The organism is Rhodococcus sp. P4_B6, assembly GCF_056402215.1.
Map to the genome: position 1 here is coordinate 57672 of NZ_JBFUHV010000014.1, position 56695 is coordinate 114366.

The 56695-nt window shown below is 68.1% G+C and carries 59 protein-coding genes (2 of these 59 only partly in view); 17 read left to right on the top strand and 42 right to left on the bottom strand.

From position 1 onward, the window contains the following. The 4 genes from dapF to AC1DWT_RS09545 form a co-directional block, all read right to left on the bottom strand. A protein-coding gene (gene dapF, locus AC1DWT_RS09530) for a diaminopimelate epimerase (protein WP_206015366.1) crosses the window boundary here: on the bottom strand, positions 1-449 show its 5' portion. It extends 421 nt beyond the left edge of the window; only the first 449 of its 870 coding nucleotides appear in the window; the start codon lies at positions 447-449; its stop codon lies beyond the left edge, outside the window. 108 nt (positions 450-557) lie between these two features. After that, a complete protein-coding gene (locus AC1DWT_RS09535) occupies positions 558-1406 on the bottom strand; it encodes a TrmH family RNA methyltransferase (RefSeq protein ID WP_477920338.1) in 849 nt (282 codons plus the stop codon). Continuing rightward, on the bottom strand, positions 1403-2332 hold the full coding sequence (gene miaA, locus AC1DWT_RS09540; RefSeq protein WP_206015364.1) for a tRNA (adenosine(37)-N6)-dimethylallyltransferase MiaA: 930 nt from the start codon (positions 2330-2332) through the stop codon (positions 1403-1405). The genes AC1DWT_RS09535 and miaA overlap by 4 nt, the downstream gene beginning before the upstream one ends. Continuing rightward, positions 2329-3045, bottom strand: a complete 717-nt coding sequence (locus AC1DWT_RS09545; protein ID WP_477920340.1) for a class III extradiol dioxygenase subunit B-like domain-containing protein — start codon at positions 3043-3045, stop codon at positions 2329-2331. Before AC1DWT_RS09545 ends, miaA begins: the two co-directional genes overlap by 4 nt. 203 nt (positions 3046-3248) lie before the next feature. On the opposite strand from AC1DWT_RS09545, the gene AC1DWT_RS09550 reads away from it, so the two are divergent. Next, positions 3249-4634, top strand: coding sequence for a DUF349 domain-containing protein (locus AC1DWT_RS09550; protein WP_477920342.1), 1386 nt, complete (start codon positions 3249-3251; stop codon positions 4632-4634). Positions 4635-4640: 6 nt separating this feature from the next. Here the strand turns inward: AC1DWT_RS09550 and AC1DWT_RS09555 are convergent, their stop codons facing one another. Continuing rightward, complete coding sequence (locus AC1DWT_RS09555; protein ID WP_072942409.1) at positions 4641-5240, bottom strand: Rv2732c family membrane protein; 600 nt, start codon at positions 5238-5240, stop codon at positions 4641-4643. Next, positions 5237-6754: a tRNA (N6-isopentenyl adenosine(37)-C2)-methylthiotransferase MiaB gene (gene miaB / locus AC1DWT_RS09560; protein ID WP_072942411.1), complete on the bottom strand. Its 1518-nt coding sequence runs from the start codon at positions 6752-6754 to the stop codon at positions 5237-5239. The genes AC1DWT_RS09555 and miaB overlap by 4 nt, the downstream gene beginning before the upstream one ends. Positions 6755-6963: 209 nt before the next feature. On the opposite strand from miaB, the gene gluA reads away from it, so the two are divergent. From gluA to AC1DWT_RS09580, 4 genes are all read left to right on the top strand, one after another. Further along, positions 6964-7692 (top strand): glutamate ABC transporter ATP-binding protein GluA, encoded by a 729-nt coding sequence (gene gluA, locus AC1DWT_RS09565; protein WP_083395905.1) that lies wholly within the window; start codon positions 6964-6966, stop codon positions 7690-7692. Positions 7693-7773: 81 nt separating this feature from the next. After that, complete coding sequence (locus tag AC1DWT_RS09570; RefSeq protein WP_072942415.1) at positions 7774-8607, top strand: glutamate ABC transporter substrate-binding protein; 834 nt, start codon at positions 7774-7776, stop codon at positions 8605-8607. Between the two features lie 92 nt (positions 8608-8699). Then, positions 8700-9380 (top strand): amino acid ABC transporter permease, encoded by a 681-nt coding sequence (locus AC1DWT_RS09575; protein ID WP_072942416.1) that lies wholly within the window; start codon positions 8700-8702, stop codon positions 9378-9380. Next, positions 9377-10276 carry an amino acid ABC transporter permease gene (locus AC1DWT_RS09580; RefSeq protein WP_072942418.1) on the top strand — a complete coding sequence of 300 codons (900 nt, stop codon included), beginning with the start codon at positions 9377-9379 and terminating at the stop codon, positions 10274-10276. Before AC1DWT_RS09575 ends, AC1DWT_RS09580 begins: the two co-directional genes overlap by 4 nt. A 115-nt stretch (positions 10277-10391) precedes the next feature. Here AC1DWT_RS09580 and recX read toward each other — a convergent pair whose 3' ends face one another. The 13 genes from recX to pgsA all read right to left on the bottom strand — a co-directional run bounded on the left by recX (position 10392) and on the right by pgsA (position 20507). Then, complete coding sequence (gene recX, locus AC1DWT_RS09585; RefSeq protein ID WP_206015362.1) at positions 10392-10907, bottom strand: recombination regulator RecX; 516 nt, start codon at positions 10905-10907, stop codon at positions 10392-10394. Between the two features lie 9 nt (positions 10908-10916). After that, a complete protein-coding gene (gene recA / locus AC1DWT_RS09590; protein ID WP_005240749.1) occupies positions 10917-11960 on the bottom strand; it encodes a recombinase RecA in 1044 nt (347 codons plus the stop codon). 144 nt (positions 11961-12104) lie between these two features. Then, positions 12105-12299, bottom strand: a complete 195-nt coding sequence (locus AC1DWT_RS09595; RefSeq protein ID WP_015890433.1) for a DUF3046 domain-containing protein — start codon at positions 12297-12299, stop codon at positions 12105-12107. A gap of 33 nt (positions 12300-12332) precedes the next feature. Next, positions 12333-13481: a glycosyltransferase gene (locus AC1DWT_RS09600; RefSeq protein WP_206015361.1), complete on the bottom strand. Its 1149-nt coding sequence runs from the start codon at positions 13479-13481 to the stop codon at positions 12333-12335. A 27-nt stretch (positions 13482-13508) separates the two neighbouring features. Then, the gene (locus AC1DWT_RS09605; protein WP_206015360.1) at positions 13509-15053 is read right to left on the bottom strand and encodes a glycerol-3-phosphate dehydrogenase/oxidase; all 1545 of its coding nucleotides are present in this window, start codon (positions 15051-15053) and stop codon (positions 13509-13511) included. Further along, on the bottom strand, positions 15050-15682 hold the full coding sequence (locus AC1DWT_RS09610) for a TetR/AcrR family transcriptional regulator (RefSeq protein WP_206015359.1): 633 nt from the start codon (positions 15680-15682) through the stop codon (positions 15050-15052). The genes AC1DWT_RS09605 and AC1DWT_RS09610 overlap by 4 nt, the downstream gene beginning before the upstream one ends. Positions 15683-15959: 277 nt before the next feature. Further along, positions 15960-16676 carry a PIG-L deacetylase family protein gene (locus AC1DWT_RS09615; RefSeq protein WP_072942424.1) on the bottom strand — a complete coding sequence of 239 codons (717 nt, stop codon included), beginning with the start codon at positions 16674-16676 and terminating at the stop codon, positions 15960-15962. A 16-nt stretch (positions 16677-16692) separates the two neighbouring features. Next, positions 16693-16869, bottom strand: a complete 177-nt coding sequence (locus AC1DWT_RS09620) for a hypothetical protein (RefSeq protein ID WP_007296377.1) — start codon at positions 16867-16869, stop codon at positions 16693-16695. A gap of 187 nt (positions 16870-17056) precedes the next feature. Beyond that, positions 17057-17887, bottom strand: coding sequence for a phage shock envelope stress response protein PspM (gene pspM / locus AC1DWT_RS09625; protein ID WP_241031562.1), 831 nt, complete (start codon positions 17885-17887; stop codon positions 17057-17059). A 17-nt stretch (positions 17888-17904) separates the two neighbouring features. After that, a complete protein-coding gene (locus tag AC1DWT_RS09630) occupies positions 17905-18735 on the bottom strand; it encodes a PspA/IM30 family protein (protein ID WP_072942426.1) in 831 nt (276 codons plus the stop codon). Between the two features lie 154 nt (positions 18736-18889). After that, complete coding sequence (locus AC1DWT_RS09635; protein ID WP_072942427.1) at positions 18890-19276, bottom strand: helix-turn-helix domain-containing protein; 387 nt, start codon at positions 19274-19276, stop codon at positions 18890-18892. 71 nt (positions 19277-19347) lie between these two features. Then, positions 19348-19848, bottom strand: coding sequence for a CinA family protein (locus tag AC1DWT_RS09640; RefSeq protein WP_072942428.1), 501 nt, complete (start codon positions 19846-19848; stop codon positions 19348-19350). Then, the gene (pgsA, locus tag AC1DWT_RS09645) at positions 19845-20507 is read right to left on the bottom strand and encodes a CDP-diacylglycerol--glycerol-3-phosphate 3-phosphatidyltransferase (protein ID WP_072942429.1); all 663 of its coding nucleotides are present in this window, start codon (positions 20505-20507) and stop codon (positions 19845-19847) included. Before pgsA ends, AC1DWT_RS09640 begins: the two co-directional genes overlap by 4 nt. 117 nt (positions 20508-20624) lie before the next feature. On the opposite strand from pgsA, the gene AC1DWT_RS09650 reads away from it, so the two are divergent. Together AC1DWT_RS09650 and AC1DWT_RS09655 are read left to right on the top strand one after the other, a co-directional pair. Next, complete coding sequence (locus AC1DWT_RS09650; protein WP_072942430.1) at positions 20625-21149, top strand: amino-acid N-acetyltransferase; 525 nt, start codon at positions 20625-20627, stop codon at positions 21147-21149. Between the two features lie 73 nt (positions 21150-21222). Next, complete coding sequence (locus AC1DWT_RS09655; protein ID WP_206015358.1) at positions 21223-21507, top strand: YciI family protein; 285 nt, start codon at positions 21223-21225, stop codon at positions 21505-21507. 42 nt (positions 21508-21549) lie between these two features. On the opposite strand, the gene AC1DWT_RS09660 is transcribed toward AC1DWT_RS09655, so the two are convergent. From AC1DWT_RS09660 to thyX, 6 genes are all read right to left on the bottom strand, one after another. Continuing rightward, positions 21550-22533, bottom strand: coding sequence for a TerC family protein (locus AC1DWT_RS09660; RefSeq protein WP_072942466.1), 984 nt, complete (start codon positions 22531-22533; stop codon positions 21550-21552). 209 nt (positions 22534-22742) lie between these two features. Continuing rightward, positions 22743-25316, bottom strand: coding sequence for a DNA translocase FtsK (locus AC1DWT_RS09665; RefSeq protein WP_477920354.1), 2574 nt, complete (start codon positions 25314-25316; stop codon positions 22743-22745). Positions 25317-25396: 80 nt separating this feature from the next. Next, positions 25397-26020, bottom strand: coding sequence for a TIGR03085 family metal-binding protein (locus tag AC1DWT_RS09670; protein WP_072942433.1), 624 nt, complete (start codon positions 26018-26020; stop codon positions 25397-25399). Positions 26021-26045: 25 nt separating this feature from the next. Then, entirely contained in the window at positions 26046-28043 is a 1998-nt protein-coding gene (locus AC1DWT_RS09675; protein ID WP_275957900.1) for a ribonuclease J, read from the bottom strand. Beyond that, positions 28040-28948 (bottom strand): 4-hydroxy-tetrahydrodipicolinate synthase, encoded by a 909-nt coding sequence (gene dapA, locus AC1DWT_RS09680; RefSeq protein WP_015890417.1) that lies wholly within the window; start codon positions 28946-28948, stop codon positions 28040-28042. Before dapA ends, AC1DWT_RS09675 begins: the two co-directional genes overlap by 4 nt. A 43-nt stretch (positions 28949-28991) precedes the next feature. Then, entirely contained in the window at positions 28992-29744 is a 753-nt protein-coding gene (gene thyX, locus AC1DWT_RS09685) for an FAD-dependent thymidylate synthase (protein WP_072937969.1), read from the bottom strand. Positions 29745-29899: 155 nt separating this feature from the next. Here thyX and AC1DWT_RS09690 point away from each other — a divergent pair, with 155 nt between their 5' ends. Then, positions 29900-30376, top strand: a complete 477-nt coding sequence (locus AC1DWT_RS09690; RefSeq protein WP_206015356.1) for a toxin-antitoxin system HicB family antitoxin — start codon at positions 29900-29902, stop codon at positions 30374-30376. A 102-nt stretch (positions 30377-30478) separates the two neighbouring features. After that, complete coding sequence (locus AC1DWT_RS09695; RefSeq protein ID WP_015890414.1) at positions 30479-30913, top strand: SRPBCC family protein; 435 nt, start codon at positions 30479-30481, stop codon at positions 30911-30913. 22 nt (positions 30914-30935) lie between these two features. On the opposite strand, the gene AC1DWT_RS09700 is transcribed toward AC1DWT_RS09695, so the two are convergent. The 5 genes from AC1DWT_RS09700 to AC1DWT_RS09720 all read right to left on the bottom strand — a co-directional run bounded on the left by AC1DWT_RS09700 (position 30936) and on the right by AC1DWT_RS09720 (position 34658). Then, the gene (locus AC1DWT_RS09700) at positions 30936-32168 is read right to left on the bottom strand and encodes a winged helix-turn-helix domain-containing protein (protein WP_477920358.1); all 1233 of its coding nucleotides are present in this window, start codon (positions 32166-32168) and stop codon (positions 30936-30938) included. 46 nt (positions 32169-32214) lie between these two features. Then, the gene (locus tag AC1DWT_RS09705; RefSeq protein WP_477920360.1) at positions 32215-32673 is read right to left on the bottom strand and encodes a flavodoxin family protein; all 459 of its coding nucleotides are present in this window, start codon (positions 32671-32673) and stop codon (positions 32215-32217) included. A gap of 29 nt (positions 32674-32702) precedes the next feature. Next, a complete protein-coding gene (locus tag AC1DWT_RS09710; RefSeq protein ID WP_072937963.1) occupies positions 32703-33182 on the bottom strand; it encodes a hypothetical protein in 480 nt (159 codons plus the stop codon). Then, complete coding sequence (gene dapB, locus AC1DWT_RS09715; RefSeq protein WP_072937961.1) at positions 33179-33937, bottom strand: 4-hydroxy-tetrahydrodipicolinate reductase; 759 nt, start codon at positions 33935-33937, stop codon at positions 33179-33181. Before dapB ends, AC1DWT_RS09710 begins: the two co-directional genes overlap by 4 nt. Positions 33938-34040: 103 nt before the next feature. Beyond that, the gene (locus tag AC1DWT_RS09720) at positions 34041-34658 is read right to left on the bottom strand and encodes a TIGR03086 family metal-binding protein (RefSeq protein ID WP_206015355.1); all 618 of its coding nucleotides are present in this window, start codon (positions 34656-34658) and stop codon (positions 34041-34043) included. A gap of 90 nt (positions 34659-34748) precedes the next feature. Between AC1DWT_RS09720 and AC1DWT_RS09725 the strand changes: the two genes are divergently transcribed. Beyond that, positions 34749-35234: a MarR family winged helix-turn-helix transcriptional regulator gene (locus tag AC1DWT_RS09725; protein WP_206015354.1), complete on the top strand. Its 486-nt coding sequence runs from the start codon at positions 34749-34751 to the stop codon at positions 35232-35234. 15 nt (positions 35235-35249) lie between these two features. Here AC1DWT_RS09725 and AC1DWT_RS09730 read toward each other — a convergent pair whose 3' ends face one another. The 7 genes from AC1DWT_RS09730 to AC1DWT_RS09760 form a co-directional block, all read right to left on the bottom strand. Then, on the bottom strand, positions 35250-36356 hold the full coding sequence (locus AC1DWT_RS09730; protein ID WP_206015353.1) for an alcohol dehydrogenase catalytic domain-containing protein: 1107 nt from the start codon (positions 36354-36356) through the stop codon (positions 35250-35252). A 36-nt stretch (positions 36357-36392) separates the two neighbouring features. Then, complete coding sequence (locus tag AC1DWT_RS09735) at positions 36393-37739, bottom strand: M16 family metallopeptidase (RefSeq protein ID WP_206015352.1); 1347 nt, start codon at positions 37737-37739, stop codon at positions 36393-36395. A 73-nt stretch (positions 37740-37812) separates the two neighbouring features. Next, a complete protein-coding gene (narI, locus tag AC1DWT_RS09740; protein WP_206015351.1) occupies positions 37813-38544 on the bottom strand; it encodes a respiratory nitrate reductase subunit gamma in 732 nt (243 codons plus the stop codon). Between the two features lies 1 nt (position 38545). Next, on the bottom strand, positions 38546-39199 hold the full coding sequence (narJ, locus tag AC1DWT_RS09745; RefSeq protein ID WP_072937950.1) for a nitrate reductase molybdenum cofactor assembly chaperone: 654 nt from the start codon (positions 39197-39199) through the stop codon (positions 38546-38548). After that, the gene (gene narH, locus AC1DWT_RS09750; protein WP_206015350.1) at positions 39196-40854 is read right to left on the bottom strand and encodes a nitrate reductase subunit beta; all 1659 of its coding nucleotides are present in this window, start codon (positions 40852-40854) and stop codon (positions 39196-39198) included. Before narH ends, narJ begins: the two co-directional genes overlap by 4 nt. After that, positions 40854-44540 carry a nitrate reductase subunit alpha gene (locus tag AC1DWT_RS09755; RefSeq protein WP_477920364.1) on the bottom strand — a complete coding sequence of 1229 codons (3687 nt, stop codon included), beginning with the start codon at positions 44538-44540 and terminating at the stop codon, positions 40854-40856. Before AC1DWT_RS09755 ends, narH begins: the two co-directional genes overlap by 1 nt. A gap of 162 nt (positions 44541-44702) precedes the next feature. After that, complete coding sequence (locus tag AC1DWT_RS09760; protein ID WP_206015348.1) at positions 44703-45374, bottom strand: HemK2/MTQ2 family protein methyltransferase; 672 nt, start codon at positions 45372-45374, stop codon at positions 44703-44705. A 142-nt stretch (positions 45375-45516) separates the two neighbouring features. On the opposite strand from AC1DWT_RS09760, the gene AC1DWT_RS09765 reads away from it, so the two are divergent. Further along, on the top strand, positions 45517-45912 hold the full coding sequence (locus AC1DWT_RS09765) for an SRPBCC family protein (RefSeq protein WP_206015347.1): 396 nt from the start codon (positions 45517-45519) through the stop codon (positions 45910-45912). On the opposite strand, the gene AC1DWT_RS09770 is transcribed toward AC1DWT_RS09765, so the two are convergent. From AC1DWT_RS09770 to AC1DWT_RS09790, 5 genes are read right to left on the bottom strand one after another with little or no spacing between them, the layout of a single operon-like run. Then, positions 45909-46463 carry a DinB family protein gene (locus tag AC1DWT_RS09770; protein ID WP_206015346.1) on the bottom strand — a complete coding sequence of 185 codons (555 nt, stop codon included), beginning with the start codon at positions 46461-46463 and terminating at the stop codon, positions 45909-45911. The genes AC1DWT_RS09765 and AC1DWT_RS09770 overlap by 4 nt on opposite strands. A 53-nt stretch (positions 46464-46516) precedes the next feature. Then, positions 46517-46663: a hypothetical protein gene (locus AC1DWT_RS09775; protein ID WP_167372116.1), complete on the bottom strand. Its 147-nt coding sequence runs from the start codon at positions 46661-46663 to the stop codon at positions 46517-46519. Positions 46664-46698: 35 nt separating this feature from the next. After that, positions 46699-46995: an MTH1187 family thiamine-binding protein gene (locus AC1DWT_RS09780; RefSeq protein ID WP_072937944.1), complete on the bottom strand. Its 297-nt coding sequence runs from the start codon at positions 46993-46995 to the stop codon at positions 46699-46701. Between the two features lie 57 nt (positions 46996-47052). Further along, entirely contained in the window at positions 47053-48243 is a 1191-nt protein-coding gene (locus tag AC1DWT_RS09785; RefSeq protein ID WP_072937943.1) for a hemerythrin domain-containing protein, read from the bottom strand. A 29-nt stretch (positions 48244-48272) separates the two neighbouring features. Beyond that, the gene (locus tag AC1DWT_RS09790; RefSeq protein ID WP_095860708.1) at positions 48273-48932 is read right to left on the bottom strand and encodes a TetR/AcrR family transcriptional regulator; all 660 of its coding nucleotides are present in this window, start codon (positions 48930-48932) and stop codon (positions 48273-48275) included. A 109-nt stretch (positions 48933-49041) separates the two neighbouring features. Between AC1DWT_RS09790 and AC1DWT_RS09795 the strand changes: the two genes are divergently transcribed. The 6 genes from AC1DWT_RS09795 to AC1DWT_RS09820 all read left to right on the top strand — a co-directional run. Further along, positions 49042-49722 (top strand): FAD-dependent oxidoreductase, encoded by a 681-nt coding sequence (locus AC1DWT_RS09795; protein WP_206015345.1) that lies wholly within the window; start codon positions 49042-49044, stop codon positions 49720-49722. Positions 49723-49852: 130 nt separating this feature from the next. Continuing rightward, on the top strand, positions 49853-50050 hold the full coding sequence (locus AC1DWT_RS09800; RefSeq protein ID WP_206015344.1) for an FAD-dependent monooxygenase: 198 nt from the start codon (positions 49853-49855) through the stop codon (positions 50048-50050). A 308-nt stretch (positions 50051-50358) separates the two neighbouring features. Beyond that, a complete protein-coding gene (locus tag AC1DWT_RS09805; protein ID WP_206015343.1) occupies positions 50359-50553 on the top strand; it encodes a hypothetical protein in 195 nt (64 codons plus the stop codon). 478 nt (positions 50554-51031) lie between these two features. Continuing rightward, entirely contained in the window at positions 51032-52444 is a 1413-nt protein-coding gene (locus AC1DWT_RS09810) for a WS/DGAT/MGAT family O-acyltransferase (RefSeq protein WP_072937939.1), read from the top strand. A gap of 537 nt (positions 52445-52981) precedes the next feature. Continuing rightward, positions 52982-53350 (top strand): histone-like nucleoid-structuring protein Lsr2, encoded by a 369-nt coding sequence (locus AC1DWT_RS09815; protein WP_477920370.1) that lies wholly within the window; start codon positions 52982-52984, stop codon positions 53348-53350. A gap of 1310 nt (positions 53351-54660) precedes the next feature. Then, on the top strand, positions 54661-56695 hold the 5' portion of the coding sequence (locus AC1DWT_RS09820) for an RNA degradosome polyphosphate kinase (protein WP_477920375.1). The gene runs 134 nt beyond the window's last position; the window shows 2035 of its 2169 coding nt (coding positions 1-2035); the start codon lies at positions 54661-54663; the stop codon falls past the right edge of the window.

Consider the following 56695-nt stretch of genomic DNA (forward strand, 5'->3'; position numbering starts at 1 on the left):
TCGATGGTCGCGGCGCTCGTTCCCAGATCCCGCACCACCCCCATGTCGACGGTGACCTCGCCGACGGAGCCGTCGGCCGAGTGCACGATCACCGGTTTGCCGCCGGCCCGGCTGCCGACCACGAACTCGTCGCGCGTCTCGAGGCCGGTCGACCGGAGGTAGTGGGCGAAGACGCGGACACCGTTGCCGCACATTTCCGCGATCGACCCGTCGGCGTTGCGGTAGTCCATGAACCAGTCGTCCTCGGACGTGCCGTCCGGGAGTTCGGCGAGCACGCCGGCAGCGGCCAGCGCACCGGCCTTGGCGACGCGCAGGATTCCGTCGGCGCCGAGTCCACGCCTGCGATCGCACAGCGCTGCCACACGCGGGGCGGACAGATCGATGCGGACGTCGGGATCCGGGAGGACCACGAAGTCGTTCTCGGTGCCGTGTCCCTTGCTGAAATCCATGCGCACCACTCTAACCAACCGCCGAGGGGGTGCAGTTCATCTGCGCTACCGCGGTGCGGTTCATCTGCGCTACCGCGGTGCGGTTCATCTGCGCTGCCGCGGTGCGGTTCATCTGCGCTGCCGGGCGATTTCGTAGAGGGCGACGGCGCCGGCGGAGGGGGCACCGAGGGAACTGGCTGCGCCCCYGATCGGGATGTTGACGACCGTGTCGCAGGCGCCTCGCCACGCGGCGCTCATCCCGCGGGTCTCGTTGCCGATCACGAGCACGGTGCCGCCACCGAAGTCGTGGGCGTCGATGGTGACGGAACCGGTCTCGTCCGTCCCGACGATGTGCAGTTCGGTTCCGGACGCTCGCCGGGCGTCGCGGAACGCGAGGATCTCGTCGACGGAGGACACGGTGACGACGGGCATCGCGAAGAGCGATCCGGTGGAGGCGCGGACGCTCCGGGGGTCGAACGGGTCGGCGCCGTGGCCGGCCACGACGACCGCGTCGGCGCCGAACGCGTTGGCGGAGCGGACGAGGGTGCCCAGATTTCCGGGTGAGGTGGGCCGGTCGAACACGACGATCAGGGGGACGGACTGCAGCCGCAGGTCCTTCAGTCGCGGGGCGCGGGTCTTCGCGACCGCGATCAGTTCCGGCGCGGTGTCGGTCTTCTCGCCGAGTTCGGCCATCAGTTCGGCGCTGACACCGATCTGTTCGACGGATCGGGTCGCGAGTAGCTCTCGCGCCCAGTCGGACAGCGGTGGGCCGTCGATGCGGTGCAGCAGCGATTCGATCGGCCAGTCGTGTTCCAGGGCGAGGTTGAGGGGGCGCACACCCTGGATCAGGAAGCGTCCCGCCTTCGTCCGTTTGGCACGGTTGGTGAGGTACGACTGCCATTGCTGGAAGCGGGCGTTGCGGGTGGTCACCAGCACGGACGAGGCCGGACGGTGCCGTGCGGACGGTGTTCGGCTCATCGTTCTCCCAGTGTTCGCGTCTCGTCGAGGGTGTGGATCGTGGTGTCCGCGAGGTCGGGGGTGTTTCCGTCGACCCAGTGGATGCGGGGGTCGCGGCGGAACCAGGACCGTTGCCTGCGCACGTAGCGCCGGGTGCCGATGAACGTGCGTTCCTCCGCCTCGGCCAGGTCGTATTCGCCGTCGAGCCAGGCGAGGACCTGTGCGTAGCCGATGGCCCGGGGCGCGGTGACGCCCTCCCGCAGTCCCACGTCGATCAGCCCGCGCACCTCGTCGACGAGTCCCTGTTCGAACATCAGCCGGGTGCGGAGCCGGATCCGGTCGTCGAGTGCGGCGGTGTCGCGGTCGACGCCGACGATGTGTGTGCCCCAGCGCGGTTCGCCGATGCGCGGGGCGGACGCCGCGAACGGCCTGCCCGTGATCTCGACGACTTCGAGGGCCCGGACCAGGCGCCTGCCGTCGGTGGGGAGGATCGACGCGGCGGCGTCGGGATCCACCCGGCTCAGCTCGGCGTGGACGGCCGCGACGCCCTTCTCGGCGAGGACGGCTTCCCACCGCGCCCGTACCGACGCGTCGGTGGCGGGGAAGCTCCACTCGTCGAGCAGCGACTGCACATACATCATCGATCCGCCGACGATGACCGGCACGGCGCCGCGGGCGGCGATCGCCTCCACGTCGCGGACCGCGGCCTGCTGATAGTTCGCGACGGTGGCCGTCTGCGTCACGTCGAGCACGTCGAGTTGGTGATGCGGAATTCCGCGGCGTTCGGCCGGGGCGAGTTTGGCGGTGCCGATGTCCATGCCCCGGTACAGCTGCATGGCGTCGATGTTGACGATTTCGCCGCCGAGGCGTTCCGCCAGGTCCAGCGCGAGATCCGACTTTCCGGTGGCGGTCGGTCCGACGACGGCGATCGGCACGGGTGAGGTCACGGACGCCACTCCCCCACGTGGTAGCCCACTCCGTAGGGCGCCGCGCTGTACAGCGTCCGGCAGGAGGCGGGCGCAGCGTCGAACACGCCGGCGAGGACCTGCCACGGGACGCGCCCGCCGATGCCGAGGGCGGCGCATTCGGCGGGGTCGAGGGCGAGCAGCGCCTCCCGGTCGCCGGTGTCGAGGGCCGCGTCGACACGGGCCTGCACGCCTTCCGCGCGGGGGTCGAACGCGCCCGGTGCCTTCGCGGTGAGGGTGTTCGCCCCGTCCGCGACGATCACCAGCCCGCGCGGCTCGGGGTCCCGGTCCAGAAACGCGCGCAATTCTGCGCCGTACGCGGCGCACTGCTGCGGCGACAGGTCGGCGGCGAGGATCCGCGCGTCGACGACGGCGTCCGGCGCGCACGCTCCCCGGATCCACCCGGCCGTCAGCGCCGCGAGCGGCAGGTCCGGGTCGGGTTCGCCGGCGGGACCGGGCCGCRGTGTGACCCGCACGTCGACGCCGTAGCCGCGGTAGGTGCCCTGAGCGTCGGCCGGCACCTCCACCGCGGTGGGCGCCGCGCCGATCGCCACCCATTCGGTGGCGATCGCGGACAATGCCTTCGCGGCCGCCTGGACCGCGTCCCGCAGCGGCGCCGTCTCCGCAGCKGCCGCCCCGGTCAGTTCGGGTACCAGCAGCGGTGGGGACGGCACGAGGATGGCGGCGGTGAACACACAGTCACGCTAGTCGACCGCGGGCACGGACCCGACATCCGATTCGGGCACTGCCGTCAATCGGTACCAACACGGACCGTCCGACCTGATTCAATAGTCCACAGGGCCCGTACCGGGTTGAATGGAGCCAGCACCCGTCCCGGGTCGTATGGAGCCAGTATTGCGTTCAGGCAGCCGTGACGCGCGGCAGAGATGAGGAACCGATGACCGACAGCAGCGACGCGAAGCCCGCCGTGGAGCCTGCCGCTCAGCAGCACGACACACCGAAGCCCAGCGTCCCGAAGCCGGGCGCGGCCGCGAAACCGGGTGCACCCAAGCCCCACCCCACACCGACGCATGCCCTCTCCGCCCCCGCCGTCGCCGCCCCCGCCCACAGTGATCCGAGCGAGTTCGGCCGCGTCGACGACGACGGCACCGCCTGGGTGAAGACCGCGGACGGTGAACGGCAGATCGGGTCGTGGCAGGCCGGAGACGCGGCGGAAGGCCTGGCGCATTTCGGTCGGCGCTTCGACGATCTCGCCACCGAAGTGGCCCTCCTCGAGGCCCGGCTCAATTCCGGTGCGGGCGACGCGAAGAAGACGAAGGCCGCCGCGACCGCACTCGCCGAATCGCTCCCGACCGCCGCGGTGATCGGTGACGTCGACTCGCTCTCCGCGCGACTCGACGTGATCATCGCCGGATCCGACGAGGCGGCCGCCCACGCCAAGCACGAGAAGGAACTGTCGCGGCAGGCGCACACCGAACGCAAGGAAGAACTGGCCGCCGAGGCGGAACAGATCGGTGCCGAGTCCACGCAGTGGAAGGCCGCCGGCGACCGGTTGCGCGAGATCCTGGACGAGTGGAAGACGATCCGCGGGATCGACCGGAAGGTCGACGACGCCCTGTGGAAGCGGTATTCCAAGGCTCGGGAGGCGTTCAACCGGCGCCGCGGCGCGCATTTCGCCGAACTCGACCGTGAGCGCGCCGCCGCCAAGACCAAGAAGGAAGAACTCGTCGAGCAGGCGGAGGCACTGTCCGACTCCACCGACTGGGGTCCCACAGCCGGAGCCTTCCGCGATCTGCTCGCCGAGTGGAAGGCCGCCGGACGCGCGCCGCGGGAAGCCGACGACAACCTGTGGAGGCGGTTCAAGGGCGCTCAGGACGTGTTCTTCGCCGCCCGCAACGCCGCGTCCTCCGAACGCGACGCCGAGTTCGAGGAGAACGCGGTCGCCAAGGAGGAGTTGCTGAAGAACGCCGGCCACATCGATCCGTCCAAGGACATCGACGGGGCGAGGGCCGCCCTCCGCGACCTGCAGGAGAAGTGGGACGCCATCGGGAAGGTGCCCCGCGAGCGGATGCACGACCTCGAGGGCAAGCTGCGGGCCATCGAGAAGCGGGTCCGCGACGCCGCCGACGAGGAATGGCGCCGCACCGACCCGGAGGCGCTCGCCCGGGCCRCGCAGTTCCGGGAGCGGGTCACGCAGTTCGAGGAGCAGGCCGCCAAGGCCTCTGCGGCGGGCAAGACGAAGGACGCCGAGAGCGCACTCGCCCAGGCCAAGCAGTGGCGCGAATGGGCCGAGGCGGCAGAGGGCGCCGTCAGCGGCCAGTAGGCACGATCAGCCGACGTTCCAGTCGCCGCGTCGCTCCGCTTCGGCGGCAGCGGCGCGGCGTTCCTCTTCCGCGGCCAGCTGCAGCGCGGTCCGGCTCCAGACCACCTTCAGCCAGTGGAACGTGAGCACGATGACGGTGAGCCAGCCGATGATCAGGCCGATGCCCGGTCCGGCCGCCTCGACGCCCGGCGCCGGGGTCTGCCGCGACCAGATGGCGAGCATGCCGAACACGATGGACACGGCGGTTCCGGCGAGGGCCACCCACGCGAGCGCCCAGCGACGGGTGACGAGCGCCAGCATCGACACGACGACCCCGAACACCACCTCGAACCACACGAACAGCCGCGACGGCAGCGCGATCGTCTCCGCGCGGGCGTCGTCCCCGTACACCAGCACCTCCCAGCCGTTGGCGATGCCGGAATGCGGCAACGTCAGCGAGCCGAGGAGCACGACCACCGCGACCGCGACGACGAGCGCACGCGCCCCGGGGTCGATCTCACCGGCCACCTTCTTCTCGGCGGCGTCGAAATCCTTCAGGTAGCTCTCGATCGGCTCGTTCGCGTCACTCGGGTCGTCGTGGCGCTGGTCGTCGAACTGCGGGGTCATGCGTTGCATCCCATCTGAGCGGGTAGTGGTGCGGGCACACCGATCTGCGGCAGTCCGAGTCCCACGCCGATCGGCGGGGTCTTCGGGGTGACGCCCTTCTCGAAGGAGTCGCCTGCGCGGGTGCGGCGGTGGGTCAGGACCGGGGTGTCCGCGACGAGGTGGTGCGGAGCGGCGGCGCTGATCACGATGGTGACGACGTCGCCGGGCCGGACGTTTCCGTCGAGGTTTCCCTCCGGCCGGAAGTGGACGAGCCGCCCGTCGCGGGCGCGCCCGCTCATCCGTGCGGTCTCCGCGTTCTTGCGKCCCTCCCCGGCGGCGACGAGCAGTTCCACCTCGGCGCCGACGAGCTTCTGGTTCTCCTCGAGCGTGATCTGTTCCTGCAACGCGATGAGACGTTCGTACCGTTCCTGCACGACGGCCTTGGGCAGCTGGTCGTCCATGTCCGCTGCCGGGGTGCCGGGACGCTTGGAGTACTGGAAGGTGAACGCGCTGGTGAAGCGCGCCTGCCGGACGACGTCGAGCGTGTCCTGGAAGTCTTCCTCGGTCTCACCGGGGAAGCCCACGATGATGTCGGTGGTGATCGCCGCGTGCGGCATCGCGGTGCGGACCTTCTCGATGATCCCCAGGAACCGCGACTTCCGGTAGGAGCGGCGCATCGCCTTCAGGACGCGGTCCGAACCGGACTGCAGCGGCATGTGCAGCTGCGGGCACACGTTGGGGGTCTCGGCCATCGCCTCGATGACGTCGTCGGTGAACTCGGCCGGGTGCGGGGACGTGAAGCGGACGCGCTCGAGCCCGTCGATCTCGCCGCACGCGCGCAGCAGCGCGGCGAACGCGCCGCGGTCGCGGGGCTGGTCGGGGTCGGCGAAGGAGACGCCGTATGCGTTGACGTTCTGCCCGAGCAGCGTGACCTCGACGACGCCCTCGTTCACCAGGGCCTGCACCTCGGCCAGGATGTCGCCGGGCCGCCGGTCGACCTCCTTGCCGCGCAGCGCGGGGACGATGCAGAACGTGCACGTGTTGTTGCATCCCACCGAGATGGACACCCAGCCGGCGTACGCCGACTCCCGCTTGGCGGGCAGCGTCGACGGAAACGCCTCGAGCGCGTCGAGGATCTCGACCTCGGCCCGCTGATTGTGGCGCGCCCGGTCCAGCAGCGCCGGGAGCGAACCGATGTTGTGGGTGCCGAACACGACGTCCACCCACGGCGCCTTCTTCACGACGACGTCGCGGTCCTTCTGCGCCAGGCACCCGCCGACCGCGATCTGCATGTCGGGGTTCTGTTCCTTCGCCGGCGCCAGATGGCTCAGGTTGCCGTACAACTTGTTGTCGGCGTTCTCCCGCACCGCGCAGGTGTTGAAGACGACGAGGTCGGGCGACTGCCCGGTGGCCGCCTTCGTGTAGCCGGCGTCCTCGAGGAGCCCCGACAGCCGCTCGGAGTCGTGCACGTTCATCTGGCAGCCGTACGTGCGCACCTCATAGCTGCGGTGAGGGGTCTGGTCGATCGTGTCCACGTATGCCAGGGTACGGCCCGCGCCAAATCGCCTCGTCGCGGCCGGTGTGCGTCAGGACACACGACCGACGCCGGACAGTAAAGTTTCCGTGACATCCCGAGGATTCTCGGAGCAAATGACCGGTGCTCCCGCTCCCAGCACATAGGGTCTCGACTATGACGCAAGCCGACGACGCGACGCCGACGCCCTCCACGGGCGCGGCCCCGTCCATGATCTCGATGAAATCGGTGAACAAACACTTCGGCGCCCTCCACGTCCTCCAGGAGATCGACCTCGAAGTTCCTCGGGGGCAGGTCGTGATCGTCCTGGGACCGTCCGGGTCCGGGAAGTCGACGCTGTGCCGGACCATCAACCGCCTCGAGCCCATCGACTCCGGTGAGATCGCCGTGGACGGGAAGGTGCTGCCGGCCGAGGGCAAGGCCCTGGCCGCGCTGCGCGCCGACGTGGGGATGGTGTTCCAGTCGTTCAACCTGTTCGCCCACAAGACGATCCTCGAGAACGTGATGCTGGCACCGGTCAAGGTGCGGAAGAAGAGCAGCGCCGACGCGAAGAAGAAGGCCTACGAGCTTCTCGAGCGGGTCGGCATCGCCAACCAGGCGGACAAGTACCCGGCGCAGTTGTCGGGCGGTCAGCAGCAGCGTGTCGCGATCGCCCGCGCACTCGCCATGAACCCCAAGGTCATGCTGTTCGACGAGCCGACGTCCGCGCTCGACCCGGAAATGGTCAACGAAGTCCTCGACGTCATGACCTCGCTCGCCAAGGAAGGCATGACCATGCTCGTGGTGACCCACGAGATGGGCTTCGCCCGCAAGGCCGGCGACCGTGTTCTCTTCATGGCCGACGGCCAGATCGTCGAGGACTCTGAGCCCGCCACGTTCTTCACCGCTCCCAAATCCGAGCGCGCGAAGGACTTTCTCGGCAAGATTCTCAGCCACTGATCGGAGAGGGCGCCGCCGCGGTGCCCTCTCGGTCGACCGTGCTCCACAGGCAACACCCGTCATTTCAATTGGAGGAACTCGATGAGGATCAACCGCTCGATTCGTGTGGGAATCGGCGTCATGGCGCTCGCCGTCGTCGCATCGGCCTGTGGCGGAGGTGAAGAGAAGAGCGCCTCCCAGAGCGCGTCGGAGGGCAAGCTCACGGTCGGAATCAAGTACGACCAGCCCGGCCTCGGACTGCGCAACCCCGATGGTTCCTTCAGCGGTTTCGACGTCGAGGTGGCCGAGTACATCGCGGGCAAGCTGGGTGTCGCGCCCGAGAACATCGTGTTCAAGGAGTCCCCGTCGGCTCAGCGCGAGACGCTGATCCAGAACGGTGAGGTCGACTACATCGTCGCCACCTACTCGATCACCGAYGCCCGCAAGGAGAAGGTCGACTTCGCCGGGCCGTACTTCATCGCCGGACAGTCGCTCCTGGTGAAGTCCGACAACACCGACATCACCGGCCCCGAGTCGCTCAACGGCGGCAAGAAGCTGTGCTCCGTCACCGGGTCCACCCCGGCGCAGAAGGTGAAGGACCAGTACGCGAAGGACGTGCAACTGCAGGAGTTCGACACGTACTCCGCCTGCGTCGAGGCGCTGCGGAACGGCGCAGTCGACGCCGTCACCACCGACGACATCATCCTCGCCGGCTACGCGGCGCAGTATCCGGGCGAGCTGAAGGTGGTCGGCGCGCCGTTCACCGAGGAGCGCTACGGCGTCGGCCTGGCCAAGGGTGACGACGAGACCCGGGCCAAGATCAACGACGCCATCGAGGCGATGATCGCGGACGGTTCGTGGGCGCGTGCGTTCAACGAGACCGTCGGCGCGTCGGGCTACCCGATCCCCGCACCGCCGACCGTCGATCGGTACTGAGCAACTCACTCATCCGGGTCGGACGACTCCCCTTTCGTGGAGTCRTCCGGCCCGGTTCGACACCAACCACCGGTGACCTGGGGAGACGGTAAGTGGACCTACTGAGCAAATACAGCGATCAGCTGATCGACGCGTTCTGGACGACGGTGCAGCTGACCGCGTTCTCGGCTGTCGGTGCTCTGATACTCGGCACCATCCTCGCGGCGATGCGGGTGTCACCGATCCCGGTCGCGCGCGGCGTCGGCGCGGCATACGTGACGATCTTCCGCAACACTCCCCTGACCCTCATCATCATCTTCTGCTCGTTCGGGCTCTTCCAGACGATGGGCGTCAAGCTCGCCCCCGAGCAGTCGCCGACGTTCTTCGAGCAGAACAACTTCCGGCTCGCCGTGCTCGGCCTCAGCATCTACACGGCGGCCTTCGTCTGCGAGTCGCTGCGGTCCGGTATCAACACCGTGCACGTCGGCCAGGCGGAGGCGGGCCGGTCACTCGGTCTCACGTTCTCCCAGAATCTGCGGCTCATCGTGCTGCCGCAGGCATTCCGCGCGGTCACCGCACCCCTCGGCAGCGTGCTGATCGCCCTGACGAAGAACACGACGATCGCCTCGGTGATCGGTGTGGCGGAGGCATCGCTCCTGATGAAGGAAATGATCGAGAACGAGGCCGCCATCTTCGTCGTCGGTGGCATCTTCGCGCTCGGATTCGTGATCCTGACCCTGCCGATGGGGCTTCTCTTCGGATACCTGAGCAAGCGATTCGAGGTTGCACGATGAGCAATTCCGCCACCGTCCTCTACGACGCGCCGGGCCCGAAGGCGAAGAACCTCTACCGCCTGATCTCCGTCGCCGTCGCCCTCGCACTGCTGGGAATCGGCTACCTCGTCTACGCCGCGCTCGACGACAAGGGCCAGCTGACAGCGGCGAAATGGGAACCGTTCACCGAATCGACCTCGTGGACCACATATCTCATTCCCGGTATCCGCGGCACCCTCGTCGCGGCGGCCGTGTCGATCGTGTTCGCGTTGATCCTCGGCGCGATCCTCGGCATCGGACGCTTGTCGGACCACCGACCGGTGCGATGGGTGGCGGGCGGGATCGTCGAACTGTTCCGCGCCATCCCGGTGCTGATCCTGATGATCTTCTCGTACCAGCTGTTCGCCGAGTACGAGGTGTTCAAGTCGAAATATCTTGCGCTTGCCGCGGTCATCGTGGGCCTCACGCTGTACAACGGCTCGGTGATCGCCGAAATCGTCAGGGCCGGCATCAATTCGCTCCCCCGGGGACAGAGCGAGGCCGCCAAGGCGCTGGGCATGCGCAAGGGCCAGGTCATGCGGACCATCCTGCTTCCGCAGGCCGTCACGGCGATGCTCCCCGCGATCATCTCGCAGATGGTGGTCGCCCTGAAGGACTCCGCGCTCGGTTACCTCATCGGCTACGTCGAAGTGGTGCGGTCCGGCCAGCAACTCGGCGCGTTCTACGGCAACTACCTGCCCGCGCTGATCGTGGTGGCGATCATCATGATCATCCTCAACTACACGCTCACCGTGGTGGCGACCAGGGTGGAGAAGCGGCTGCGGGCCGCCCGGAAGGGCGGAGGTCCCCAGGGTGCTGCTCCCGAGCTTCCGGCGGTGTCGGTTCCGGGTATGGACATCACCGACAAGCGGTTGTGACCCGGCACTGCTTCTGACACGAACGACACTGCGGTCGGATGGGAACTCGGTTCCCGTCCGACCGCAGTGTCGTTCATCGTGGTCAGGTCATGATCATGGTCAGGCTGAGTCCGATTCAGGTCTCGTCGAACAGGCCTTCGGTTTCCGCGCCGGCACGATCGAGTTGCTCCTTGACGACCTCGAACGCCATGCCCTGGGGGAACCCGCGACGCGCCAGCATGGACACCAGCCGGCGGACCGCCCGGTCACGGTCGTCCGTTGACATGGTGCGCAGTTTCTTCGCGACCAGTTCGGTGGCTCGCGCTCGTTCGTCTTCGCTGTCGATCTGAGCGAGCGCCTCGGTGGCGTCTTCCTGACCGATGCCCTTGCGGCGCAGTTCCAGTGCGAGCGCACGTTTTCCCTTACCGGCGTACGTGTGCCGCGAATGCACCCACTGCTGGGCGAAGTCGGCGTCGTTGACGAGCCCGACCTCGGTGAGTCGATCCAGTACGCGCTCGGCGATGTCGGCCGAGTACCCCTTCTTCGCCAGACGGTCGGACAACTCCGCTCGACTCCGGGCACGGTCCGTCAGGAGACGCAGGCACAAATCCTTGGCCTGCGTCTCCGTTCCACCCTCGCCCGTCGGACGCACGGCGGCGCCTTAGAATTCGACCGGGGCGGCGTCGTCCGTAGCGGCAGTGACGTCGGCGCCGATTCCGAGCTTTTCCTTGATCTTCTTCTCGATCTCGTCCCGGATGTCGGTGTTCTCCAACAGGAACTTGCGGGCGTTCTCCTTGCCCTGTCCCAGCTGGTCGCCTTCGTAGGTGTACCAGGAGCCCGACTTGCGAATGAACCCGTGTTCGACACCCATGTCGATCAGCGAGCCTTCCTTGCTGATTCCCAGGCCGTAGAGGATGTCGAACTCGGCCTGCTTGAACGGCGGCGCGACCTTGTTCTTGACCACCTTGACGCGGGTACGGTTACCCACCGCGTCGGTGCCGTCCTTCAGGGTCTCGATCCGCCGCACGTCGAGGCGCACCGACGAGTAGAACTTCAATGCCTTACCACCGGTGGTGGTTTCGGGGGAACCGAACATGACGCCGATCTTCTCGCGCAGCTGGTTGATGAAGATCGCGGTGGTGCCGGAGTTGCTGAGCGCACCGGTCATCTTACGGAGCGCCTGGCTCATCAGACGGGCCTGCAGACCCACGTGACTGTCGCCCATCTCGCCCTCGATCTCGGCGCGCGGGACCAGAGCGGCCACGGAGTCGACCACGAGGATGTCGAGGGCGCCGGAGCGGATCAGCATGTCTGCGATCTCCAGCGCCTGCTCGCCGGTATCGGGCTGCGACACCAGCAGCGCGTCGGTGTCGACGCCGAGTTTCTGGGCGTAGTCGGGGTCGAGCGCGTGTTCGGCGTCGATGAACGCGGCGATGCCGCCGGCCGCCTGGGCGTTGGCGACCGCGTGCAGAGCGACGGTGGTCTTACCCGAGGACTCCGGGCCGTAGATCTCGACGACACGGCCGCGGGGCAGCCCGCCGATGCCGAGGGCGACGTCCAGCGCGATGGAGCCGGTCGGGATGACGGCGATCGGCTGACGGACACCTTCGCCCAGGCGCATCACCGAGCCCTTGCCGAAGTTCTTGTCGATCTGCGCCAGCGCGAGGTCGAGCGCCTTGTCTCGATCGTGTGCCTGTGGTGCCATCGTCGTCCCCATTCTCGAGTCTCATCAGTGATCTGCGGTCAGGTTAGATCCAGGTACCGACAAGAACCGTGACCACCGAACATCTCCAGCATAGGGGAACGTGTGTTCGATTGGTGCGACCGGCCCGTTCGACACGCCGGATTTCTACCGGCGCTGCGGTGGAACGTCGAACTCGGCGCAGAGTTCACGCCACACCTCGCGGGGTTCCCGGCCGTCCTCGATGGCCTCGGCGGCGGTCTTGCCCCCGAGACTGAGCAGCACGTGGTCGACGAGTAGTGCGTCGCCGCGCATCTGCCCGAACTCTTCGCGGACGAGTTCGTGAAATTCAGTCAGTCGCACGCTTCCACGCTAGCCGAACCCCGGGCGAGGCTCTCACCGCAGCGCGTCGCGGCACACCTCCACCGGATCCGCCACGTCCGCGACGCTCCACGCGGCCCGCTGCGCGGCCTCCGCGTGCGCGCCGTGCGAGAGCACCTGTTCGACCGCCGAACGGAGCGCCTCGGCGCTCGGGGGACGCACCACGACGGCACTCCCCTGCCGCGCGGCGCGATTCGCGAGTTCCCACTGATCGCCGCCCCCGGGGACCACCACCGCCGGGACCCCTGCGAGCAGGGCCTTCGCCAGCATCCCGTGACCACCGCCGCAGACGACGGCGGCGGCCTCGCGGAGCATCGCGTCCTGACGGCCGAGACCCGCACGTACCCAGGGCGGAACCGCGGCCGGCGATCCGTCCAGTATCGACGCGATCACGCGGACGCCGGCCCCGTCGAGACCGGCGAGCGTCGTCTCGAGCATGCCCTCGGCACCGGTGAACGCGGTCGACGGAGCCACCATGACCAGCGGATCGGTACCGTCCGGCGGCTCGAGCACCTCGTTCGTCGGTTCCCACAGCAGTGGCCCGACCACGTGCGCCTCCGCGGGCCAGTCCGGTCTCGGCACCTCGAGCGCGGGGAGCGTCGCGATCAGCCGGCGCACCGGTCCCGGATCCTTCGCCGGCAACCCGACGCCGACGCGGGCTTCGGAACGCTGCCGCTCGCCCTGCCGGATCGACCGCGCCGTCGCCGCCCGCATGAGCGTGTCGCGGGCCCGGCCCCGGATTCCCGCCCCCGGAGCCAACCCGCTTCCGATGGGCGGCAATCCCCGGGACGCCGCGTACAGCGGGTGCGGGGACAACTCGACCCAGGGGATCCCCAGCCGCTCCGCCGCCATGCCGCCACCTGCGGTGAGGATGTCCGAGACCACGAGGTCGGGTCCCATCGCGCGCAGGTCGGGGAGCAACTCGGTGGAGATGTGCGCGGCGCGGGCGTGGATGCGCGCGCCCGCATCGAGGTCGTCGTCCGTCGGGCGGGGCGCGAGACCTTTCAGCAACTCGGCGGGCACACCGGCCGCCCGCGCGGGCTCGACCCACCGGGTGCCGGTGAACAGGACCGGTTCGTCCCCGGCCTCGATGAGGGCGAGGCACAACGCCAGAGCGGGAAAGGCATGTCCGGGATCAGGCCCGGCGACCACGGCGACTCGCACGAAGCACAGGGTGTCACACCGTCGCCGTCACCGTTTCTCGAACACGGCTTCCGCGGCGGCGAGAGACCGTGCACGGTCGGCGGGGACGAGGCCGATCCGGGTGCGCCGGTCGAGGAGGTCGTCGACGTCGAGTGCTCCCTCGTGGGTCACGGCGAACTCGAACTCGGCTCGACTCACGTCCACGCCCTCGGCGATCGGGGTCAGCAGTTCGGGGTCGGCGGCGGCGATCAGTGCCGCCTCCGTTCCGTAGCGGGCGAGCAGCGCCGGCGGGGCCGAAACCTGGCGCAGCGCTTCGGGAGTCGCGGCGCCGACGAGCGGGAGGGCGCGGGTCCGGCACGGGAGCGCGTCCAGTCCCGCCGCTGCCACCGCGGCGTCGACGGCGTCCTCCGCCATCTTCCGGTACGTGGTCAGCTTGCCGCCCACCACACTGACCAGACCGGTGTCCGAGCGGAGGACGGCGTGGTTGCGCGAGAGGTCGGCGGTCGATCCGTCGCCGGTGTCGAGCAGCGGTCGCAGTCCGGCGAACGTGCCGAGGACGTCCGAACGCCGCAACGGCACTTCGAGTGCGGTGTTGACCGTGTCGAGCAGGAAGTCGATCTCCTGCTCCGACGCTTCCGGAACGTCGGGGACGGGTCCCGGCGCCGCCTCGTCGGTCAGGCCGAGGTACACGCGGCCGAGCTGTGCGGGCAGCGCGAAGACGAAACGATTGGTCTCACCGGGGACCGGAACCGTGAGCGCCGCGGTCGGGTTCCCGAGCCGTTCCGCCGGCAGGACCAGATGTGTTCCGCGACTGGGCCGGAGCGTGATCGACGGATCGATCTCACCCGACCACACGCCTGCGGCGTTGACCACGGCGCGCGCGGTGATCGACAGTTCCGAGCCGGTCAGTTCGTCGCGCAGGGTCGCGGATGTCCCGGTCACGTCGTAGGCGCCCGTCCGGGTGAGCACCTTCGCGCCGTGGAGCGCCGCGGTGCGCGCGAGGGACACCACGAGCCTGGCGTCGTCGACGAGCTGGCCGTCGAAGGCCATCAGGCCGCCCCGAAGTCCGTCCCGGCGCACAGCGGGGGCCAGTTCGACGACCCGGTCCGCCCGGACCGTCCGCGATCGCGGCAGGACCGTCGACGGCGTGCGAGCACTCGCACGGAGCAGGTCACCGGCCAGGAATCCCGTGCGGACGAGAGACTTTCCGAACAGCGTCGTGGAATCGAGGACGGGGACGAGCTGTGGCAGCGCCCGGACGAGGTGGGGCGCGGTGCGGGTCATCAGGATTCCGCGTTCGACCGCACTCTCGCGGGCGATGCCGACATTGCCCGACGCCAGGTACCGCAGCCCACCGTGGGCGAGTTTCGAACTCCACCGGCTGGTCCCGAACGCGAGGTCCCGCTTCTCCACGAGCACGACGTCGAGGCCGCGTGATGCCGCGTCGAGCGCGACACCGACGCCGGTCACTCCGCCGCCGATCACCAGGACGTCGACGCGCGCGCCGTCCGACAGCTGGTCGAGCTCGCGTGTCCGTCGTGCGGCGTTCAGCGCCGACGAGCGGCTCACGGGCGGCGTGCTGGGGTGGGTCACCGGTCTCCTCGATCTGTCGGGTGGGTGTCGGCTGATGCGGGTGCCAGATAGGCGCCGACGGCGTGCCGGAGTTGTTCGGTCAGGGCGTCTCCGGGAAGTTCCTCGGCGACCATCACGGCCGACTGGACCGCGGACTGTGCGATCAGCAGCACCATGGTGGCGATCTGACGACTGTCCCCCGCGCGGATCGAGCCCTGGCGCTGCCCCGCCGACACCGCGACCGAGACCTGGTCGATGATCGCCCGCTGGCTGGTCCCCAGCCGCTCGAGGATGTAGGTGGTGAACAGTTCCTGATCCGAGCGCAGGATCTTCACGAACAGCGGATGGCCACGCACCTCGGTGGACACGTGGACCACGGCGTCGACCAGTTGGCGGTGAACCGATTCCTCGGTGGAGAATTCGGGCATCACGGCAGCGATCTCGCGGGTCATGAGGTCGGCGACCACTGCCCTGGTGTCCGACCAGCGCCGGTAGACGGTCGGCCTGCTGACCCCGGCCCTCCGCGCGACCTCCGCCAGGGTGGTACGGCGCAGTCCGAAATCGAGGATGCACGAGCGTGCGGCGTCGAGAATGGAGTCTTCGACGCTCGCTGAGGTGTCGTCACGCGACGGTGGATTACGAATAGACATTGTATGTAACACCGTAACGCATGAATCCCCCGCCGGCACCTCACCGGCATTCGAATCACCTCGCGTACGGCCGACGGCGGGCGCCTCGAGCCGTCCGTGGTCGGAGATTCGGGCTGCGTGAGCAGTGCGGGAAGGTGTGACGACAGGATTGGTGCGCACGTCGGATGACGGCACGGCGTGACTCCTACGAAATTCGGTAAATCATACCGTTCCGTCCAGGTCGGACTCACAATCGGCATGACCCACGCATGACCACGATCGCGAGCGCTTCACGAACTCAGCCGAAGTAGTAGAGCTCGAACCCCACCGCGCGTTCGGCGTCGAATCCCGGTTGCGGCCCGGTCACCATCTCGACCTGAGCCCGCGCCTGCTGCCCCACCGGCACGTCGCTGAGCGCCTCCAGGTAGTGGACGTGCTCAGCCAGAGAGAGCACCGCCCGATCCACCGTGTGGGTGACATCCACGGCGTGGGTGGGGGTCATCGTGTGGACCGCCACCCACCGGACTCCGCGCCACGGCGGCAACCCCGACTCCCCCAGTTCGGGGAAGATCCATTCGTTCGCGGCGTCCGCGGTGGCGTCGAGGACGGCTCGCCCGAGAGCGCGGTGGTCCGCACTGTTCGGCTGGCCCGGCCCCCAGGTGTCCCCAAAGTTCGCCGTCACCACGAGATCTGGACGATGACGACGGATCGCCGTGGCGAGGTCGCGGCGGAGTGCGAGACTCTCGACGAGGGTGCCGTCGGGATAACCGAGAAACTCGACGTCGGTCACCCCCACCACGGCCGCGGAGCGCCGCTCCTCCGCCTCCCGCAGCGGGCCCGACTCCGTCGGGTGCAGGCCCGCGATCCCTGCCTCTCCGCTGGTGGCGAGCACGTATCGAATGTCCTTGCCCTGCCCGGTCCAGCGCGCCACAGCCGCCGCTGCGCCGTATTCGATGTCGTCGGGGTGCGCGACCACGACGAGCCCACGATGCCAGCCCTCCGGTACCGGTTCCATGGGTAGAGCATGCCCGTCAGCTACGCGTGATGTCCGATTTCTCGCCGGATCCCGACATCGCCTTGATCAACAGGTACACACCGAATACGACGGCGCTGACGACGAGAATCCAGAACAGGCCCTTGACGAGGGCACCGACCACTGCGAGGGCGATCCAGATCGCCGCGACAGCCAGAACAATCTTCCAGAACATGGTTTCCTCCACTCACGTCTCCCCGATCGATTTCTGCGCCCGACGTCCGGTCGACCCCATTTATCGGGTACGCACACCAGCCTGGCACGCCGGCTCGGGTAAATCACCAGGTCAACGTAAAGATCAGGGAAAGATCAGGGTTCTCCCCCACACGAGGTCCCGAGGGGCCGTGTGTCGACCGACGAGGTCAGCGGTAGCGGCGAACGATGTCGTCGATCTCGCCGAGGGCCGCCGCGAGGCCGGCGAGTTTCTCGGTCGCCGACACGAGTTCCGCGCGTTCGTAGGCGAGTTCGCCGACGGCACTCGCCGTTCCGGGCACCGCGACCTCGGCGGCAGCGGCCACCAGTTCTTCGAACTGTTCGACGCCGACGCCGAGTTGCGCGGCAGCCGAGGCGATCGCCCGGTGGAGCGGCGCCGCTGCGGCCCGGCTCCCCCGGGCGGCGTCCTCCATGGACGTGATGTCGAGGGCCACCGCCTGCAACGCGGCTGCCGCGGAGCGGGCCGTGGCATGGGTGTCCTCGATGTCCTCGCCGCTGATGGTCCCGGACCGGGACAGCACGCCGAGGATGCCGTGCAGTGCTCGTTCGCTGTGCACGAGTCGCTCCATCGGCTCCCGGGCGACCGAGGACGGCGCCGGAAGCACCCGGCGGGCAGGCAGACCCGGCGGCAAAGTCACGGCGTCGAGCTTGCGGTACCGGCTGACGGCCAGCACCGCGGGGACCGCGAACACGACCGCGCCCCCACCGGCCATCAGCATCGACCACTCCGGCGCAGCCATCAGAGCGAGACCGGCGGCGCCGGTGGCCGACGTTCCGGACACGATGCCGTAGCGCTTCGCACGACGCCGGGCCCGCCGCTTCTTCCGCAGGAGACGTTCACGAGGGTCGCGCCACCGCTGCGCCGCGTCCGCGACGGACTCACCGGCCTCGCGCAGTGCGCCCTGGATCCCGGCGAGCCCGGACACGACAGTGGCCGACCGGACTGAACGTCCAGGTCGGCCACGTCGGGTGGAACTCATGCTCACAGGCGATTCGGTTACTGCGCCGTGCCGGTCTGGCCTGCTGCCGGCGGCTGCTTGTCGAGGCTCGGGTTGGCGGCGGGCGTCGCCGGCGCGCCGGCCGCACCGCCGGAGGGCAGTGCATCGCCCTTCATGGAGGCCCGGATCTGCTCGAGGCGGCTGTGTCCGGCCATCTGGATGCTCGCCTGCTGCACTTCCATCATGCGGCCCGACACCGAGTTCTGTGCCAGCTCCGCAGAACCGAGGGCATCGGCGTAGCGCCGCTCGATCTTGTCGCGCACGGCATCGAGGCTGGGCGTGTTGCCGGGAGCGGAGAGGGTGCTGTCCATCGAGCGCAGCGACTCGCTGACCCGTTCCTGCATCTTGGCCTGCTCCAGCTGGCTGAGCAGCTTGGTGCGTTCCGCGACCTTGGCCTGCAGAGCCATCGCGTTCTGCTCCACGGCCTTCTTCGCCTGGGCAGCTGCCTGCAGAGACTGGTCGTGCAGTGCCTTCAGGTCTTCGACGCCCTGCTCGGCGGTGACGAGCTGTGCGGCGAACGCCTCGGCGGCATTGGTGTACTGGATGGCCTTCTCGGTGTCGCCGGCGGCCTGCGCCTGGTCGGCCAGGTTGACGGCCTGACGGGCGTTGGCGTTGAGCTTCTCCACCTCGTCGAGCTGGCGGCTGAGCTTCATCTCGAGCTGGCGCTGGTTGCCGATGACAGACGCGGCCTGCTGCGACAGGGCCTGGTGCTGACGCTGCGCATCCTCGATCGCCTGCTGAATCTGAACCTTGGGGTCAGCCTTCTCATCGATCTTGGAATTGAAGAGCGCCATCAGGTACTTCCATCCCTTGACGAAAGGATTAGCCATGGGTTTGATCCTGCCTCCATCTGTTGCGCCGCGCGATGCGCGACCCGATACGCGACCGTCACGCACCGGAACAAGGGCTGCGCCCCGACTACCTGGCTCACCCGCCGACGAGATCGGCGGTTGACTGAAATCTATCGGTTCGGCACGGGTGTTGCTATGCGGCAGCCAGCGCCTGCGCGGGTGCAGGGATGACCACCCGGGTGTCGCGGGCGATGGTCGTCGAACCCGGTCGTGCGCTCGCGGCGGGGGCCTCTGCGGGCGCGGATTCGACCGCGTGCCGCTCGGTGTCCGCACGCTTGGCCGAAGACCCGTCGGACAGCGATTCGCTGACGTCGACGAGCACGTCGGACAGTGGGACGTCCAGCGCGTCGCAGATCGCCGCCAGGAGCTCACTCGAGGCTTCCTTGCGCCCTCGTTCGACCTCGGACAAGTACCCGAGGCTCACACGAGCACTGTTGGAGACCTCACGCAGGGTCCGGCTCTGCGAAACGCGCGTACGCCGAAGACTGTCACCGATTGCCTCACGCAATAGCAGCGCCATCTCGCTCCTCCTTCATCCGTCACCTGTCTCGCCTATCTCAACGCACGAACAGGACCGATTGGTTCCCGACCTTAGCCTGCGGACGTTTCCTGCACACGATCGAGGAGTCCCGACACGGCGGCGGAAACCGCAGATTTACGGATCTGCCACCGGCCGCCGGTCAATCCGAGCTCGAGGACCGACGTTCCGGCCGCCCCGGAAATGCTCAGGAACACCGTGCCCACGGGATGTCCGTCCTGCGTGTCGGGGCCGGCGACGCCGGTCAGACCGACGCCCCAGTCGGCGCCGCAGCGGGCGCGGGCACCGTCCGCGAGCGCCTGTGCCGTGGACGCCGCCACCGGCCCGTCCTCCGCCAGCCGGGCCGGATCGACACCGGCGAGAGTTGCCTTCAGGTCGGTGGCGTAGACGACGAGTCCGCCGCGCAGCACGTTGCTCGCGCCGGGCACACCGGCGATGGTGGCGGTGAGCAGTCCCGCGGTGAGCGATTCCGCGGTGGCGACGGTCTCGCCGCGGGCGGTGAGCACGGCAACCAGGTCGGCGGCCCGCGTGCCGTCCACCAACGGGTCGGTCACGCCCCGGTGCTCGCGTTCGCCTCGACCTTGTGCACCCCGGCTCGCAGCCGGACGGCCTGCACGACGTAGTCCAGCCCGGTCACCACTGTCAGCAGCACGGCCGCCCCCATCAGGACCCATCCGAGGACGTCGAATCCGTCCGGCAGCGGCAGCAGGTAGAACCCGATCGCGATCGTCTGGACGAGAGTCTTGAGCTTGCCGCCCCTGCCCGCGGGAATGACCGCGTGCCGCAAGACCGCGAACCGGAGCAGCGTGATGCCCAGTTCCCGCACCGCGATCACCGCGGTCACCCACCAGGGCAGGTCGCCGAGAATCGACAGACCCACGAGGGCGGCACCGATCAGCGCTTTGTCCGCGATGGGGTCTGCGAGCTTGCCGAAATCGGTGACGAGGCCGTACTTGCGGGCGAGTTGACCGTCGATCCGGTCGGTGATGGCGGCGACCGCGAACACGCCGGTGGCGATCAGGCGCCACGTCGTCGAGTGTCCGTCGCCGACGAACAGCACGACCAGGAAGACGGGGACCAGCAGGATCCGGAGGATTGTCAGGATGTTCGCGATGTTCAGCAGTGGTACGGCCGTCTCACTCGCGGGCTCGACCGACGGATCCGGGACCGCCGGGTTGTCGGCGGCCGTCCAATCCTCGCGCTGCGCGCTCATCGGAGCACCGCAGCGTCGAACTGCACCCCGGGACGCGGCGGGGAGTGGGAGGGATTCGTAGGTCGTACCGGCACGTGCCTAAGAATATCGGTACGGCCGTTGGCTAATGTTCACGACATGACTTCTCGGACGCCGGACACCGCCGACAATCAGCTGATCGTGCGGCGAGCACGAACCTCCGACGTTCCCGAGATCAAGCGTCTGATCGACATCTACTCCGGCAAGATCCTGCTCGAGAAGAACCTCGTGACCCTGTACGAATCCGTTCAGGAGTTCTGGGTGGCCGAGCGCGGCGGCAACGTGATCGGTTGTGGCGCAATGCACGTCCTGTGGGCGGACCTGGGCGAGGTGCGCACGATCGCAGTCGATCCGTCGGCCAAGGGCCAGGGTGCGGGCCATCACGTGGTGGCCAAATTGATCGAGGTCGCGCGGGAACTCGAACTCGAGCGCCTGTTCGTTCTCACGTTCGAGGTCGACTTCTTCGGCAAGCACGGATTCGTGGAGATCGACGGCACACCCGTGACCGCCGAGGTGTACGCGGAGATGTGCCGTTCGTACGACACCGGTGTCGCCGAGTTCCTCGACCTGAGCTACGTCAAGCCGAACACCCTCGGCAACACCCGAATGCTTCTCACTCTCTGAAATCCCAGTGCGTGAGACAGATGGGCCCTGATCCCATTTTTGTTCGATGAACCCGTCCCGAGAGAGCGAGAACATGTCCCTGTTCGTAGTGGAGTACACGTATTCGGCCGATACCGTCGCCGAACGCGACGAGCATCGCCCCGCCCACCGGGAGTGGCTCGGCGAACTGGCCGAGCAGAAGACGGTGGTGTCGTCCGGCCCGTTCGCGGACGGTAGCGGCGCGTTCATCATCGTCGACGCCGCCAACGCGGCGACCGTGGAACAGCTTTTCACCCACGACCCGTTCGCCCGCAACGGCCTGGTGACGGCCACCCGGATCGTCGAATGGGTTCCGGTACTCGGCGAATTCAGCTCCTGAACCGCCGAGCACCGGACCCCTCGAGCACGACGCCCGGCGGAGTTACTTCGCCGGCGTCGCGTTCCGCGTCTTGAGGAGGCTGGCGACGGTCGTCACTGCCAGCACACCGATGATGACGGCGAGCGAGAACACCGTCGACACCTCCGGGACGGCCACGTGCTCCCCACCGTTGATGAAGCCCAGCGTGTTCTCGTGCAGAGCGTGCAGAACCAGCTTGACGCCGATGAACGCCAGGATGATCGACAGGCCGTACGACAGATACACCAGGCGATCCAGCAGACCGCCGATCAGGAAGTACAGCTGACGCAGACCCATCAGCGCGAACGCGTTGGCCGTGAACACCAGGTACGGCTCCTGGGTGAGCCCGTAGATCGCGGGGATCGAGTCGAGCGCGAACAGCACGTCGGTGAATCCGATGGCGACCAGCGCGAGCAGCAGCGGCGTCACGACGCGCTTGCCGTTGATCCGCGTGACGAGCTTGTCGCCGTCGTAGGTGTCCGTGGTGGGGAGGATCTTCTTCGCGATGGCGACGATCTTGCTGTCGCGTTCCTCCTCTACCTCCTTCTCGTGCCCGTGATCACGCACCAGTGTGTACGCGGTGTAGATGAGGAACGCGCCGAACAGGTAGAACACCCAGCTGTAGGCGTTGATCGCCGCGGCGCCGACGCCGATGAAGATTCCGCGCATCACCAGCGCCATCACGATGCCGATCAGCAGCACCTTCTGCTGGTACTCCCGTGGCACCGCGAACGTTCCCATGATGATGACGAACACGAAGAGGTTGTCGACCGACAACGCCTTCTCGGTGACGTATCCGGCGAAATATTCGCCGCCGTACTGGCTTCCCCACAGCCACATCACGATCAGGCCGAACAGGATCGCGACGCCGATGTAGACCGACGACCAGAACGCCGACTCACGGAACGTGGGGGCGTGCGGGGTGCGTACGTGAGCGAAGAAGTCGAAGACGAACAGTCCGAGAATCACCACACAGGTGATGACCCAGACCAGCGGTGACACATGCATGAACACAGACCTCCGGTAGACCTAGCGGGTACCGGAGGTCTCTCCCGCCGCGCCGGAACCTTCTGTCCGAGCGACTGACAGCCCCGGATCGGCAATGGTGCCGATCGTGTTGACGATGCTGTCACAGAGGTGGGGATACTCCCCTCCAATTCGGTGACCATTCAACCACACTGCGCGAGAATCGCCCATTTCGGACACGCGCACGCGGGCTACTCCTGGTCGGACGGGGCCTCGTCCGGGTCGCCGCCGCGGATCGACCACAGCAGACCGTCGAGTTCGTCGGGCTTGATGAGCACCTCGCGGGCTTTCGAACCCTCGCTGGGGCCCACCACTCCCCTGGTCTCCATCAGGTCCATCAGGCGGCCTGCCTTTGCGAAACCGACACGCAGTTTCCGCTGCAGCATCGACGTGGAGCCGAACTGGCTGGAGACGACKAGTTCCACCGCCTGCAACAGCWCGTCCATGTCGTCGCCGATGTCGGGATCGACGTCCTTCTTCTCCCCGACCTTGGCGGCGGTGACGCCGTCGGTGTACTCCGGCTCCGCCTGGTTCTTGCTGAAATCGACGACCGCGGAGATCTCCTCGTCGGTGATGAACGCGCCCTGCAGGCGTGTCGGCTTGCCTGCGCCCATCGGCAGGAACAGCCCGTCACCCATACCGATCAGCTTCTCGGCGCCGGGCTGGTCCAGGATGACCCGTGAGTCGGTCAGGGAGGACGTCGCGAAGGCGAGCCGTGACGGCACGTTGGTCTTGATCAGACCCGTCACGACGTCCACCGACGGCCGCTGTGTGGCGAGCACGAGGTGGATACCGGCGGCGCGCGCCTTCTGGGTGATCCGCACGATCGCGTCCTCGACGTCGCGCGGCGCGGTCATCATGAGGTCCGCGAGTTCGTCGACGATGGCGAGGATGTACGGATACGGCCGGTAGACCCGTTCGCTACCGAGCGGCGCGGTGATCTCTCCCGACTTCACCTTGGCGTTGAAGTCGTCGATGTGGCGCACCCGGTTGGCCTGCATGTCCTGGTAGCGCTGCTCCATCTCCTCCACCAGCCAGGCCAGCGCGGCCGCCGCCTTCTTCGGCTGGGTGATGATGGGCGTGATGAGGTGCGGAATGCCTTCGTACGGCGTCAACTCCACCATCTTGGGGTCGATGAGGATCATCCGGACCTCGTCGGGTGTCGCGCGGGACAGCAGCGACACCAGCATCGAGTTCACGAAGCTGGACTTACCGGAACCGGTGGAACCGGCCACGAGCAGGTGCGGCATCTTCGCGAGGTTGGCACTGACGAAGTCGCCCTCGATGTCCTTGCCGAGACCGATCACCAGCGGGTGGTGGTCCTTGCGGGTGCTTGGGGCGGTGAGCACGTCGGCGAGGCGCACCATCTCACGGTCGGAGTTGGGGACCTCGATACCGACCGCGGACTTGCCCGGGATCGGCGCGAGCAGGCGCACGTTGTCGGTGGCGACGGCGTACGCGATGTTGCGGGCGAGCGCGGTAATCTTCTCGACCTTCACACCCGGGCCGAGTTCCACCTCGTAGCGGGTGACGGTCGGGCCGCGGGTGAATCCGGTGACGGCGGCGTCGATCTTGAACTGTTCGAGGACCTCGGTGATGGCCTCGATCATCGCGTCGTTGGCCGAACTGCGCTTCTTCGGCGCATCGCCCTCGATGAGCAGGGACGTCGGTGGCAGTGTGTAGTCGCCCTCGACCACCCGGTCGGTGACGAACTTGTCGACGTCGGGTAGCGGTTCCGGTTCGGATTCCGGCTTCGGGGCGACGACGGGCTTGGCCTTGGCGGGCGGCCGTTTCGGGGCCGGTGCCGGAGCGGGCACGGGTTCCGTGGCGGGTTCGGTCTCCCACAGCCCGAGCACCTCCGTCTTCGCGGTGTCGCTGACGTCGTACTCGTCGGTGGGATAGTTGTCGGCCGGGGCACCCCGGACCCCGGTCTTGTAGTCGTCGACGGGGTAGCCGTCGGCATCGAAGAGGGTGGGGTCGTATTCGCCGTCCTCGTAGTACTCGCTGTCGTAGTCGCCGTAGTGATCGCGGCCGAACGATGTTCCGAAGTACGACTGCAGCTTGCCGGGCACCTCGCGGACCGTGGTCCCGGTCAGGAGCAGGACACCGAACAGTGCCGCCATCAGCAGCAGCGGCGCGGCCAGCCACACGGTGAGACCGTCGGTCAGGGGACCGCCCGCCGCGTACCCGACGAAGCCGGCGCCGCGTGCCCTGCCGTCGGCGTCGGCGGGCGACCCCGTCGCGATGTGCCACAGGCCGAGAACCGGCAGACCGACCAGCAGCGACCCCAGCACCAGCCGGGGCCGGATCTCGGGTTTCGGTTCGGTCCGCATCAGGATCACCGCGACGGCGACACCGATCAGCGGCAGGACAGCGGACGCCCCGCCGAACACGGCGCGGACTCCGGTCTCGATCCACTCGCCCACCGGACCGCCGGCGGAGAACCAGATTCCGCCGGCGACCACTACGCTGATCGCAATCAGTCCGAGGGCGATGCCGTCGCGCCGGTGTCCCTGCTCGATCTCGGCCGCCCTGCCGACGGTGCGGGTGGTGGCTCCGACGCCCTTCGCCACGAGCGACCAGCCGCCGCCGATTCCCCGGCCCACCGACTTCAGGGGACCGGATGCGGACGCCTTCTTCGCGGCGGGCCTCCGGGCGCCGCCGCGCGGCGACGTGGACTTACGCGGAGTGCTGACCGTCCGGGTCGTGCGGGACTTCGGCTTGGACGTCGTGCTCGAACCGCGGGCGCTCGCCTTACCTGCCATGGCTCTCAGATTAGTCGCTACGGCACCTTCCGGACCATCCGCAACACCCGTAACACGGCCAGAGCTGCGTCGAAATGGCCTCAGAACCCTCGGTCGAGGGAGGTCACGGCCTCGATGTCGGCGGCCTCGCCCTCGGTCTCGATCCGCACCTGATTCCGGCCGAACGCGTGCAGGGCGAGTTCCGACGGTTCCCCTCGCAGGATCACCCGGCCGGCGCCGGCCGTGCGGACGGTGGCCTGCTCCCCGGACGGCCGCTCGAGTACCACCGTCACCGGGGCATGCCGGTAGCCGAGCTTGCCGACCTTGCGCGCCAGACCCCACAGCGCGTCCTGACGGTCGGCGGGCAGCACGCGCGGCTCCCACCCGTCGTGGGCGCGGCGCACGTCCTCGTGGTGGACGAACATCTCCCCCAGGTTCACCTGCGCGTCCACCCAGTACATCGGCGACCACATCGGCGGACCCGACCGGACCTCGTCCAGCAGCCGGCTCCACGGACGCGTCGCCGTCTCGTTCTGGACGCGTTCGGTGTACCCGGCGAGCAGGCCCACGACGATGCCCGGGGCAGCGTCGAGGCGTCGTTCGCGCACGATCAGGTGGGCGGCCAGGTCCCGGTTGGTCCACGTCCCGCAGAGGGTCGGGGCGTCGGGACCGAATTCGGCCATCGAGTCGACGAGGGAGAGGCGTTCATCGCGGGCAAAGGTCACCCGACCGAATCTACCTGTCGGAGAACTACTTGCCCTCCGCCGACGGCACCGCGATGACGGTCGGAACGATCATCGGCCGGCGACGGTACTTGTCGGCCACCCATCTGCCGACGACACGCCGGATCGCCTGGGCGATGCGGTGAGCGTCGTTGATGCCTTCGGTGGCCAGGCGCAGCAGCTCCGCCTCGACCAACTGCGCCGCGTCCTTGAGGGCCGTCGGGTCGTCGGAGAATCCGCGTCCGGACACCTCGGGGGTGCTGACCGCGCGGCCCGTGTGGTCGTCGATGACGACGTTGATGGCGATGAACCCGCCCTCACCGAGGACCAACCGGTCCGACAGTGTGGAGTCGCCGACGTCGCCGACGGACAGTCCGTCGACGTAGACGTGCCCGACGGGAACCTGCCCGACGATCTCGGCGAGACCGTCGACCATGTCGACCACCACACCGTCCTCGGCGAGCACGATCCGCTCCTCCGGCACACCGGTCGCCTTCGCGAGGGCGGCGTTGGCCCGCAGGTGGCGCCATTCGCCGTGGACCGGCATCGCGTTGGTGGGCCGGACCGCGTTGTACAGGTACAGGAGCTCACCCGCCGAGGCGTGACCGGAGACGTGCACCTTCGCGCTCTGCTGGGTGACGACGGTGGCGCCGCGCTTGGCGAGGCCGTTGACGACGGCGAACACGGAGTTCTCGTTGCCGGGGATCAGCGACGAGGCCAGCACGACGAGGTCGTTGGCCCGGATGTTGATCTGCCGGTGCTCGCCGCGGGCCATCCGCGACAACGCCGACAGCGGTTCGCCCTGCGAGCCGGTGGAGATGAGGACGAGCCGGTCGTCGGGCAGGTTGGCCGCGGTGTCGATGTCGACGACCAGACCGTCCGGGACGCTCAGGTAGCCGAGATCCTGCGCGATCTGCATGTTGCGGACCATCGACCGGCCCACGAACGCGACCCGCCGGTTGTACCGGTGCGCGACGTCGACGACCTGCTGGATGCGGTGCACGTGGCTGGCGAAGGAGGCCACGATCACACGCTGCCGGGCCTTGCCGATGACGTTGTCGAGCACTCCCCCGATCTCACGTTCGGGGGTGACGAATCCCGGCACCTCGGCGTTGGTGGAGTCGACGAGGAACAGGTCGACGCCCTCGTCGCCGAGACGGGAGAAGCCGGCGAGGTCGGTGAGCCTGCCGTCGAGCGGCAACTGGTCGAGCTTGATGTCGCCGGTGTGCAGCACGACGCCGGCGTCGGTCCGGATCGCGACGGCAATGGCGTCGGGGATCGAGTGGTTGACGGCGAAGTACTCGCACTCGAATGGGCCGTGTTCGGTGCGCTGACCCTCGACGACCTCGACGAGGTTGGGGCGCTGGCGGTGCTCACGGCACTTGGCCGCGACGAGCGCGAGCGTGAACCGCGAACCGACGACCGGCAGATCCGGACGCAGGCGCAGCAGGAACGGGATGGCGCCGATGTGGTCCTCGTGGCCGTGCGTGAGGACGACTGCCTCGACGTCGTCCATGCGGTCCTCGATGTGCCGGAAGTCCGGGAGGATCAGGTCGACACCAGGCTGCTGGTCTTCCGGGAACAGCACACCGCAGTCGACGATGAGCAGTTTGCCCTGGTGCTCGAAGACGGTCATGTTGCGACCGATCTCGCCGATGCCGCCGAGAGCCACCACCCGCAGCCCCTTGAACGGGGCCTTCGGCGGGGCGCCGAGCCGGGCCGTCGGATCGACCGCGGCCGGCCGCGAGTCCTGACGCTTGTTGCCGGCGCGCCGTCCGGAGCGCGACGACGACTTGTTGGCGGCGCCCCCCTTCGTGGAGGAGGCCTTCACGGGCGCGGACTTGGCCTGCTCCGACTTCGGGGCACTCGGCTCGTCGGCGACGACGGGCGCCGACTTCGCCGGCTCGGCGGCGGGGGCCGGCGTCGCCAGCTCGGCGGCGGGGGCCGGCGTCGTCGGCTCGCTCGCTGTGGGGGAAGGGGGGCCTGCCTGGCGGCTGGCGCTGCGACGACGAGGCGGTCGGGTCACGCGAGCACCCCCGCTGCGTGCAGATCGGCGGCCAGGAGATCGATCTGATCGTGCGTGGGCGCCACCTGCGGCAACCGGGGTTCACCGACGTCGAGGCCGATCAGGCGCAGACCCGCCTTCGACGCGCTCACGCCGCCGAGACGCGCCACCGAGCGGATGACCGGGATGAGGCTGAGGTTGATGGCGCGGGCGCGGGCGATGTCCCCCGCCGCGAAGGCGGTGTGCAGTTCACGCAGCCGGCCGGGCACGAGGTGCCCGATGACGCTGACGAATCCCGTCGCGCCCACCGACAGCCACGGCAGGTTGAGCGGATCGTCACCCGAGTAGAACTGGAGGTCGGTGGTGCCGATCAGCTCGGCGCCCGCGTTGAGGTCGCCCTTGGCGTCCTTGACCGCGACGATGCGCGGGTGCTCGGCGAGGCGCCGGATGGTCTCCGTCTCGATGGGGACCACGGAGCGGGGTGGAATGTCGTAGAGCATGACCGGAAGGTCGGTGGCGTTGGCGACAGCGGTGAAGTGCGCGAACAGTCCGGCCTGCGGCGGACGCGAGTAGTAGGGGGTGACGACGAGGAGGCCCTGCGCGCCGGCGCGGGCGGCGTCACGGGCGAGTTCGACGCTGTGCGCGGTGTCGTTGCTGCCCGCGCCGGCGATGATCTTCGCGCGGTTGCCCACCGCGTCGATGACCGCCCGGAGCAGCTCGAGCTTCTCGTTTTCGGTGGTCGTCGGCGACTCACCGGTCGTGCCGGCGAGCACGAGGGAGTCGCACCCGTTGTCGACGAGGTACGCCGCGAGGCGGACACCGGCGTCGACGTCCAGCTTTCCGTCCGAGGTGAACGGCGTCACCATCGCTGTGGACACGGTGCCGAACGGACGCTCGACTGGAGAAGCGGAATCACCGTAGGTCATGGTCAGAAGGCTACCCGGTGACCCAGGTACTTTTGCACACCAGTCACGCGTCGGCGGAAAACGTGCTCCGCGCCACCTCGGTGCCGTCGCCCCAGTCCAGTACCTCGAAGTCGCCGAAGACATTCGGTGCGGCCGCCTGCAGCTGCCTCAGGCACTCGACCGCGACACGGCGAATCTCCACGTCGGCGTGCTCGGTGGCCCGCATCGAGACGAAGTGCCGCCAGGCGCGGTAGTTGCCGGTGACCACCACGCGGGTCTCCGTCGCGTTGGGCAGGACGGCCCTCGCGGCCTGCCTCGCCTGCTTGTTGCGCAGCGGCACGTTGGAGGTGTCGGCCAGTTTCGATTCGAGGGCCTCGAGGAGTTCGCCGTACGCCGCCCTGCTGGCGTCGGTGGCCTTCGCGAACAGCTCCTCGAGTTCGGGGTCGCCGGCGATCGCGGGCGGGACGACGACGTTCCCCTCGTTCTCCCGCACGAAGCGCTGCGACAGCTGCGAGTAGGAGAAGTGGCGGTGCCGGATCAACTCGTGGGTGCAGGACCGGGAGATGCCGGTGATGTAGAAGCTGACGGTGCCGTGTTCGAGGACCGACTCGTGCCCGACCTCGAGCAGATGACGCAGGTATCCGGCGTTGGTGGCGGTGCGGGGGTTGGGTTTGGACCAGCTCTGGTAGCACGCCCGGCCCGCGAATTCCGCCAGCGCTTCGCCGCCGTCGGCGTCGGTCTCCCACGGGATGTCCGCCGGTGGAAAGAACTCCGTCTTCGCGACGAGTTGCACCCTGAGCGGCACGGTCTGCGGCACTGCGCTGATCCTCCTACCGAACTCCCTGGTCGGGAGTCCCTCCTGAATGCATCGACCCTAGTCGCAGCATCGGCCTGACACTGTCCGAGGGTGACATCACCAAGCTGAGGTCACGACTGCTTGACTGGCGTCACGGTTGACGTCATGCTGGCGTCATGGACCTCGGCATCTATGTCTCCCGGCTGCGAGACGACCTGAACGCAGCAGCCGCACTCGGCGACGAGCAGACGCGGGCGACCGCTGCGGCGCTCGCCGCCGCAGTCGAACCCGCCGCGCGCCTGCTCCTCCTGTCGGCGCTCACCGACTTTGCGGGAGAGGTGTCTTCCGAACTCGGCAATCGCACCGTCGGCGTGCGCCTGGACGGCAGCGAGGTGGCGGTCGACGTGCACCGCACTCCCGCCCAGCCCGGGCCGGACGGGGAACGCACCGCCACCGCCGAGGACATCGGTGCCGCGTTCGATGACGTCACCGGTGACATCAGCCGCGTCACCCTCCGCCTGATGGATCAGATCAAGTCGAAGGCCGAGGAGGCCGCCTCCCAGAACGGGGTGTCGCTCAATTCCTGGGTGTCGCAAGCGGTCCAGGGCGCGCTCAAGGACCAGATGCGCCGGAACGGGAGAGGCGATTTCTGAGCGCCGGTGCACTCACTCCACGCGCCCGTCGGCGGCGGTGATGTAATTACGTCGCATCAGCCACACGGTGAGAGTCGCCACGGGCTCGAAGGAGCGAAGAACATGGCCGTTTCCGGCGTCAAGGAATTCGAGATCAAGGCCGATCCGGCCACGGTGATGGCCGCGATCGCTGCGGTGGATCGCCTGCCCGAGTGGTCCTCGGCCCACAAGTCGGTCACCATCGAGAGCACACACGACGACGGCCGCCCCCACCGAGTCCGGATGAGCGTCTCCATCCTCGGGATCAGCGACGAGCAGGTCGTCGACTACACGTTCGAGGGCGACAACACGGTGTCGTGGCACCTCGTCGAGAGCGGCCAGCAGAACGCCCAGGACGGGTCGTACGTCCTCACCGAGTCCGGCGCCGGCACCAAGGTGACGTTCGAATTGACGGTCGACCCGAAGATTCCGCTGCCGGGGTTCCTCGTGAAGAAGGCGCAGAAGACGGCGCTCGAGACCGCGAGCAAGGGCCTGACGAAGTTCGTCGAGAGCCTGTAGGCAGTCGAGAGCCTCCAGTTCTTCACTCTCCTCGCGGCCGCGACGCCTCGGCCGCGAGGAGGGCACCGAGGTTGCCGCGATCGTCCACTCGGACGTCGTCCAGGCCCAACCACGTTGCCATTCTTCGCAATTCCGGAACCAGCGCCTCCACCACGTGCCCCGGACTCCGGTCGGGTTCGACGAACGCGGATCGCACTTCGAGCGTCCCCGACGCGCGGTCGGCCTTGAGATCGACCCTCGCCACCAGTTCACCGTTCAGCAGGAACGGGAAGACGTAGTACCCGTGGACACGTTTGTGCGCGGGGGTGTAGATCTCGAGGCGGTACCGGAAGTCGAATACCCGCTCGGTACGGGGCYRGCAGAAAACCAGCGGATCGAACGGGCAGAGCAGCGCCGCCCCCTCCACCTTCCGGGGAACCCGGACGTCGCGGTGGACGAATGCCGATGCCTCCCAGCCCCGGACGCCGACCCGTTCGAGCACACCGTCCTCGACGAGGTCCTCGACGGCCGCGGCGGTCTGCGCCGGCGACAGCCGGTAGTAGTCGCGCAGATCGGGTTCGGTGGCCACCCCGAGGGCCCGCGCGGACCGCTGCACCAGGCCACGGACGGCGTCCTCCTCCGAAACGTTCTCGGCGAGGACCGCTTCCGGCAGCACCCGTTCGGTGAGGTCGTAGTGACGGGTGAAGGCGACGCGCTTGTCGACCGCCAGCGCACCGGACGCGAACAGCTGCTCGCACACCACTTTGGTGTCGCTGCGATCCCACCAAGGACCCTTGCGGTCGGGCCGGTCGACCTCGAGGTGTTTCTCCACGTCGCCCGCGCTGCACGCACCGACGGCGCCGATCACGTCGAGCACGTCGGCGGCGAGCGTGGGATTGCGGTCGAGTACGCGGGATTCGCCGGACCAGCGTCCGTGCCGGTACCGGTGCATCCGCCAGCGCAGCAGCGGCCAGTCCTCGACCGGGATGAACGCCGCCTCGTGCGCCCAGTACTCCGCCAGCATCCGGGGTGCACGGGCGGAGTGCGACCACGCCGCCGAGTCGACCAGACCGCGGTCGTACACCCCGAGACGGCTGAACAGCGGGACGTAGTGGGCGCGCACGGCCACCGACACGGAGTCGATCTGGAACAACCGCACGCGGTCGAGAACCGAACGGACGTGCCTGCGCGTCGGTGTACCGGCCGGCTTCCGGTCGGCGAAACCCTGCGCCCAGAGCGCCGTTCTCCGGGCCGCGGCGGCGGTCATCTCACGCATGACCGAAGCTTGCCATCGGCCACCGACACGGTCGACGGCGACGTCGTCAGGCGTCCTCCGCCAGCGTGACCGCCACCGTCGCGCCGAGTTCGTACAACCGCTCCCGCGCACTCGCGTCGACAGATCCGGTCAGTTCCAGGATCTCGGCGACCTGGGTGAGCGCCAGCCCGGTCACGATCTTCTGCACCGACTTCAYGGCCCCGGCGGTGTCGTTGTTGCCGTGCACCCAGAGTCCGTAGGGGCGCCCGGCGACCGCGTCGAGGCACGGGTAGTAGACGGTGTCGAAGAAGTGCTTCAGCGCACCGGACATGTAGCCGAAGTTGGCGGAGGTCCCGAACAGGAACCCGTCGGCCGCGAGGACGTCGGGGACGGTCGCGCCGAGTGCGGGGATCGACTTCACCTCGACGCCGTCGATGTCGGGGTCCCGCGCGCCTTTCAGTACGGCTTCGAGGCACTCACGGGTCACCGGCGACGGCGTGTGGTGGACGACGAGTAGTGACTTCACAGTCGTCAGCGTACGACCGGGTCCGTCTACTACCGGCCGGGCTCGCCTTCCCGTTCGACACGTTCGAGTTCCACAGCCCGTTTCATCGTCTCCCTGGCCCGGCCGCGGTCGCCGGCGTAGTCGTAGGCGCGCGCGAGCCGGTAGGAGTTCCGCCAGTTGTCCGGGTCTGCTTCCCATTCGGACTTGACCTGCTGGAACAGTGCGTCGGCGGCGTCCCGGTCGATGCGGCCCGAGGGGCGCTTCGGCAGATCGCTGACATCCAGTTCGAGTCTCTCGTCGGCGATGCGGCGGGACAGATGCTGGTGCTGGAATCCGGCACGCAGCGTGGCGTAGACGATCCAGGCGCCCAGGAACGGCAGGATCAGGACGCCGATCCCCAGGCCGATCGCGGCTGCTCCGCCGTCCTGGATCAGCTCGATCCCACGCCGGCCGAGAAGGACGAAGTAGAACGCCAGCGCTGCGACCAGCAGTCCGATCGTGACGACGGTCTTGGTCGAGCCGTCCTTCACAGGTCGAGAAGGGGGTCGATACCGACGGTGAGACCGGGGCGGTTGCCGATCTCCCGCACACCGAGCAGGACGCCGGGGGCGAAGGAGTTGCGGTCGATCGAATCGTGGCGGATGGTCAGCGTCTCGCCCTGCGTGCCGAGGATGATCTCCTGATGGGCGACCAGACCTGCGAGCCGCACGGAATGGACCCGCACGCCGTCCACGTCGGCGCCGCGCGCACCGTCCAGTTCGGTGGTCGTCGCGTCGGGGCTCGGTCCCACGCCGGCCTTGCGGCGTGCCTCGGAGATGAGGGCGGCGGTCCGGTAGGCGGTGCCGGACGGCGCATCCGCCTTGTTGGGGTGGTGCAACTCGATGACCTCGACGGAATCGAAGAATCGTGCTGCCGCTTCGGCGAAGCGCATGGAGAGGACGGCGCCGATTGCGAAGTTGGGGGCAATCAGGACCCCGACGTCGGGGCGCTCGATCAGCCACGACCGCACCGTGTCGAGCCTCGTGTCGTCGAACCCGGTGGTGCCCACCACGGCATGAATGCCGTTGGAGACGAGGAACTTCAGGTTGTCCATCACCACGTCGGGGTGGGTGAAGTCGACGACGACCTGCGTGCCGGCCTCGCCGAACGACTCGAGCCGGTCGCCGTGATCGACCTCCGCGACGAGTTCGAGGTCCGGTGCCTGCTCCACCGCCTCGCAGATCGCCCGTCCGACCTTGCCCTTGGCCCCGAGAACCCCGACCCTGATGGGTGCTGCTGCGCTCACTTCTCCACGCTCCGTCCAGTCACAACGATTCGCCCGAAAGCCTACGCAATCGCCGGGTGCCGACCGCTGCGCAGGGGCGGGGTGGGAGACCTGCGTCTCGTCCTCACACGCGGCGGGGCTCGTATTCCGGGTGCCAGTGCGGTGATCGGCCGAGCAGCGACAGCACCGCGCCGAAATCCGCAGAGTCGGCGCCGGCGGTCAATCCCGGGGCGAACGCGGCGCCCTCGCGCAGCCGGTCCGCACCGTCCGGCACGCGACGGGCGATGGGGAGAACCGCGGCCACCATGCCGGTTTCGGGTGCGAAGTCGAGTTCGAGTGCTCGCGCGACGTCCCACGAATGGACCGCGTAGTCGAGGAAGTGGAACCCGACGGCGGTGGCCGCGGGGAACGGGAACTCGGTGCTGATCTCCGGTAGCCAGAACTGCCGCTCCCCGACACCGTCGCGGGCGAAGGCCTCGACGACGGTGTCCGCCGCCGCACGATAGGCGGCAACCGGGTTCGCCGACGCATGCGGCCGCCAGCGCGACAGGTCGGGCCCGTCGCCCGCGGCCGCCGCGGCGAACCCCAGGTGCTGCACGGTCATGTGGGCCAGCAGTTCGCCGAGGGTCCACTGCGCGCACGGTGTCGCGCGCTGCAGGTCGCGACTCGTCACGTGCGACACGATCTCCACACTCGTCTCCACGGCGCGGGCATCCCAGCGCCGGATCTCGTCGACATCCATCGTCGGTACCTCGCCCTTCGAATCGGATTAGTAAGCTATCGCTTATCATCTACTCGAGTAGATGATCGGTCAAGGTGTATTTTCTGCGGTATGCCGAGCCCCGACCCGAAGAACGGACAGCACGAGCGCACCCGCCCCGACCTCGCCGCGATGACGACCACCCTGAACCGCTCACTGGTGGCGGCGGAACTTCCCGTGCTCGCCGAGCACGGGCTGACCATGTGGGGCTACGTCGTACTCCTCGCACTCGACGAGCACCCGCTGCGCACCCAGGCCGCGCTCGCGGAGGCGATCGGCGCCGACAAGACCCGGATCATCGGCGTGCTCGACGAACTGCAGGACCGCGGCCTGATCGACCGGCAGCGAGATCCCGCGGACCGCCGGGCCCGGCTGCTGTCGCTGACCCCGGACGGGCATCGGGTGCGCGATTCGGCACAGGCGGCGATCCGGCGGGGCGAGGAGCGGCTCCTCGCCCGGTTGCCGGAGCGAGACCGGGCCGGTTTTCTGGCCGGCCTGATCGCCTTGTCGGCACTGTCCGCCGAAGACGTCACGGGGCACCCGGGCGACTCCGACTGACGCAATCCGCGCGAATCAGTCGAACACGATGATCTGCCGGATCGCCCTGCCGTCGGCGAGTTCGTCCATGCCGCGGTTGATGTCGTCGAGCGTGATGCGGGAGGAGATGAGCTTCTCGACGGGAAGCTTCCCGGAGCGCCAGAGGTCCTCGTAGATCGGGATGTCCCGGGACGGCACCGCCGAGCCGAGGTAGCTGCCGATGATCGTGCGGGCCTCGGCCACCAGGGTGAGCGGGGAGATCGACGACCGCGCGTCCGGGGACGGCAGTCCGACGGTGATCGTCTTGCCCCCGGGAGAGGTTGCGCGAACAGCCGATTCGAACGCGCGGGCGTTCCCGGCGGCCTCGATGACGATGGGCGCCCGGACGCCGGCTTCTTCGAGTTCCGCCGGGGTGTAGACCGCGGTCGCTCCGAGTTCGCGGGCGGTCTGCAGTTTCGCGGGCACGGCGTCGACGCCGATGACCTCGCCGGCACCCCGGGACACGGCCGTCAGGATCGCGGCCATTCCCACCCCGCCGAGCCCGACGACCATCACGGCCTGGCCGGGTTGCGGGTCGCCCGCGTTGAGGACGGCGCCGCCGCCGGTGAGGACGGCGCATCCGAGCACGGCCGCCACGTCGGCGGGGACGTCGTCGCCGACGGGAACGACCGAGCGCCGGTTGACGACCGCGTGCGTCGCGAATCCGGACACCCCGAGGTGGTGGTGCACGGTGGCGCCGCCGCGGTGCAGTCGCGCTCCCCCGTCGAGTAGGGTTCCGTCATTGTTGGCGCTGGTGCCGGGCCCGCACGGCATGCGACCGCCGGTGGCGCAGCCGGCACACTCTCCGCAGCGCGGGAGGAACGTCATGACCACGCGCTGTCCGACCGTGACGTCGTCGACGCCGGCGCCGAGTTGCATGATCCGCCCCGCTGCCTCGTGCCCGAGCAGCATCGGGACCGGGCGCACCCGGTTGCCGTCGACGACGGACAGGTCGGAGTGGCACAGACCCGCCGCCTCGATCCGGACCAGGATCTCGCCCGCACCGGGTTCGTCGAGGTCGAGTTCGGAGATCGAGATCGGCGCCGACTCGGCGAACGGGCGCGTTCTCCCGATCTCCTCGAGTACCGCTCCACGGATCTTCATCTCAGGCTGCTCCTGTCGGTGTTCGGCGAATCCTCGTTACCGGACGATGCCGCGCACCGAGGCCGGCAGGTCGCGCTTGCGACGATACGGTCCGACGACGGCGGCGGCGAACGGGCGCTGCAGCAAGACCCTCGCGACGTCGCGGACCTCGTCGGTGGTGACCGCGTCGATCTTGCTCAGGGTTTCGGTGATGCTGCGGTGATTGCCGTAGTTGAGCTCACTGCGACCGATGCGGTGCATCCGGGAACCCGAATCCTCCAGTCCCAGAACCAGTCCGCCCCGCAGCGAACCCTTGGCGCGGGCGCACTCGGCGTCGGTGATGCCCTCGGCCGCCACGTTCGACAGCACCTCGCGGATCACCGTGGTGACCTCGCCGAGGTTCTCGGGCTGGCACCCGGCGTAGATCGAGAACGCACCCGTGTCGGAGAACGTGTCGATGCCCGAGTACACGGAATATGCCAGGCCACGGATCTCCCGCACTTCCTGGAAGAGCCGGGAACTGAGCCCGCCGCCGACGGCGGCGTTGAGGACCGACAGCGCCCAGCGATGGGCCTCGTGCCGCCCGAACGCGCGCACCCCGAGCGAGAGGTGGACCTGTTCGCTGTCCCGGTTGGTCAGGCTGAGCGCCGGCTCCGTGCGCAGGCGCAGGGTGCCTGCGCGTCGGGGAGCTGGTTCGGACGCCGATTCGAGGTGCCCGGCGAACGCGCGCCGCACCAGCTCGACCGTATGTTCGTGCTCCACGTTGCCGGCGACGGCGACCACCATGCGCTGCGGCGTGTAGCGCCGCACGTGGAACGAGTGGAGTTGGGTGCGGGTCATCGATTCGATGGATTCGACACTGCCGATCACCGGCCTGCCGACGGGATGGTCGCCGTACAGGGCGGTCAGGAACGCGTCGCCGAGGAGGTCCTCCGGGTCGTCGTCGCGCATCGAGATCTCTTCGAGGACCACCTGGCGTTCGACGTCGACGTCGGAGGACCGGCAGCGGCCGCGCAGGACGACGTCACTGACGAGGTCGATGGCGAGCGGCAGGTCGTCGTCGAGCACGTGCGCGTAGAAGCAGGTGTGCTCCTTGGACGTGAAGGCATTGAGCTCGCCGCCGACGCCGTCCATCACCTGCGCGATGTCGAGAGCGCTGCGCGACGGCGTGGCCTTGAACAGCAGGTGCTCGAGGAAGTGCGCGGCCCCGGCGACGGTGGGCTGCTCGTCACGTGATCCGACACCCACCCAGACGCCCACGGACGCGGATCGGACACCGGGAACGTATTCGGTGACCACCCGGAGCCCGCCGGGGAGCACGGTGCGCCGGACGCCGACATCCGGCTCGTGCAGGGTCGGCGCTTGGGTGAGTGCGGCAGTGCGGCTGCGATCGATCTTGGCCATGTAGTGGTTCAGCGGTCCTCGAAAGCTGGGCGTCGTCGAACGGCAAACTTTACACGCGGCCCCCGACAGCGGGTCACCAGCCTCGACGACGGGGTTGCGAGCCGATGAGCTCGCCGTTTCGGGCGACGTCGCGGCTGCGGTACACGATGTAGGGGCGGAACAGATAGCCCACGGGAGCGCTGAAGGCGTGCACGAGCCGGGTGAACGGCCAGAGGGCGAACAACACCAGCGCGATCGCGACGTGGATGTGGAAGGCGAGTGACGCCTGGGCCATGAGGTCGCCGCGGGGCTGCAGAATCCAGATCGACCGGAACCACGGCGACACCGTCTCGCGGTAGTTGCTCTCCTCGCCGACGACGCCGGATCCGAGCAGGGTGGTCGCCAGCCCGGCGACGATCGCGGCGAGCAGCACCGCGTACATCAGCTTGTCGTTCCAGGTGGTCGCCGTGAACACCGGACCCCGGGTACGGCGGCGATACACCAGAACGAGCGCACCGGCCAGGGTCGCGACACCCGCGATCGCACCGAGCACGAGGGCCTGGACGTGATAGGCGTGCTCGCTCATCCCGATCGCATCGGTCCACGACTGCGGGACGACCAGGCCGATCACGTGTCCGGCGATCACGACGAGGATGCCGAAGTGGAACAGCGGGCTGCCGATCCGCAGCAATCGGCTCTCGTAGAGCTGCGACGAGCGGGTGGTCCAGCCGAATTTGTCATAGCGGTACCGCCACCACGTGCCGACCACGAAGATCGCCAGCGTGACGTACGGCACGATGTCCCAGAAGAGTTCACCGGCGGACATGTCAGGTCGCTCCTTCTCGGCGCGGTGGAACGGTCAGGGTGAAGGGCTCGAGCCCGACGGCCTCGGCGGGCGGCCCGGCCGCGGCGAGTTGCCGCGCCCGCACCACGTCCCGGTCGGAGGCGGGCGGCAGGGTTCCGCACACGCCCGCGACGACGGCGGCGTACGGCGAGCCCGTCTCGCCGAGCGCCGCGTGCAGCATGTCGAGTGGAACCCGGTGCGCCGACAGGAGTCCCGCACCCGCGGCGGCGTCGACGAGCGCGGCGAACTCGAGCACCACCGTCAGGTGATCGGCCGATTCGTCCTTCGGCGGTTCGACGCCGGCGCGGCGGTAGGTGTCGGCGAAGGCCAGGATCTCGCGGCCGCGGTTGCGGGTGTCGCCCGCCGTCCAGTACGTCAGATACAGCGTCGTGCGGCGGCGGAGATCGAACGTCTCGACGTACTGCGCCGCCGCCACGTACGGGTCCGTCTCGCACAGGAAGCGATGCGCCTCCGCGAGGAGCCGCCCCGAATCGGGCGGTAGGTGTCCGAGGATGTCCGCGACGACGTGGAGACGCTCGTCTCGGCCGTCGTCCGGATACGCGAGCAGCAGTGCCGCCGCGTGCCACACGAGCCGGTCCCGGACGCGGTCGCGCCGACGCCGCAACAGAGGGGTCACCGCCGATCACTCCGCTCGGGAAACATTCCGGCCGGGGCGCCTTTGCCGTCCCAGTTCAGCAGGTTCACCCGGGACGGATGGCTCGCGTTGGCGGACATCTCGTCGGTGGTCTGCCGCTCGCGCAGCGCGTGGAACGTCTCGACCGCCACGGGTACCGGGCCGCCGCTGGCTTCGCCGAAGGGGCCGGACTCGTGCATGCCGGGGCCGCCCTCGAAGTCGAGTGCACATTCCGTCGCCGTCTCCTCGAGGCGGTGTCCGTCGGCGGCGTAGGCGGTGGGGATCACGTACCGTTCTTCGTATTTCGCGAGTGCCAGGAGCCGGTACATCTGGTAGATCTCTTCCTCCGTCATCCCCACCGCCTCCGGGATATGGGCCTGCGGTTCGCGACCGAGGTTGATGTCACGCATGTACGACCGCATGGCCGCGAGACGCCGCAGGACGCCGCCCACCACCTCGGTGTCGCCCGCGGTGAACAGTCCCGCCAGGTATTCGACCGGGATCCGCAACGAGTCGAGCGCACCGAACAGGTTGCCGACATCCTCGCCGTCGTGACCGTCGCGGCTGACGGCGTCGACGACGGGCGACAGCGGCGGCACGTACCAGACCATCGGCATCGTCCGGAATTCCGGATGCAGCGGCAGCGCAACCCGGCAGTCCTTGATCAGGGCGTGCACGGGCGAGTTCTGGGCCGCCTCGATCCACTCGTCCGAGATCCCTTCCGCCCGGGCGCCCTCCACGACCGCGGGGTCGCGAGGGTCGAGCAGGAGATCGAGTTGCGCCTCGTACAGGTCCGTGTCGTTCTCCACCGAGGCCGCGGCGAGGACCTTGTCGACGTCGTAGAACAGCAGGCCGATGTAGCGCAGCCGGCCGACGCACGTCTCCGCGCACACCGTCGGCAGTCCCACCTCGACGCGCGGATAGCAGAACGTGCACTTCTCGGCCTTGCCGGTCTTGTGGTTGAAATACACCTTCTTGTACGGGCATCCGGACACGCACATCCGCCATCCGCGGCACTTGTCCTGGTCGACGAGCACGATGCCGTCCTCGGACCGCTTGTACATCGCCCCCGACGGGCAGGAGGCGACGCACGACGGGTTGAGGCAGTGCTCGCAGATACGCGGCAGGTAGAACATGAACGTCTCTTCGAGTTCGAGCTTGACCTTGTCACTCACCTTCTTCAGGACCGGATCGTCCGGGAGGATCTCGGGTGAACCCGCGAGGTCGTCGTCCCAGTTCGCCGACCACTCCACCTTCATCGGCCGACCGCTGATCAGGCTGCGCGGCGCCGCGACGGGCATGTGCTCGCCGAGCGGGGCCTGGGTGAGGTTCTCGTAGTCGTAGGTCCAGGGTTCGTAGTAGTCGTCGATGGACGGCATCTTCGGGTTCGAGAAGATCCGCGAGAGCTTCTTCCACCGGCCGCCGTCACGCAGGCGCAGCCGCCCCTTGCCGTCCCGTACCCATCCGCCGCGCCACTTCTCCTGGTCCTCGTACGTGCGCGGATAGCCTTGACCGGGGCGGGTTTCCACGTTGTTGAACCACACGTACTCGGTGCCCGAGCGATTGGTCCACGCCTGCTTGCACGTCACCGAACAGGTGTGGCAGCCGATGCACTTGTCGAGATTCATCACCATCGCGAGCTGAGCCATGACACGCATCAGTACGTCACCTCCTGCGAGCGACGACGCACCACCGTCACCTCGTCGCGTTGGTTTCCGGTGGGCCCGAGGTAATTGAACGCGAACGACGTCTGGGCGTAGCCACCGGCCAGGTGGGATGGTTTGATCAGCAGCCTGGTCAGCGAGTTGTGGATGCCCCCACGCTTTCCGGTGGTCTCGGTGAGCGGCACGTCGATGGTGCGTTCCTGCGCGTGGTACACGTAGACGACACCGTCCGGCATCCGATGCGAGACGATCGCCCGGCACACCACCACGCCGTTGCGGTTGACCGCCTCCACCCAGTCGTTGTCGCGCACCTCGATCTTCGCGGCGTCGTTCGGGCTCATCCACATGGTGGGCCCACCCCGGGACAGCGACAGCATGAACAGGTTGTCCTGGTACTCGGAGTGGATCGACCACTTCGAGTGCGGGGTCAGATAGCGCACGCTCAGCCCGATCCCGCCCTGCCGATCGCCCACGGCGGGTTCGCCGAACAACCGGGCCATGTCGAGCGGCGGGCGGTAGATGGGCAATTGCTCCCCCAGTTCCTCGATCCAGTCGTGGTCGAGGAAGAAGTGCATGCGCCCGGTCAGCGTGTGAAATGGCTTCAGTTCCTCGATATTCACTGTGAACGGTGCGTACCGGCGGCCGCCGGTCTCGCTGCCCGACCATTCGGGGCTGGTGATCACCGGAACAGGCCGGGCCTGGGTGTCGGCGAACGTGATCCGGCGCTCCTCGCTCCCCTCGGCGAGGTGCGCGAGCGGCGTGCCCGTCCGCTTCTCCAGTTCGCGGAATCCCTGGACGGCGAGTCTGCCGTTCGACGTCCCCGACAACGCGAGGATGGTCTCGGCCATCTTCTCTGCGGTGTCGAGCGCCGGACGACCCGCGGCGACGCCGGAGTCGAGGACGCCGTGCTCGGCGGCGAGTTCTCGTACCTCCCGGTCCGGATGCGTGGTGACGCCTTTGGTGGTGAGCCCCGCCGACTCGACGAGCGGCCCCAGCGCCGCCCACTTCTCGGCGACGGCGGGATAGTCCCGTTCGACCACCACCAGCGGCCCCATCGTCTTGCCCGGGACGGGCGTCTGACCGTGTGCGCGCCAATCCTGTTCGGTGCCGCCCCGGTATGCCATCGCTCCCGGGGTGTCGTGCTGCAACGTGCCCATCACGACGTCGCGGCGCACACCGAGGTGCCGCCGCGCCAGCACGCTGAACGCCTGCGCCACCGCACCGAAAGCGTCGAAATCGGAACGGGTTTCCCACGGCGGGTCGATCGCCGCGGTGAAGGCATGCAGGTACGGGTGCATGTCGGTGCTGGACAGGTCGGACTTCTCGTACCAGGTCRCGGCGGGGAGGACGACGTCCGACAGCAACGTGGTGGACGTCATCCGGAAGTCGATCGACATCAGCAGGTCGAGTTTGCCCTCCGGGATGTCGTCGCGCCAGGTGACGTCGTTCGGACGAAGGTTCTCGGGGGTGGGCTCCGCCTGCAGATTCGACGTCGTGCCCAGGAGATGCCGGAGAAAGTACTCGTTGCCCTTGCTCGACGAACCGAGCAGGTTCGCGCGCCACACACTCAGCACGCGCGGCCAGTTCCGCGGATCGTCCGGGTCGGTGAGCGCGAATTTCAGCTCCCCCGAAGCCAATCGGCTCGTGACGTGCTCCACGACGTCACGCCCCTCGGCCTCGGCCTCGTCCGCCAGGACGAGGCTGGAGCGGTCGAACTGCGGGTAGAACGGCGTCCACCCCATCGAGACGGCCGACGTCATCACGTCCATCGTGTGCCTGCCCCGGAAGTTTCCCCGGCCGGTGGGGCTCGCGAGGGCGTCGGCGCGGTACCCGTCGTACCGCCACTGGTCGGTGTGGACGTACCAATACGACGTGCCCGCCATCTGGCGCGGCGGGCGACTCCAGTCGGTGCCCATCGCGACCGTCGCCCATCCCGTGACGGGACGGCACTTCTCCTGCCCGACGTAGTGGGCCCACCCGCCGCCGTTGCGGCCCATCGACCCGGTGAGCAACAGCAGGCTCAGCACCGCCCGGTACGTCGCGTCGCCGTGGAACCACTGGCAGATCCCGGCGCCCATGATGATCATCGAACGCCCGCCCGAGTCGACGGCGTTGGTCGCGAACTCGCGGGCGATCCGGATCACCTGCGCCGCCGCGACCCCGGTGATCGGTTCCTGCCACGCCGGTGTGTATGGGACGGCCGCGTCGTCGAAGCCGCCGGGCCACTCGCCGGGAAGCCCGGGTCGAGCAACGCCGTACTGGGCGAGCAGGAGGTCGAAGACAGTGCACACCCGGAGGTCGCCGACCCGGCGAACCGGCACACCGCGCACCAGCGTCTCGCCGTGGCCGTCCGGGGTGTCGAACCGCGGCAGGTGCACGGCGGCGGTCTCGCCCTCGCCGTCGGGCGCGGCGACCGTCAGCGCGGGAACGACGTCACCGAGGTCCAGATTCCATTTCCCCACGCCCTCGTCGCCGTAGCGGAATCCGAGGGAGCCGTGCGGCACCACCACCTCGCCCGTCGCGCCGTCCACCAGGACGGGTTTGAACGCGGCGTTCTCGCTCGTGTCCCCGAGATCCGCGGCGGTGAGATTCTTTCCCGAAACGAGGCGGCCGTCGCGTTCCTCGAGCGCGATCAGGAACGGCAGGTCCGTGTACTGCCGCACGTAGTCGACGAAGAACGGTTCGCGCCGCGTCACGAAGAACTCCGACAGGATCACGTGTCCCATCGCCATCGCCATCGCGCCGTCCGTGCCCGCCGCGCACGGCATCCACTCGTCGGCGAATTTCGTGTTGTCGGCGTAATCGGGGCTGATCGACACGACTTTCGTGCCGCGATACCGCACCTCGGCCATCCAGTGGGCGTCGGGAGTCCGGGTGACCGGGACGTTGGACCCCCACATCATCAGATACGCCGCGTCCCACCAGTCTCCGGACTCGGGAACGTCGGTCTGATCCCCGAACACCTGCGGCGACGCGACCGGAAGATCGGCGTACCAATCGTAGAACGAGGTCATGACGCCACCGAGAAGTTCGACGAACCGCGATCCCGCGGCGAACGACACCATCGACATCGCGGGAATCGGCGAGAACCCGGCGATCCGGTCGGGGCCGTATTCCCTGATCGTGTGCACGTGCGCCGCGGCGATCATCTCGGTGGCCTCGGCCCAGGTGACCCGCACGAGCCCGCCCTTGCCCCTGGCCTGCTGATACTTCCGGCGACGCGCGGGGTCGGCCTGGATGTCGGCCCACGCGTCCACCGGATCACCGAGACGCTCACGCGCCTCCCGGTACATTTCGACGAGAACACCGCGCGCGTAGGGATACCGCACGCGTGTCGGCGAGTACGTGTACCAGGAGAACGCCGCACCGCGGGGGCAGCCGCGGGGTTCGTACTCGGGGCGGTCCGGACCCACCGACGGGTAGTCGGTTTCCTGGGTCTCCCACGTGATGATCCCGTCCTTGACGTAGATCTTCCACGAACACGATCCGGTGCAGTTCACCCCGTGGGTGGACCGCACCACCTTGTCGTGGCTCCAGCGGTCCCGGTAGAAGACGTCGCCCTGCCGCCCGCCTTCCCGGGTGACGGTGCGCAGGTCGTCCGAGAACACACCCGGGGTGAAGAACCGCCCTCCCCTGAGCAGGGCTTCCTCCGCGGGACCACCGGTGTGCGGGATGACCACGTCTGCTCTCCTTCAGGTCGAGTGGGCCGACGCCGGACTCGGGGTCCGCGTCGAATTCGATACCTCACGAAGTCCTGAACGCACCCGTCCATGGAACCGCAGTTGCCGCGGGATCGTGGCGAATCGGACAAACACCGGAATCGGATCGACGCGCTCGCCGGGTCAGTGCCGCGTATCGCCGGACCGCAGGTCGGTCGCCGCCAGCACCGCGATGCGCTCGATGCGCTGGCCCGGCCGGATCATGTCCCGCGCCTCCAGCATCCTCGTGCGGGACGCGAGCGCGGGACCGAACGGCACGTCCTCCGACGCCACCACGTCCACCCGCAGTCCCCGTTCCTCGAGCATCGCCCGCGTCTTGCCCACTCCGTTGAGCGTCGACTGGACGAGGAGCAGGGTGCCACCGGGAGCGAGGAGGTCCGGGGTTTCGCTGCAGATCCGGTCCAGCACGGCGCGCCCGTCGACGCCCCCGTCCCAAGCCCGCGCGAGGACCCGGCCCGGCCTGCCGTCGTCGGTCGCCGGCGCGTACGGCGGGTTGGCCACCACCACGTCGAAGCGAAGGGTCCGGACGGACTCCACCAGATCGCCCCGCACCACACGGATCGTCCGCCGGTTCAGTGTGGCATTGAGCCACGTACTGATCGCGGCGCGGCGGGACACGTCGACCGCGGTCACCCAGCCGGCCCCCGCCGCACACGCCTGGACACTCAACACGCCTGTGCCGCAGCAGAGATCGAGCACACGGGTGCCCGGCCCGAGTTCTCGGGCGGCCAGCACCTCAGCGAGCAGCCACGTGTCGCGCTGGGGGCGATACACCCCGGGTAGACGAACGAGCATGATCGGCTCCCTCCCTCGCCGTTCCCTACAAGCGTGGCCAGTACCGCGAGTTACACGCAACTCGACACGGCCCAATTCACCCGTTGTTCACGTCCACCCCCCTTCGCCGTCGGCCGGGGCCGAAAACGGGTACTCCTCCTCCGTGCCACATTCCTTCTCAGCCGATTCCGACGCCCCGGTGGGGACCGTGTGGGCGCTCGTCGCTCGGCCCTCGCGCTGGCCCGAGTGGGCGCCGCACATGCGCGGCGCGTGGGGTCTCGGTTCCCCCGAGGTCGAGGCCGGCCGGTGCGGCGCGGCCCGATTGCTCTGGATCGTGCCGGTTCCCGTATCCATCTCGGCCACGACACCCGGCCGCTCCTGGACCTGGCGGGTGGGACCGATGACGCTCGATCACCTCGTCGAGCCCCGCGGCACCGGTTCGCGGATCACGATGACGATGTCCGCGCCCGGGCCACTCGATGCGATGCTCGGCATCACCTACGGCCCGGTCGTGCGGACCCTCGTCCGCCGGCTCGCCCGCGTCGCGGGCGAACGCTAGGCCGGTCGTCGCAGGTACAGATCGCGCAGCAGCGCCACTTCGGCACCGTGGTGGATGACCTCGCGATTGATGTGCAACACCAGCGCCGCCATCGGGTAGTCCGCGAACGGTCCTTCGCTGGGCCCACACGGCTCGGCGAGGCCGCTGGTTCCCAGGCCCCGCACGCCTTCGCACCAGGCGTCGTACTGCTCGTCGAGTTGGATGAGCGCCCGCGCGGCGGTGCCAGCGTAGTCGAACGTCTCATAGTCCATGAGCGGGCCGCCGAAGTGATTTCCGATCCGCATGCCCAAGACACCGACGATGATGTGCCCGAGCCGCCAGGCGATGGTCGTGATCGGCGGCGAGTCCGGCGCGGGAAAGGCGAAGTCGATGGTGAACTCGCCGCTGCCGGCCTGAACGGGAGCCTGCGAGCGGCCTCTCGGTCTCACACTCCAGCAGTCCGGGGCAGGCTCCCAGACGTACTCCTCATCGGTCAGCCCCGCCAGCCGTGGGCGCAATTGATGGTCCCAGTGCCAGCTGAGCTGATCGGCAAGTTCGTGCGGCCAGTCCATTCGTGCTCCCCTCTCCCGGTCGCCAACCGGACGTCGGAATATCTCGTGACGTGCTACCGCGCAGCGTCCCGGATCCGGACACCCGGATGGTTGGCCCGCAGATTCATTGCGGCCAGCGTGACCGTCCGTTCGATCCGCCGCTCCCTGGTGTCCGCCTTCTTGGTCCGCACCGAACTCGCCCGGATCGGCACGGAACTCACCCACCAATACTCCGGCAATACTCCGGCGAGAACGGTCACTCGGCCAGGTAACGCTCCACGGTCTCGACCTTCGCCCGAAGCTGACCGCTGCGCGCCGGCCGGATATCCGCCTTCAGCACCAGACTGACCCGCGGAAACTGTTCCAGCAGAACGTCCGTCGCGCGCTTCACGACTGCCATCACCTCGTCCCACTCACCCTCGACGGTGGTGAACATCGACGTGGTCTCGTTGGGCAGCCCGGATTCGCGGACAACACGCACGGCCGCGGCGACCGCGGCACCGACACTGTCGGAGTCCCCGCCCATCGGGCTGACGCTGAATGCCACCAGCATGCGCTCTCCTTGCCGTGGGGATCGATGACCACCATTGAATCACCTCGTCCGCTCCCGCTAGGCCGTTCGGGGCAGGGACCCGGTAGCCGTGTCGGCGTGCGCCTGCCGCCGCAACGCCTCCAGGTTCTGCCGCATCTGCGGCCGCATGTCGCGGTGCTGCGGCTGGAGGTGTGAGTAGAGCGAGAGCAGCGGGCGGTACGGCAGTACGTCGATCCGATAGGAGTGCGTCACCCGGGTCCCGTCGCCGTCCGCCCTGAACGTGTACGACCAGGTGGTCGAGTCGTGGTACAGCGGGTTGCGCCGATCCGACACCGTGTGGAATGCGAATTTCCTGCCCGGATCGGCGGCGGTCACCTCGCAGACGCGGGACCACCGCATGTGATGTGCGCGGTTGTGTCCCCGGAATCGGGCGCCCACGGCCCCCGGCGACCGTCCCGGTAGCCACGCGCAGCTGCGGCACTCGGGGCTGCGTTCGGTGATGCGGGTGACGTCGGCGACCACGTCGTACAGCGGCCGGGCCGGGACGTCGATCCACAATTCTGCCGAGCCCTCGGTAAGGGCCGGCCGGTGGTGCCGCGGACTCACGTCGAGGTCGGCGCCCCACCGGGCGGCGCACGCCCGCCGATACGGTCGTTTGAACGCATGGAGCAGCATGAACCGGGTGGCGGGACCGACCTTGCGAACGGTGACGTCGTAGTCCTCCCGATCGACACCGTCGACAAGCCAGTGAGCTTCGATCCCCAGCTCCCGCTTGGTCTTCGAGGCAATGAACACCTCCTGCTCCACGTCGTCCCACTGACCACGGGTCAGGGTTCGGGCGACGACCGGCATCATCTCGTCCTCCTCCCGCTGCAGATGCGGCAGCAGAACCTGCCCGAGAGCGGCGAGGGAACGCGAAAGTTCCTCTCGGGCAGCCGGATGCGCACGATATTCGGTTGCCGCGGCGGCGACCCGCTCCATCTCGGGGACGATTCGCGCATGATCGGCGTCCATCACGTCGAGCAGCGGCCCGGCGTCCGGGTTCAACTCGCGGACCAGCGGCCACAGCCCACGGTCCTCGCCGCTGTGGTGCAGGTGCAGGAAATGCATCATCCACACGAGATGATCGGCGAGGGCGACCCGTTGGGTCTGCGCGGGCGGAGGTGCCATGTGCAGCGCCTCCGCGGCGCGAGCGATATCGCGGCGCAGCGCGTTGTGGACGATGCGCATGATGCGAGTGTCGGCAGAATGCCGAGTGTCGGTAGTCATGACCTACTCCAGACAAAGGCGCCGGTGTGTCACACCGGGCGGTCGAGGATTTCTTCGATGCGGTCGATCAACCATGACTCGTAACGGACACGGCTCCAACCGCATTCGTCCACGAGCAGGGCGTAGACCTGGTCGTGGGCCTGGACCCACAGTTCGTCGACCTGACCGGGATCGGCGTGACGACCCACGATCAGGTCTGCGACGTCGGCGACCGAGCGCCTGCGCTGCCCTTCCAGGTCGGCGGCCACCGCTGCGAGCGTGGCATCCGTCGTCGCACCCTGGCGGATTGCGACGGCCAGGCGGTAGATGCGCTCGTTGATCGTGGCGATCATGCGCGCACCCGACTCGATGCGGTCACTGGTCGTGCGCCCCGTTCGGATCGCCGTGTAGACGGGCCGGTCGGCCAACGGCACCTCAGCGTCGTCTCCGACGATGGCAACCTCCAGTGCCGACTTCAACAGGTCGGCCTTGGATCCGAATGTCGCGTAGACGGTTTCGACGGAAACCTCCGCGGCCCGCGCGACATCCCGCACTCCTGTCGCGACCCAGCCGCGCTCGGCGAACAACCGGGTGGCGGCCTCGAGCACGACCGCCCGCGTCTTCGCCGCCTGCATGCGGCGTAGCGGAGATCGGTACCGGCGGGTCCCGGATCCGCCCGGCACCGCCGAGTCGTGCTCGACCGTTGCCATACCCAATCTTAGAACGCATGAGTTTTCAATACAACCCTGTTCAAGTCATTTCGGCGACGCGCCCGTCCGTACCCGAACACGGTCGAGGAGCGCCCCTTCCAGGCACAGTGTGGCCGGTCCGAGAACCGCGACCGACCGGGTGGTGCCGGCGACCGTGTACGAGCGGCGGGAACCGGACTCCGCGGGCGAGGACGGCGCCTACCTGACGGTGTCCGGTCAGGCACTCGCCGACCTCGACACCCTCGGCGTCGGCGTCACACTCCGCGCCACGGGGCTTCCGGTCCACACGATCTCGGTGACCACCGACGGCCGGAGTCGACGCGCACCCCTGACACCTGTCGACGGGATCGGCCACCACAACTTCTGGCGTCGCGACCTCATCGGCGCACTGCATCGGCAGTGCCGAGAACTCGGCGCCACCATCGTCCACGGCGCGACCGCCACCGCGGTGGACACCTCCCCCGACGGTGCGCGACTGCACACGGCCGACGGCCGGGTTGTCGACTCGGACGTGCTCGTCGGGTGCGACGGAATGTCCTCGATCGTGCGCGGAGAGATCATCGTCGGCCCGACCGGAGCGGTCTACGACGACCAGGTCGTGCTCTACGCCCACCACACCGGCATCCCCGGCCACACCGACCCCGAACCCGGGCTGCTGTCGTTCTTCCGCCACGCAGAACACACCTTCGGCATTCTCGACGGTGGCGGCACGGGGACCTTCTGGTTCGCCCGGCTGACCCGCCCGGCGCTCCCCCCGGCCGGCGTCGGCCTGCACCCCTCGCAGGATTAGACGCGCGAGCTGACCGCCGCATTCCCCGCCCCGGTCGCCGGCGTCCGCCCCATCTCGAGGCGACCCCGACGATCTTCGCCTGCAACGCCGATCGCGTACCCGACCTACCTTCCTGGGTGATCAACGGGCCATGATCATCGGTGACGCCGCCCACGGCATGTCACCGGCAGCGGGCCAGGGCGCCTCCCCCGCCATCGACGACGCCCTCACCACCGCAGCCGTCCTCGACCCGCGCACCCCCGCATCGAAGTACTCCTCCGCGATAAGCCGACGCCGCACCGTCGCCGACGAGGCCCGCAGCGCGCCCGCCCGCCGGCCGCAGAACTGAAGCTGGCATTCCTGCGACGCCTCGGCGTCGCGCCCGACCAATACAGGCGACACTTCGCCGCCACCGCACCCTGATCCCACAGTGCAAGGACAAGGCCGTGAGCACCGTCGATTCGGAACGCCCCACCCGGCGCGCCGCCCTGACCCACCGCACGTTCGTGGTCCACTACCTGCAGATTTGCTCGCGATGCTGGCGGGGATGGCAGCATTCGCGCCCCTGTCGGCGCTCGTCGGCGACGATGCACGAATCGAAGTGCACGCGTTGCTGATGGCTACCTCGATGACCGCGGGAATGGCCGCATGGATGGCATGGCGGCGCCATTCGTGGCCGCGATCGCCGAAATGGGGCTGGCGATGCACCTCGCGTTCGTCGTGCTGTTCCCACTGCTGTGGCTCGATCTGCTCTCGGGCGACGGTCTGATGCTCGCCGGCCACGTGCTGATGCTCCCCGCAATGGTAGTGGCCATGCTGCATCGCAGGGAGGAATACGTCGGGGCGTGTTGACTCTCCCGCCGACTTCGCTACATCGCCTCTGTCTACGGATCCGGAGAGTCGCACCTGACACCGAACAATCTCACTGCCGGCCTTCCTCGATCGAATTACCTACTTTCCAACGGTTTTCACTGTTGCCGACCCGGCGGAATGATATCGGCGCGGGTGTCTGCAGCGATCCAAATATCGTCGAGGATCTCGTCAGAGCGGTCGGATAAATGTGCGCCTGGAGACCACTACCACCAGGCGCCGAGTCCGCCCGCCCCGTCTGGCCGACCTGATCGCTTGCCCGACTTGTCCTATCCGGGACTTTCGGCCTCGCGCGGATGTCCGCGCGTCCTGTACAACTGAATGGGAGATGCCAGATTGTGACATGAACCACACCTGACCGTTATCTTACGACTCGATTACCTAGAGCTGAATACAAGGTTCCCGGGAACCCCGCAGTGGCAGTGCGGGTGTGCGAGCGGGGCCGGAAGGGACACCCGACATGCTGCTGCCGATGTCGCCGACCGATTCACTGTTCCTCCTCGGCGAGTCGCGGGAACATCCGATGCACGTCGGCGGCCTGGCAGTATTCACTCCACCGGACGGCACCGACGCAGCCGACATCGGAGCGATGTTCGAGACGGCTGCAACCTCCGACGAGGTGGCACCGCTCTTCCGCAAGCAGGCCCGACGATCGGTAACCACCCTGGGACAGTGGGGTTGGGACACCGCGACCGACGTCGACGTCGATTACCACGTGCACCGCAACGCCCTCCCCCAACCGGGTGGCATGCCCGAACTGATGACCCTGGTGGCCCGACTGCACGGGACCTCACTCGACCGCACCCGCCCACTGTGGGAGATGCACCTGATCGAAGGCCTCGCCGACGGCCGCTACGCGGTATACACCAAGATCCACCACGCCCTCGCCGACGGCGCATCCGCGATGAACCTGTTGCGCCGCAGCATGAGCGAGGACCCCACCCGCACTGGCATGCCCGCCCCCTGGCAACCCGCCGCACCCGCGACCGCGACCGACGCAGCCCCGCCAGAACCTGGATCATCGACGCCGCCGAACCTGCGTGACCTTCCGGGCCAGGTCCTGCGCGGCGCCCGCAACGCGTCGAGCGAGGTCGCCGGCCTGGCACCGGTGCTGGCCGGCACCGTGGAACGCGCCCTACGCGCCAAAGGCGGCCCCCTGTCGACGCAGGCACCGCACACCATGTTCAACGTCGCGATCGGGGGCGCCCGCCACTTCGCCGCCCGCACCTGGCCACTCGAACGGATACGGCTGCTCGCCAAGCACGCCGACGCCACCGTCAACGACATCATCCTCGCGATGTCCGCAGGGGCACTGCGCGGCTACCTGCACGACCTCGGTGCGCTGCCCGCCGAACCGCTGATCGCCATGGTCCCGGTGTCCCTGCGCCCCAACACCGATACGGAATCCGCAAACGGGAACCGGATCGGGGTCCTGATGTGCAACCTCGCCACCCACCTACCGGACCCCGCCCACCGCCTCGACACCGTGCGCACCTGCATGCGCGAAGGCAAACACGCCCTCCGCGCGATGAGCCCCGCCCAAGTGCTGGCGATGAGCGCCGTCGGCGCCGCCCCCCTCGGTATCGAAATGCTCCTCGGCCGCCGAGGACCACAGCGGCCGCCGTTCAACCTGGTGATCTCCAACGTCGCCGGACCCGACACCCCGCTGTACTGGAACGGCGCCCACCTCGACTCCCTCTACCCCCTGTCGATCCCGGTCACCGGACAAGCCCTGAACATCACCTGCACCAGCAGCGACGACCAACTCGTGTTCGGGTTGACCGGCTGCAGGCGCACCGTCCCGAACCTGCACCCGATGCTCGACCACCTCGACACCGAACTCGGAGCCCTCGAACGCGTCGTCGGCCTATGACTCCACCGGCGCCACCGACACAACACCGGCGTCCGCCCAGTAGAAGGAATTCCATCAACATCCACAAGGCACTGCTCATACTGCTACTCGGCGGCACCGCCGCCGTCCACGCGATCCTCCGCCGCCCTACCCCGCGCCGCCGCGGACACGGCGTCCCCTTCCACGCCAACGGCTGACACCCACCACCTCCATCATCTCCCCCGAACCTCGACAGTCAGGAACGGCCGTCCGACCGCCTTCGTTCGCGCTGCGAGGCCATTTCGGGGGAAGGACAGCTCGTCCCGGGTGGTCGGCGGCCGGGAAACAATCGAACGCTGGTGACCGTTCCCATTCGACAGGACCCTTTCGCTGCCCGCAGCCGACCTGCGGGCATCGAGTATCGCCGTCCCTCGACCGCGAACACTTCGGCTATGGATTCGACTGCTGACCTGTCTCGGGCATGAGGTCTTTTTCTGCCAAGAATGTCCTTGTGTCGACCGAGGCGCGCATTGTGCACTGGACGTAGAGTGGGTTTGCAAAAGCGACTGAGGAGTTGGAATGGCGCGCCAAATAGTTGTCGAACACGTTGACGATATCGACGGAACTTCCATAGCGGAGGGAAAGGGAGAGACAATCGCCTTCTCCGTRAATGGAATCGACTACSAGATCGACTTRTCGGCGAAGAATGCGAAGGAGTTCCACAASAAACTCGAYCACTACATCGATCACGCCACAAAGGTRGGTGGYCGCAMGARTCGATCCGCRGGCACACTSACGTCGGGTGGTGGCGTCACGCAGAAACCTGTGCGGCGGGACCGTGACCAGGTGAGGGCAGTGCGGGAATGGGCACAGAAACAGGGCTATGACATCGGGGGCCGAGGGCGCATTCCCATCGAGATCACAGAAGCGTACGACGCTGCTCATTGACGACCGCCACGAGAGCGCCGTTGCTGGAATGGGAGGGCTGAGGAGCGAGCGGAATTCGCACATGGAGCGTCGGCGGGAGCCGCGCACTAATTTGCCGAACACATTCACCCCCTCGTCAGAATCTCACCCATTCTGGAGAACACAGAAAAAGCCATCATTGTGCTAATCGGCGGTGTTGCTCCAGCGCGCACACGATCACGCCAACCCCGACATGAGACGCCCAATCGGATGCGGCTGAATATCAGAAGTCACGGCGCCACCCGGTCGACGGCGTCGATAGAAGACGGCGATCGACCGGGGCAGCCGGGGGTTTCGCGTTGTCCACTATTCGGCAGGGCAACCCGTTGCGAAGTCATACGTCAGCCATGAACGCCGTCTGCGTCCGTGGGATACCCGAAGGCGACGGCGCTGACCGAATAGTCCTCTGTCGCGCATCATTCGGGTCGACGAGAACGAGCACGAGCAACCAGCACCACGCCCGAGACGAGAAACCCGGCGGTGGTCACCGCGACCACAACCTTCGCCGGCGCGGTCATCACACCGGTCCCGAGCACGAACGCGACACCTGACACCCCACCCATCGCCAGGCAAACCCCTCCCGCCAACGCCGTCACAACCCGGACCACCGGCACCGTCCCCAGTACTCTTCGCGGACCCATCACGTCACGCCGCCCAACCGCACCATGCCGATGCCGCGGCGTCGATTCGGTGGTCGAAACGTTGCCGCCGACCGCGAAGGTGCGGGGCCGCTGGGTTCCTCCGCGCATCGGCGGGCCCGTCACGGTGTGCGGGGATCGTCTTCGGCGGCGAGACATGGAAGTTGCCGTTCGGCGGTGAGGACCGCGACGACCACTGCGATGTCGGTCAAGGGCAGATATTTGGTCAACCGCCTCGGCCGCGACTCAGAACTCGCCGACATCGGGATGCGATCGGGGCGTGGGTTGCGGGATTCCTGATTCGTCATGAGTGCGGTGCCTCGTCCAGTTGATGTACTTGACGGTACGGGGAGCGAATTACCATCATTGCGGCCTGGAGCAACCAGTGCGTTTCGCGAAGGTGAGGTCGACATGACTTCTGCTCCAGCTCGCCGCCACACTCCCCGATATTGACCTGCTCAAGCTCTTCTTCGAACGGCTTGGACGAACAGTGCGGGCCCGATTGCCGTATACCGCGGCGATCGTGCGCTCGAGGCAGCGGCATGGCAGACATTGCGGCACTGGCGTGGACGCCGCCGTCGACTGTCCAGAGCCGAATTCTCGAGGGATGATCGTGGGGTGAGCAACGGCGAAGCAGTCCATCCGAACACCGACGTGCACGTGGAGGACGGTTCGCGCGACGGTCGCGTCCTCGCGCCCCCGCCGACCATTCCCGGGGCGCCACCTGCCGCGACCAGCACAGTGCCGAGTGCGCTCGCCGACGGGCTCCCCGAAAATCGCTATCTGAACCGTGAACTCAGTTGGCTCGATTTCAATTCACGRGTACTTGCACTCGCCGAGGACACGTCGCTGCCGCTGCTCGAGCGCGCCAARTTCCTCGCCATCTTCGCCTCCAACCTGGACGAGTTCTTCATGGTCCGGGTCGCGGGACTCAAGCGCCGCGACGAGACCGGCCTGTCCGTGCGGTCAGCCGACGGCCTCTCCCCTCGCGAGCAACTCTCGCTGATCGCGACCCGCACCCAGGAGATCTCGGAGAAGGCCGCGCGGGTGTTCCTCGACTCCGTGCGTCCTGCGCTTGCCGCCGAAGGGATCTCCATCATCAAATGGGACGAACTCACCGACGACGACCGCGACCGCCTGTCGGTGCACTTCCAGGACCAGATCTTCCCCGTCCTCACCCCGCTCGCCGTCGACCATGCCCACCCGTTCCCCTACATCAGCGGCCTGAGTCTCAACCTCGCCGTGACAGTGAAAGATGCACTCACCGGTGGCGAACACTTTGCGAGGGTCAAGGTTCCGGACAACGTRGGCAGGTTCGTCCGCGTCCGCCGCGACGAGACACCGTCCTCCATCGACGCRTTCCTGCCCCTGGAAGATCTGATCTCCGCCCACCTCGACATGCTGTTCCCGGGCATGGAGATCGTCGARCACCACGCSTTCCGCATYACCCGCAACGCCGACTTCGAGGTCGAGGAAGACCGCGACGARGAYCTYCTGCAGGCCCTCGAGCGGGAACTCGCACGGCGACGATTCGGMTCCCCCGTCCGGCTCGAGGTCGCSGACGACATGACCGAACACATGCTCGACCTCCTGCTGCGCGAACTCGACGTCGACCCCGGCGACGTCATCCAGGTGCCCGGACTGCTGGATCTGTCGTGCCTCTGGCAGGTGTACGCCGTCGACCGGCCCGCACTCAAGGACGCACCGTTCGTGCCCGCAACGCATCCGGCRTTCGGCGAGCGGGAAACACCCAAGAGCGTCTTCTCCACCCTCCGCGACGGCGACGTCCTGGTCCACCACCCGTACGACTCGTTCTCCACCAGCGTGCARCGCTTCATCGARCAGGCMGCSGCCGACCCCCAGGTTYTGGCSATCAAGCAGACGCTCTACCGCACKTCCGGCGACTCCCCCATCGTCGACGCCCTGATCACCGCCGCCGAGGCCGGCAAACAGGTYGTCGCACTGGTCGAGATCAAGGCGMGATTCGACGAGCAGGCGAACATCAAATGGGCCCGCAAACTCGAAMAMGCSGGYGTRCACGTGGYGTACGGACTGGTCGGGCTCAAGACCCACTGCAAGACSTGCCTCGTCGTCCGCCGCGAGGGGTCCACCATCCGSCGTTACTGCCACATCGGCACCGGMAACTACCACCCCAAGACCGCCCGGCTGTACGAAGACATCGGTCTGCTCACCGCGGCACCGGAGATCGGCGCCGACCTCACCGACCTGTTCAACTCCCTCACCGGCTACTCACGGAAAACCCAGTATCGCAAYCTCCTCGTCGCGCCCTACGGCATACGGCGGGGCATCATCGAGCGGATCGACGGCGAAGTGGCGCGCGCACTTCGCGGCGAGGACGCGGGTATTCGCTTGAAGGCGAACGCGTTAGTGGACGAACAGGTGATCGACTCGCTCTATCGCGCATCGCAGGCCGGTGTGCCCGTGCAGATCGTCGTCCGCGGCATTTGCACGCTGAAACCCGGGGTGCCAGGACTGAGCGAGAACATCCACGTCCGGTCGATCCTCGGGCGCTTTCTCGAACATTCGCGAATCCTGCACTTCCGTGGGGCGGGCGAGTTCTGGATCGCCAGCGCAGACATGATGCACCGCAACCTCGACCGTAGGGTGGAGGCCGGGGTTCAGGTGAAAGATCCCCGGCTCACCGCGCAGTTGGGCGACCTCTTCGATT

What these genes read in the sequence shown, in the direction of transcription:
- AC1DWT_RS09555 (WP_072942409.1), bottom strand. Translation starts at nt 5,240, where the DNA reads ATGACCCCGCAGTTCGACGACCAGCGCCACGACGACCCGAGTGACGCG.
- gluA (WP_083395905.1), top strand. Translation starts at nt 6,964, where the DNA reads ATGATCTCGATGAAATCGGTGAACAAACACTTCGGCGCCCTCCACGTC.
- AC1DWT_RS09580 (WP_072942418.1), top strand. Translation starts at nt 9,377, where the DNA reads ATGAGCAATTCCGCCACCGTCCTCTACGACGCGCCGGGCCCGAAGGCG.
- recA (WP_005240749.1), bottom strand. Translation starts at nt 11,960, where the DNA reads ATGGCACCACAGGCACACGATCGAGACAAGGCGCTCGACCTCGCGCTG.
- AC1DWT_RS09610 (WP_206015359.1), bottom strand. Translation starts at nt 15,682, where the DNA reads ATGTCTATTCGTAATCCACCGTCGCGTGACGACACCTCAGCGAGCGTC.
- AC1DWT_RS09615 (WP_072942424.1), bottom strand. Translation starts at nt 16,676, where the DNA reads ATGGAACCGGTACCGGAGGGCTGGCATCGTGGGCTCGTCGTGGTCGCG.
- AC1DWT_RS09620 (WP_007296377.1), bottom strand. Translation starts at nt 16,869, where the DNA reads ATGTTCTGGAAGATTGTTCTGGCTGTCGCGGCGATCTGGATCGCCCTC.
- pspM (WP_241031562.1), bottom strand. Translation starts at nt 17,887, where the DNA reads ATGAGTTCCACCCGACGTGGCCGACCTGGACGTTCAGTCCGGTCGGCC.
- AC1DWT_RS09630 (WP_072942426.1), bottom strand. Translation starts at nt 18,735, where the DNA reads ATGGCTAATCCTTTCGTCAAGGGATGGAAGTACCTGATGGCGCTCTTC.
- AC1DWT_RS09635 (WP_072942427.1), bottom strand. Translation starts at nt 19,276, where the DNA reads ATGGCGCTGCTATTGCGTGAGGCAATCGGTGACAGTCTTCGGCGTACG.
- pgsA (WP_072942429.1), bottom strand. Translation starts at nt 20,507, where the DNA reads ATGAGCGCGCAGCGCGAGGATTGGACGGCCGCCGACAACCCGGCGGTC.
- AC1DWT_RS09650 (WP_072942430.1), top strand. Translation starts at nt 20,625, where the DNA reads ATGACTTCTCGGACGCCGGACACCGCCGACAATCAGCTGATCGTGCGG.
- AC1DWT_RS09655 (WP_206015358.1), top strand. Translation starts at nt 21,223, where the DNA reads ATGTCCCTGTTCGTAGTGGAGTACACGTATTCGGCCGATACCGTCGCC.
- AC1DWT_RS09660 (WP_072942466.1), bottom strand. Translation starts at nt 22,533, where the DNA reads ATGCATGTGTCACCGCTGGTCTGGGTCATCACCTGTGTGGTGATTCTC.
- dapA (WP_015890417.1), bottom strand. Translation starts at nt 28,948, where the DNA reads ATGACCTACGGTGATTCCGCTTCTCCAGTCGAGCGTCCGTTCGGCACC.
- AC1DWT_RS09690 (WP_206015356.1), top strand. Translation starts at nt 29,900, where the DNA reads ATGGACCTCGGCATCTATGTCTCCCGGCTGCGAGACGACCTGAACGCA.
- AC1DWT_RS09695 (WP_015890414.1), top strand. Translation starts at nt 30,479, where the DNA reads ATGGCCGTTTCCGGCGTCAAGGAATTCGAGATCAAGGCCGATCCGGCC.
- AC1DWT_RS09720 (WP_206015355.1), bottom strand. Translation starts at nt 34,658, where the DNA reads ATGGATGTCGACGAGATCCGGCGCTGGGATGCCCGCGCCGTGGAGACG.
- AC1DWT_RS09725 (WP_206015354.1), top strand. Translation starts at nt 34,749, where the DNA reads ATGCCGAGCCCCGACCCGAAGAACGGACAGCACGAGCGCACCCGCCCC.
- AC1DWT_RS09730 (WP_206015353.1), bottom strand. Translation starts at nt 36,356, where the DNA reads ATGAAGATCCGTGGAGCGGTACTCGAGGAGATCGGGAGAACGCGCCCG.
- AC1DWT_RS09735 (WP_206015352.1), bottom strand. Translation starts at nt 37,739, where the DNA reads ATGGCCAAGATCGATCGCAGCCGCACTGCCGCACTCACCCAAGCGCCG.
- narI (WP_206015351.1), bottom strand. Translation starts at nt 38,544, where the DNA reads ATGTCCGCCGGTGAACTCTTCTGGGACATCGTGCCGTACGTCACGCTG.
- narH (WP_206015350.1), bottom strand. Translation starts at nt 40,854, where the DNA reads ATGCGTGTCATGGCTCAGCTCGCGATGGTGATGAATCTCGACAAGTGC.
- AC1DWT_RS09760 (WP_206015348.1), bottom strand. Translation starts at nt 45,374, where the DNA reads ATGCTCGTTCGTCTACCCGGGGTGTATCGCCCCCAGCGCGACACGTGG.
- AC1DWT_RS09770 (WP_206015346.1), bottom strand. Translation starts at nt 46,463, where the DNA reads ATGGACTGGCCGCACGAACTTGCCGATCAGCTCAGCTGGCACTGGGAC.
- AC1DWT_RS09780 (WP_072937944.1), bottom strand. Translation starts at nt 46,995, where the DNA reads ATGCTGGTGGCATTCAGCGTCAGCCCGATGGGCGGGGACTCCGACAGT.
- AC1DWT_RS09785 (WP_072937943.1), bottom strand. Translation starts at nt 48,243, where the DNA reads ATGACTACCGACACTCGGCATTCTGCCGACACTCGCATCATGCGCATC.
- AC1DWT_RS09790 (WP_095860708.1), bottom strand. Translation starts at nt 48,932, where the DNA reads ATGGCAACGGTCGAGCACGACTCGGCGGTGCCGGGCGGATCCGGGACC.
- AC1DWT_RS09800 (WP_206015344.1), top strand. Translation starts at nt 49,853, where the DNA reads ATGATCATCGGTGACGCCGCCCACGGCATGTCACCGGCAGCGGGCCAG.
- AC1DWT_RS09805 (WP_206015343.1), top strand. Translation starts at nt 50,359, where the DNA reads ATGGCGGCGCCATTCGTGGCCGCGATCGCCGAAATGGGGCTGGCGATG.
- AC1DWT_RS09810 (WP_072937939.1), top strand. Translation starts at nt 51,032, where the DNA reads ATGCTGCTGCCGATGTCGCCGACCGATTCACTGTTCCTCCTCGGCGAG.